The sequence below is a fragment of the Gemmobacter megaterium genome (assembly GCF_900156815.1).
GTDB lineage: Bacteria > Pseudomonadota > Alphaproteobacteria > Rhodobacterales > Rhodobacteraceae > Wagnerdoeblera > Wagnerdoeblera megaterium.
In genome coordinates, this window is sequence record NZ_FTOT01000006.1 from 226,846 (window position 1) to 284,516 (window position 57,671).

Here is a 57,671-nt window from a genome sequence, read left to right on the forward strand (position 1 = left end):
CGGTCAAGGCGGTGCAGGTGGGTGGGCCGCTGGGGGCGTGGTTCCCGCCCGCATTGTTCGACACGCCCTTTACCTATGAACATTTTGCCGCTGCTGGCGGGCTGATCGGCCATGCGGGCTTGACCGTGGCCGATGACAGCCTGGACATGCTGGCCATGGCCCGCTTTGCAATGGAATTCTGCGCCATCGAAAGCTGTGGCAAATGCACGCCCTGCCGCATCGGCGCCGTGCGCGGGGTGGAAACGCTGGACCGCATCCGGGCGGGCGATGCTGGCGCCATTCCCCTGCTGACCGACCTATGCGCCACGATGAAGGCCGGGTCACTGTGCGCACTGGGGGGGTTTACGCCCTATCCGGTGATGTCTGCGCTGACCCATTTCCCCGATGATTTCATCCCTCGGAGGGAGGCTGCCGAATGACCGCCGACAAACCCAAGGGCCCCGCCTCTTACTTTCCGTCGATCGAGGCGAAATATGGCCATCCGATGCAGCACTGGTTCGACCAGATCGCGCCGCGTCTGGACCAGCCGCACATGCAGATCGTGGGCTTCCTGAAAGATGAACATGGCATGGGCCACGGCCATGCCAATGCCATCGTCGCCCATGCGCTGGCCGCGCGGAAAGGGGGCTGAGATGAAGGATTTCATCCTGCCCCCGGACCGCGACATGGGCACTCCCGCCAGCCGGTCGCCCACCATGGTCACGCTGGAGATTGACGGGTTCTCCGTGACCGTCCCCGAAGGCACCAGCCTGATGCGGGCGGCCGCCGAAATCGGTATCGCGGTTCCCAAATTGTGCGCCACAGACACGTTGGAGGCCTTTGGCTCTTGCCGCCTGTGTTTGGTGGAAATCGAGGGCCGGCCCGGCACCCCGGCCAGTTGTACCACGCCGGTCGCACCGGGGCTCAGGGTGTATACCCAGACGGCCACGCTCAAACAGCTCCGCCGCGGGGTGATGGAGCTTTATATCTCGGACCATCCGCTGGATTGCCTGACCTGCGCGGCCAACGGCGACTGCGAATTGCAGGACATGGCAGGGGCCGTCGGCCTGCGCGAGGTGCGGTATGGCACGCCGCCAGAAGCGGGCGCCGAAGTTAATGAAATCGCAACACATTTTCGCGCGCGAAACACGGGCGGCGAGGCCAATCCAGATTGGCGGCCCAAGGATCAGTCGAATCCCTATTTCACCTATGATCCGTCGAAATGCATTGTCTGCAACCGCTGTGTCCGGGCCTGCGAAGAGGTGCAGGGCACCTTTGCCCTGACCATCGACGGGCGCGGCTGGGATAGCCGGGTCAGCACCGGGGCGGCGGATTTTCTGTCGTCCGATTGTGTGTCATGTGGCGCCTGTGTGCAGGCCTGCCCGACCGCCACCCTGACCGAAAACACGGTGATCGAGATTGGAACGCCCGAACGCTCGGTCGTCACCACCTGCGCCTATTGCGGTGTCGGCTGCCAGTTCAAGGCCGAGATGCGCGGCGACGAACTGGTGCGCATGGTGCCGTGGAAACACGGCAAGGCGAACCGGGGCCATTCCTGCGTCAAGGGCCGGTTCGCCTGGGGCTATGCCACTCACCGCGACCGTATCCTGCACCCGATGATCCGCGAGCGGATCACCGACCCCTGGCGCGAGGTGTCGTGGCCCGAGGCGTTGACCTTTGCCGCCGACCGGATGCGGGGCATTCAGGCGCGCTACGGGCGGCAGTCGGTGGGTGTCATCACGTCCAGCCGCTGCACCAACGAAGAAACCTATCTGGTGCAAAAGCTGGCCCGTGCGGTGTTCCTGAACAACAATACCGACACCTGCGCCCGCGTCTGCCATTCGCCTACCGGCTATGGCCTTGGCCAGACCTATGGCACCAGTGCAGGCACCCAGGATTTCGACAGCGTGGAACAGTGCGATGTCGCGCTGGTGATCGGGGCGAACCCGCATGCGGGGCATCCGGTCTTTGCCAGCCGGCTGAAGAAACGCCTGCGGCAAGGCGCCCGGCTGATCGTCATTGACCCGCGCCGCACCGAAAGCGTCGAGGGTCCGCATTACAAGGCCGCGCACCATCTGGCGCTGCGACCGGGCACCAATGTGGCCGTGGTGTCCGCCATGGCGCATGTGATCGTTACCGAAGGGCTGGTGAACGAGGCATTCATCCGCGCCCGCTGCGACTGGGACGAATACCAGGAGTATGTCGAGTTCATCGCCGACCCGCGCCATGCCCCCGAGGCGGTCGAAGGCGTGACCGGCGTTGCCGCCGACCAGATCCGCGCCGCCGCCCGTCTCTATGCCACCGGGGGCAATGCGGCCATCTATTACGGGTTGGGCGTGACCGAACACTCGCAGGGCTCTACCACCGTGATCGCCATTGCGAATCTTGCCATGCTGACCGGAAATATCGGCCGCCCCGGTGTGGGGGTGAACCCCTTGCGCGGGCAGAACAATGTGCAAGGCAGTTGCGACATGGGATCGTTCCCGCACGAGCTGCCCGGCTATCGCCACGTCAAGAACCCCGAAGTGCGCGCAATCTTCGAGGCGGCCTGGGGCGTGCCGATCGACCCGGAGCCCGGTCTGCGCATTCCGAACATGCTGGATGCGGCGGTCGAGGGCACGTTCCGCGGCCTTTACTGTCAGGGCGAGGATATCCTGCAATCCGACCCCGATACGAAACACGTGGCCGCAGCATTGGCCGCCATGGACTGTGTGATCGTCCATGACCTGTTCCTGAACGAGACGGCGAATTACGCCCATGTGTTCCTGCCCGGCTCGTCCTTTCTGGAAAAGGATGGCACCTTTACCAACGCGGAACGCCGCATCAACCGCGTGCGCCGGGTGATGGCCCCCAAGGCGGGCCATGCGGATTGGGAAGTCACCCAGATGCTGGCCAATGCCATGGGTGCGGAATGGGCCTACACCCATCCGTCACAGATCATGGCCGAGATTGCCGCGACAACGCCCAGCTTTGCGGGCGTCACCTATGACCGGCTTGACCAGCTAGGGTCGATCCAGTGGCCTTGCAACGACGACGCGCCAGAGGGAACGCCGCTGATGCATGTCGAGGGGTTTGTCCGGGGCAGGGGGCGTTTTATCCGCACCGAATATGTGGCAACGGATGAACGCACCGGCCCGCGCTACCCTCTGCTGCTGACGACGGGCCGCATCCTGTCGCAATACAATGTCGGTGCACAGACACGGCGCACCGCGAATGTGGCCTGGCATGCCGAGGATGTGCTGGAAATCCATCCGCATGATGCCGAGACCCGAGGTATCCGCCATGGTGACTGGGTGCGCCTGGCGAGCCGGTCGGGCGAGACCACCCTGCGCGCCGACCTGACCGACCGTGTGGCGCCCGGCGTGGTCTATACCACCTTTCACCATCCCGAAACGCAGGCAAATGTGATCACAACCGACCATTCCGACTGGGCCACCAACTGCCCGGAATACAAGGTGACGGCGGTGCAGGTGTCGCCCTCGAACGGGCCGAGCGACTGGCAAAAAAGCTATCAGGCGCAATCCGATCAGGCGCGGCGCATCCTGCCTGCGGCGGAATGACATGACGGCGCAGGACGACAAGCTGATCCGCATGGCGAACCAGATCGCCGCCTTCATGGCCTCGAAGCCCGAGGCCGAGCAGGCCCCCGGACTGGCGGCGCATATCAACGATTTCTGGGAACCCAGGATGCGGCGCCAGTTGTTCGCGCGGATCGACAGCGGGGCGGTGGGATTGGCACCGCTGGTGATGCGCGCCGCCCCGCTGATCCGCCGCCCGGCGGACTAGCCCCCGGTCAGCCGCGCAAGGGTGAATGCCGACAGGTCGATGGGGCTCTGCCCCTCGATCGCGCGCAACACGGCGCATTCACCGATGGCGGCAGAATGCTTGAACCCGTGGCCCGAGCAGGGCGAGACCAGTTGCACCAGATCCATCGTCGGATGCGTGTCGATGACAAAGGCGGAATCCGGTGTCACCGTGTACAGACAGGTCGCCGCCTTGACGACCCGCGGCGTCAGGCCAAGCAGGCGGCCTGCAAGGCTGTGATCGTAAAACCGGCGCGACTCCTCGTTGCCGACATCGCGGGTGAATGCGTTCGGATCCACAAGGGCGTTGTATTGCTCGTTTGCCACCTTCAGCGTTCCGCCGCCATCGAGGCTGGGAAAGCCATAGAAGAAATCGTCCTGCCCTTCGCCATGCGGCCACATGTAGACCGGGCCATCCGTCCATGTGCGCGCGAGATCGGGACGGTCCAGGGCGAACCAGTGCAGCATCTGGCGGTGCGGCTGGAACACGGGGCGCATCGCGGGTGGCAGGAAGTCGGCCACCCATGACCCTGCGGACAGGATCGCGCGGTCTGCCCGGATCGTACTGCCATCCGACAGGGTGGCGACAACGCCGCCGCCGTGCTGGTCCAGCTTCGCGACAACGGTCTGGGTCCGTATGGCCGCCCCCAGTCGCGCCGCCTCGGACAGTTGCGCGGTGATGGCCGCCTCGGGGCTGACCCAGCCGCCGCCGGGCTCGTAATACCCGACCTCCTCCGCCGTTGTCCCGAACTGGGGAAAGCGCCGGCGCAGATCATCGGCCGACAGCATCTCGTGCGCAATGCCAAAGGTTGTGGCGGCCTGTCGGGTGCGATGCAGAAAGGCGGTCCGTATACCCCGGTCGGTTCCGTCATCGGGCTGCGAGATCAACAGCGCGCCGCAGCGGTTCAAGATGCGTTGGCCCGTCCGGGATGCCAGCTCATCCCAGATGTCATGGGAGCGCAGCACAAAGGGCACATAGTCCACGCCTTCGCCGATGGCCTGACGGGTGATGCGCGTTTCGCCATGGGTAGAGCCCAGTGTATGGGGCGGGGCATGACGGTCCAGACCGATCACCCGCACCCCGCGCCGCGCGGCCTGATACAGCGCCGCACTGCCCATCGCGCCCAGGCCGATCACCATCAGGTCATATCCGCTGTGGTCCGTCATCGCTTGCTCCCGCTTGCCTGCCCTTGCGGCGGCGCAACATCGCGCGAGTGCGCGGTGGGTGCAAGCGGTGGCGGTCAGCGCCTTGCAGACCGGCAGACGGATGCGCCGGGCCGCACGCCGCCTGCCCATGCCGACCGCGCCCCACGCGCCGGCCCCATTGCACGCCGGTTCATCCCTGCGTCTCCAGAAAGCGGCGCAGCTTGCCGACAACCTGGTCCGGGGGTTCCTGATAGCCGAAAATCTGGCTGTAGCGCCCGTTCGCATCGAACAGCATCACATAGGCGCTGTGGTCCATGGAATAGTCTCCTCCCTCCAGCGGCGCCTTGCGGGCAAAGATCCGAAAGGCTTGCAATGCCTTCTCTGTCTGACCGACGGTGCCGGTCACGCCCGTCGCGCCGGGCAACCAGCCGACATAGTCGCGCAGCACATCGACGGTATCGCGTTCGGGGTCCACTGTGACGAACCAGGTTTTCAACGCGGCCCCCGCCGGGCCAAGTTCGTCTTTCCAGCCCATGATCTCGCCCATGGTGGTCGGGCAGACATCGGGGCAATGCGTGAAGCCGAAGAACACAAGCGACGGCTGCCCGCGCAGGCTGGCCTGGGTAAAGGGCTGGCCGTCGGTTGTTTCCAGCCGGTAGTCGCCTTGCCCGAGTGTGTCAGTCACCTGCGGCTCGGTCTGCGGCCCCGACAGGAACAGCCAGGACGCCCCCAGACCCACCACAAGAACAGCGCCCCAAAGCCCGAGACGCAACCTGCGCAGAGTGCGGTTCTTCGCCATGTCAGTGCCCTTGTCCATTGTCGTCAATGTGCAGAACGCCGTCGAACCGGGCAAAAGCCGCCACGTGGTCTGGGGGCAGTTGCGCCTCGGCTCCGGCCTGCGCCCTGGCAAGTCGCGCGGCAACCGTCGGCGCCACCCCCAGCGCAATCATGCCTGCCTCACCCTTCAGGCCGTCGCCTGTACACAGGCTGACCCGCCAAAGCCCGGCGTCGTCGCGGCGCAGCAACGCCCGCCCGCCGGTTTCCTGCTGCATCCAGCCGATGATGGCGACATCGCCGTCGATCAGGACAGGTGCCACGATCAGCGGGGCGCCATCGGTCTCGAACATGTGTTTCAACAGGCCGATGATGCGGCCCTCGTCGCCGTCGAGGGCCGATTGGTCGAATGCAGCCTGGCCGTGCGCGTGGGCGTGACCTGCATCCTTGCCAGCCGTATGCCCCGCAGGGCCGCGCGCGTTGAGCGCCAGGATGTCGAAGGGAACCGTGGCCGGACCGGCTTTCTCGAAATGCAGTGTCATTTCCAACCGTTGCCCTTCGACCAGCTTGTCGGTCAGACCCATGATCATCAGGTGCAGCCCGCCGGGGCGCAACGTGACCGAGCCGCCAGCAGGTATCTCCAGCCCCTCCGGCAGGTGGCGCATGACCATCACACCGTCCTTGTGGATCATGTCGTGGATCTGCACTTCTTTGCCCACGGGCGCCGTGACAGAAACCAGGCGGTCGGCCTGTGTGCCGTGATTGGTGAGGGTCAGATAGGCCCCGGCCACCGGGGCACGGGGCAATGTCGCGCGGGCGAAAGCCCCCGACACTGCCAGCGCCCCGGCTGTCACCTCGTGCGGTGCGGCACTTTGGGGGGCGGCCCCATGATGGCTGTGTTGCGCCACCGCATCGGCCGGAAACAGCGCAGCCCCCAGGAGCAGGGCGCAGATCCTGTGTTTCATGGTGATCTCCGTGTCATTTGAGGGTGAGTGTGCCGCTTAGCGTGGTCTTGCTGAAACGGGACAGGCGGATGTCCAGCGCGACAGTCCATGTGCCGGGGAACGGGAGAACAAGGTCGGGAATCCTCCATACCCCCTCGACCCCGTCGAGAGGGCTGGCAGAGCGTTCCAGCCCTTCGATCCCGCGCTCTGGCAGGGACAGCAGCAGCGTTGCGCCGATCACGCTGAGCGGGTTCATGTCGCCGTCGCCAATCTCGATATGCATGGCGATCGGCCCGGCCCGGCCCGGCGTGGCAATCAGATTGGCCATGACTGCATCGGAATGCAGATGGGCAAAGGCGGACGCCGCGGCAGGGGCGGCCTGTGCCAGGGCGCGCGGGGGCGGGGTGAACCGCCAGCCTGCGGTCAGGCCCAGAATGGCAACGGCGCACAACAGTTCGAGTGCAATGCCGCGTCGCATACGTCGTACGGCCTGCGCATCGCCAGCCAGCACCGGCGCGGTCAGACGCCAGCGGTTCGATGCCGCAAGCGCAAGCACGACTGCCAGCAGCACCAACTTGGCCGCAAGGATACGCGCATAGGGCGCGCGCCAATGTGCAACGTCACCCCCCAACTGGACTGTCGCCAGCGCGATGCCCGATCCTGCCAGCAGGATCACGGCAAAGGGGATGGCGGCGGAAAACCTGCGCAGCCCCGTCGTGTCGGTGTGCAGCGACAGGGCAAGGGGGATCAGGGCGCCGATCCAGAGCGTCAGCGCGATCAGATGTACCGCGACAAGCGGACGGGTCAGGGCCTGTGGCCAGGCTGCGCCCGCATGGCCGCTTGCGGCATAGGAGACACCCAACAATACCAGCGCCAACACCGCCGCCGACCTGGCCCAAAGGCCCGCGACCGCCAGCAGGGCGGCGGCCATCGCCATGGCGACGCTGGGGCCGAAGCTGGTTCCGGCGGCTGCGATCCAGGGTGCGGGCGTGGCAAGCGCGGCAAAGCCCGCACCCAGGGCATCCAGCCCGTGCAGACCCAAATAGGCCGGGGCGGCCAACAGCGCGACCGCCGCCGCACCGATCAGCGGTCGCCGGGCGTCCTGTGGCACGGGGGCCATGGCGCCGAACGCCGCCCCGCCAACGGCGACGACCAGCGCAATCGCCATAGCTGCCCGCGCCAGCCAGATCGCGCTGCGGACTGCGGTGTCACCTTCGGCAGGAACTGCGGCGGCGCCGGTCATCTCGCCGATCGAGAACAGCAGGGATCCGGGGATCGGGTGGCCGTCTTCCGACACCACGCGCCAGGACACCACATGCGTTCCCCTGCCAATTCCGTCCAGCGGGATCACAAGCTCTGTCGCGCCCGCGATGCTGTCGGTCAGATCGGTTTCCGTGCCATCCGGTGCGACATGCCGCACGACCAGCGGGCGCACGGCTTCGTTGAAGGTCAGCCGGACCGCCGCAGGGGGCATGGCCAGCATGGCGCCATCCGCCGGTGTCGTGGCCAGCAACACCGCATGGGCCAGTGTCGCGGGCGCGAGGATCGCCCAACTCAGCATGGACAAAAGAGCGAACAGGATCTGGCGCATCGGAAACCCTTGCAAGGTGGGGCGGCGCGAACGCCGCCCCCGGTCTGGATCAATGGCTGTGGCCGCCCTTGATCAACTTGACGCCCGGTGCGGGCATCGCGGCCTTGGGGTCGCCCGATGTGTCGATCCATGCGGCTTCGCCGCCGGCACATTCCTGCACGGCGGGGAAGTAGATCACGCTGTCCACCGGCAGATCGCCGGCAAACGAGCCGCGGAACACGAATTCGTCGTACCACGCATTTGGCAGGTTGCCTTCGGACCAGACGATTTCCTTGACGCCTTCGGTCATCTGCGTGCCGTGGTTGTCATAGGGTTTTGCATAGGGGCCAGTCACGGTTTCCAGTTTCCAGCCCGCCTTGGGCATCGGTTTCACGTTGTAGAACCCTTCGGGGATCTGGACGCGGACGGTGTGGGTCGCCTCGGTGCCGCAACCATGGGGCACGCGCAGGACGGCCTTGTAGGTTGCGCCGACCTTGGCCTGCTGCGTTTCAAAGGTTGCATGAGCAAAGGCGGGGCTTGCCAGCGCGGCGATTGCCAGGGCGAGGGTGGTTTTGCGGATCATGTCATGTCTCGTGTGTTGACGTGTCAGGGAATGGGCCGGGCCTGCGGTTCTCCGGCAGGCCCCGGCGGTTGAGGGCAGCCATGCGGACAGCGGCCAGACGATTGCCCCCGACGCCCCGGCGGCCTGTGTGGCCATCGGTGACGGGGCAGTCGTCAATGCGGCGCGGCGCGGCGTTTTCGCTTGGGGCGCTGCGCGGGCACTGTCGCAGGACGGGGTTTGCGGTTGGTCTCTGTCACGGGCGCCATGGCGGCGGCCTGACACGCGCCGACAGGGATGTCAGGCGTGGCATGGCCGCAGAACATGCGGGATCGCATGGGCTCCGGCAACAGGATGTCTGCGCACACTCCGCCACATGCCCGATGGGCCGTCAGCGGAATGCCCGTGGCGGCGGGTCACGAGGACCGCCGGTCAGCCTTGTGCCGGAGGTGCCCGTGGCTGGCCTGGCTGCCAATATCGCGTGGCCGCGGGGGCATCATCCTGCGCGCGCAGCAGCGGTTCGTAGGACCGGGCAACGAGGGCGGGCAGCGCCACCGGCTGGGGCGGCAGTGCGATGTCGGTCTTTCCCAGCGCATGGGCGGGACAGCCCGAAACGGGGATGTCCGGGCCATCCTCTTCCTGTGCCAGCGCCACACAGATCGACCAGCCGCCAGGAAGGACATGGCCGGTCTTGGCCATGGCGTGCAGCAGGCCCGAGGTCTGGTGCAGGGGCGCCAGGAGCGCCAGCATCCACACGGCAAGCATGGCCAAGGCCAGACCCGTCTCGCGCAAAATTGTGATGCTGGTGCGATGGCGTGTCATGCGGGCTCCCGTCGGCACCATACGCATCCGGCGCAGAAAGGACAATTCCCGGATCGCTTTCTGCGGATCACGCGGGCACGGTTTCAGCTGGCGGCGTCGGCAAGCGGAAGGGGAAGCCTGACCTTGACGGTGGTGCCCGTGCCGGGGGTGCTGTCAATGGTGATGTCACCGCCCATGGAACTGACGATGTGCCGCACGATCGACATGCCCAGTCCGCTGCCGCCGAACTGGCGGGTGGTGCTGCCGTCTGCCTGTTCGAACTCGTCGAATATGCGCGCCACCTGATCGGGCGACATGCCGATGCCGGTGTCTGTCACGTCGATTTCCAATGTGCCGTCGCGGCGATCGGCCACCGTCACCCGGACTTCGCCCTTGGCGGTGAACTTGATCGCATTGCCCACCAGATTTCCGACCACCTGCTGCAAACGGTGCGGATCGCCGGTGCGGGCCGCCAATACGCCGCCCGGCACCATGACAGAGAACGACAGCCCCTTGGCATCTGCCTGTCGCCAGAACAGCGTGTCGATCCGTTCGGCCAGATCCAGCGGATTGAATCTGGTGTTTTCCATCACCATCTTGCCCGCCTCGATCTTGGCCATGTCCAGAATGTCGTTCAGCAGGACCAGCAGCAATTCCCCGGATTCGCGGATGGTCGCCACCATCGTCTTTTGATCGGGGCGCTCTACCATGTCGGAAAGAACTTCGGCCATGCCAAGCACGCCGTTCAGAGGTGTGCGGATCTCGTGGCTCATGTTGGCAAGGAAGCGGGATTTGGCGCGGCTTGCCTCCTCTGCGCGATGGGCAGCGTCCTTGAGGCGTCGCTCGTATAGGTATTGGTCGGTCACATCGGCAATCGACAACACGATCCGCACCTTGCCGGGCCGGTCGCTGGCCAGATGGGTCGCGTTGAGCGACACGATGCGCCGCTCGCCGTCGCAGCGGCGCAAGGCCGATATACGCTGATCGCGCAAGATGGCCTTTTCGGACAGTAGCCGGGCAAGTATGCCCTCCAGCCCTTCGATTTCGCTGCCATCCGGCAGGCGGATCTCCCATGCGGGATCGCTGATGCGGATCGTGGTGGCCGGGGTGACATGCACGCCCAGAATGCGCTCTGCCTCGGCGTTGGCAAAGACGAAGGTTCCGGTCTGATCCAGGGCGATCAGGCCCGAAAGGCTTGTCTGGGTCAGTGCGGCCTGAAGATCGCGTTCATCGTCCAGCGCGTGCTGCAATTGCAGGCGCTGGGTCACATCGTGCATCCGCAAGACCCAGCCCACCGGGGCGGTCCTGTCGTTCAAGGGGCGGGTCAATGGCGCGACAGAGACGGAATAGTGCTGTTCCCCGATCCGCAGCAGATTGCTCTTTTCGCATGGCTCGCCGCTGGTGACGGCCGTGACCAGCGGGCCAAGCCAATCTGCGCATGAGGCTGGCAGGCCCTGTCTGGGCAGGGCTTCGCCGATCAGGCGCCGGCCTTCGGGGTTTGCCGTCAGTAGGTTGCCCTTGGGGTCGATCACCAGCACAGGGTCGGGCACGATGTAGAACAACACGTCGCGGGCGATGGAATCTGTATCCATCATGCGGTTGTTCACAATCATCCACGCCAGGATCGACAAGACCGCAGAAAACGCGAATGGCGTAGGATCGAAGCCGAAAACGGTGACTCCGAACACGATGTAAGACACATTTGCCAGCGCCGGAACCGTCGTGATCACGAACAAACCGGCAAAGAAGGTGCGGAAGGGCCGTTGCGCCAGAAACGCACCGATGAGCGTCTGGACAATGGCATATCCCAGGAACAGATACAGATAAGCCGCCAACAGATAGAACAATGGCCCATGGTCGAAGACGCCGCTGATCAGCCCGTTCTCTTCGATCAGCCGGGTGTCGGGGCCATAGAACATCTGGTGCAGCGGGTTGGTCGCCGCGATGATCAGCGCAACCAGTGGCCCGCCAATCAGCAGGATACGCCCCAGCGGGCGGACCCGGCTTGCAATCAGCGGGAAGCAGTACTCCATCAGAAAGAATGACCAGGCGGTCGGCAGCAGCACGATCATCGACCAACTTGCGCTGGCCCAGAACACCTTGCAGTCCAGCGACGGTTGCGACATTTCCATCAGGCTGCCGAACAGCCATGCGGCCATGGCCATCATGGCGATCTGGAAGTGATCCTTGCCGAAAAAGACCTTTTGCCGCCGAAGCCACAGTGTGACCCCGATCACGCCAAGCATGACGAAGAAGGTCAAGGCCACCCGTTCGTCGATGATCTGCGGACGGAAACACTGCATCATGGGCGGAGCCTTTGTTGTGGCGTGTGACGCTCTTTTGCAGATGGACCAGATTGCATGGCCACTCGCAACCCAAGAGTGCAATGTGGCAGCATGTTCAGGCAAGACCTGTTAAAGTCTTGCAAAATGGCGCGTCTCCGGGGATTTGAATGGAAACGGATCGGGGTTGGCACTTGAATAGCGATGATCGGACGATAGCGGATTTGGGCGGTCTCTTGGCCGCCTCTGGCGAAGAGTGCCTGTTCATCGTTCTGGCGCTGGACAATCTGGACCATCTGGAAATCGTGGCCCCCGTTGGCGTGCCGGCCCGGTTGCGGGATCTTGTCGGGGCGTGCATCGTCGCGGAATGTCCGGCCGGTACCGTGTTGGCCCGTCGTGAGGGGCGGCAGTTCGTCATCATGTTGCCGGGGGTTGATGCGTCGGGGGCCGTGCGGCTGGCGGACCGCCTGATCCGCGCCGTCCCCCGGTGCCGCATCGAGGCCGGTGGGCGCCATCATGCCGTGACCGCCCGGATTGCGACTGTGTCCACCGCGCTTGCCTGCCCGAGAACGCCGGAACGTGTGCTGCAACTGGCCGATGCGGCGGCGGTTCTGGCGCGTAGCCGGGTCAGCGGGCCGGGCACCGTGTTCCTTAAGGGGGATACCGCCCTTGCAGCGGTCGAGCTTGCCGCCCGTCATCTGCTGGATCTGCCTGCCGCCTTGGAACAGGGGCGCATCCACCTGTGCGCCCAAGAGATCGTCAGCCTGGATCCAGAGCCGGGAGGCGCCCGTGAGTACGAAGTTCTCATGCAGCTTGTCGACGAGGACGGCCGCTTGCACGCCCCCGGATCCTTTATCGACGGAGCCGAAAAAAGCGGGTTGATCGAGCTTCTTGACCGCAGCGTCATCAGCACGGCCCTGTTGGGCCATGCCGACATCTTGCAGCGCGCGCGCAACGTTCGGCTGTCGCTGAACCTTTCGGGGCGGTCGATCAGCAGCCCTGATCTGTGGCCCTTCCTGCAAGATGTCATCGGCCGGTCAGGCGTCGCGCCTGCCCGGATCCAGTTTGAGATCACCGAGACGGCGGCCATTCTGGATTTGCCGGTCGCACAACAGACGGTGCGCTCCATGCGTGCCGCGGGCTGCCGCGTTGCCCTGGATGATTTCGGTGCGGGCTTGTCGGGATTCGCCTATCTGAACAGCTTCGAGCTGGACGGGATCAAGATCGACGGGGCGCTGATCCAGAAACTTACCGACCCGGAATCGGTTGAAACCGCTGTCGTTTCGACCCTGATCGCCCTAGGGCGGCGGCTGGGGCTGGAGGTCGTGGCCGAACATGTCAGCACCGAGCCTGCGCTGGATGTGCTGCGCGCCATGGGTGTGGGAAAAGTGCAAGGTTTTCTGCTGGGTTGTCCGAAAAATCTGCGGCAGGTCTTGGACGCTGGCGCAAACTCCGTTTAAGGTGAAGGCTGGGGTTGGCTACAACCTTGGCAAGAACCATGGGATGCGGCACGCGATTGGCCATGACAGGACTGTTCCGGTATTGGTCGGCACCGTTGCGTGCGGCCATGGCGACTGCGGCGCTATGGGCGGCGGCGGGCTGCGCCTATGTGCAACCGTCCAACATGCCGCTGACCCGTCAGCAAGCCGAGGAGCTTACGCCGCTGGTGCCGGTTCCGGCCTCGCGTGCCTGGATCAGCCCCGACGGACTGCAACTGGTCTTTCACCGTGATCTGCCGGGCGGCGCCGAACAGCGGGTGTTGCTGGCCAACCATACGCCCGTAGCGGGTGATAACCAGATGGTTCTGCGCATCCGCCAAACCTATGGCGAAGCCGGTCGATTGCGGTTCGAGGATTTCGTGCACCGGATCGGCGGCCTGCCTGCGCCGTTCGAGGCGTTTTCTCCCGGCGCCTTTATCGACGGCGAGGATGATCTTGGCCCGTATTCCTGGGCGGAAGAGCGCGTTGGGGCGGACATCATCTGCGTTCTCGCGATTCGGCGTCTGGCGACGGGGCGGCGGCATCTGCCCGCACAGGCCGATGCGATGGACATCCTGTTGCGCAATTGTGTCGTGGGATCGGCGGAACAGGCGTTGAGGCCCATTCTGGCGCCCTCGGTCATGGGCAGCCCGCAGGGCACGGCATCTGCGGGGCAATCCCGGATGTTGTCCGCATTGGCGGGGCCATCGCAATGAGGCCCGGCCGACAACGCCCCGCCCGCCATGAAGGAGCCTCTGCATGAGCGGTTCCAGAAGGTGGCCGGTGATGTTCGTGGGGCTGTGGCTGGTGATGCTGGTGCCCATCGTGGTGCTCAGTTCGGCGCCGGCGTCCAACGCGGCGCAGGTCGTGCTGTCCCTTGCCGCGCTGGTGATCATCGCGCTGATGAAGCCCTTTGCCCGCCACATCGTCGCGCGCAGCGTCCTGCTGGGCGTGGCGAGCGTCATCGTGCTGCGCTATTGGTTCTGGCGTCTGACGGCAACGCTGCCGGATGCCGGGCTGAACGCGTCATTCATCTTTGCCGTGCTGCTGTTTGTCGTCGAAACCTATTCGATCCTCGTGTTCTTCCTGAACACGGTGATTTCCGCCGACCCTGTCGACAGGGGCCTGCCGCCGCGGGTGGAATTGGACCAGTTGCCGACCGTCGATATTCTGGTGCCGTCCTACAACGAGCCGGTGGAGATGCTGTCGATCACGTTGTCGGCGGCCAAGAACATGATCTATCCGGCCAAATTGCGGACGGTCGTGCTGTGCGACGATGGCGGCACTGACCAGCGCTGCAATTCGCCCAACGAGGAGCTGGCCCGTGCTTCGCGCGAACGGCGGGCCCAGTTGCAGGCGCTGTGCCAGGAGCTGGGGGTGGTCTATTCCACCCGCGCCCGCAACGAACATGCCAAGGCCGGCAACATGAGCGCGGCGCTGGAGCGTCTGAACGGCGAACTGGTGGTGGTGTTCGACGCCGACCACGTGCCCAGCCGTGACTTTCTGGCGCGCACGGTGGGCTATTTCGTGCAGGATCCCCAGTTGTTCCTGGTGCAGACCCCGCATTTCTTCATCAACCAGGACCCGATCGAGCGGAACCTGGGCCTGGCCTGCCCGCCCGAGAACGAGATGTTCTATGGCATGATCCACCGTGGGCTGGACCGTTGGGGCGGGGCGTTCTTTTGCGGATCGGCGGCTGTCCTGCGGCGCAAGGCGCTGGACAGTGTGGGCGGGTTTTCCGGCGAAACGATCACCGAAGATGCCGAGACCGCATTGGACATCCATTCCAAGGGCTGGCGCAGCATCTATCTGAACCGCGCCATGATCGCAGGCTTGCAACCCGAGACCTTCGCCTCGTTCATCCAGCAGCGGGGCCGCTGGGCCGCTGGCATGATGCAGATGTTCATGCTCAAGAACCCGCTGTTCCGTCCCGGACTGAAGCCCTTGCAGCGGCTGTGCTACCTGAACTCGATGAGTTTCTGGTTCTTTCCGCTGATCCGGCTGATCTTCCTGCTGGCGCCGCTGACCTATCTGTTCTTCGGGGTCGAGATTTTCGTGACCACGATCCAGGATGCCATGGCCTATACGCTGGGGTACATGGCGGTCAGCCTCATGGTGCAGAACGCGATTTTCGGCAAATACCGATGGCCGTTGATTTCAGAGATCTACGAAACCGCGCAGGCGCCCTATCTGGGGATGGCGATCATCCGCACGGTCCTGCGACCACGCGGCGCCAAGTTCAATGTGACGGCCAAGGACGAGACGCTGGAGGCCGATTATATCTCGCCGATCTTCATGCCGTTGTTCGTGCTGTTCCTGCTGATGCTGCTGGGTGTGGTCGTCCTGGGCGCGCGCTGGCTGGCCTTTCCGGGGGATCGCAGCGTGCTGTCCGTGGTGGGTGTCTGGGCGATCATCAATTTTCTTCTGGTGTCGCTGTCGTTGCGCGCCGTTTCGGAAAAACAGCAACGCCGCACCTCGCCCCGCATAGAGATGCGCGAACCGGCGCTGGTGGGCTGGTCCGGTCTTGAGGGTACGCTGGATGCCGAGGTTCTGGATGCCTCCACCAGTGGCGCGCGGGTTCGTCTGCTGGATTCGCCACGCCTGCGTGATCTCCAGGGTGTGCGGGAGGGTGACGAGATCGTGGTCCGCCCGCGGTTTCCCGATGCGCCGCATCTGGAGCGCGACGTGCGCGCCGTGGTGCGTGGAAAAATGACAACCAGTGGCGAAGGCAACGTTCTGGGCCTGATGTTCGTGGCCGACCAGCCGATGGATGTGCGCGAGGCGGTGGCCTATCTGATCTTCGGGTCGAGCGAGAACTGGCTCGCCGTGCGCCAGCGCGGGTTGCGGGGCAAGGGGCTGGTTGCGGGCCTGTTGTACGTGCTTTGGCTGGTCCTGGCATCCTTTCCCAAGACCATTGCCGATCTGCTGCGCGAACCGGGCCGGCGGCGGCAGGCCGCGGTGACAGAGCGGCTGGAGCGAAAACCTGCCCATCTTGTGGCCTTTGGCGCGGATTTCGACACACCGGAGTACCGGCAGGACTCGCGTCTGGCGCCGGGCACCCTGATCGGGATCGGGGAGCGGCCATGAAGAGCTGGCTGATCTGGCCGATGGTCGTGGCGGTGCTGTCAGGTGCCGCCATGGCTCAGGACGCCGGGGGCGGTGGCGATATCGTGCTGCCCGACATTGCACCGGCCCAGGACGACTCCGGCGTTGCCGTCCCGGATGTTCTGCCTGCGCCTGCCATGCCCCGCGCGCCAGCGACGGCGAGCCCGGAGCCCCTGCCGCCCCCCGACCGTGATCGCGCACCGGAGACGGCCCCGCAGGCCGGTGAGGCGCAATGGATCATGCCGCTTGCCCCGGCACAGGCCAATCTGCCGCGCGCGGTTCAGGTCGGCGCCTCGCTGCCGTCTCCGGGGATCCTGCGATTGACAGGCGAAACAGTGAGCGCACAGTTGCGGATGGTTCTGCCGCAAGGTGCGCCGCCTGAAATGCTGGTGCTGACGCTGCAATCCAGCGTCAACATCTTGCCCGATACGGCCCGGCTGCGCCTGTCCGTCAACGGCGGGGCGCCCATCGACGTGCCATTGCAGAATCTGCGCGGTTTCGGTGCGGTGGACGTGCAGGCCCCTGGCCTGATCGCGGGCGAAAACTGGCTGGATCTGTCGGTCGCCCAGCCGCACCGCATCTTCTGTGGTCCCGAAGCCAGTTTCGGCGTCTGGACCGAAATAGACCTGCACCAGAGCGGTGTGGCTCTGGCGCCCTCGGCCATTCAGCCGGGGCCCGAAGGCTTTGCGGTTGCTGTGCAGGCGCAGGCCCTGCGCGACGGGGGGGTTGATCTTTTGGCCGATCCAGCCACCCCGCCCGCCGTGCTGCGCGCGGTTGCCGCGACGCTGGCGGATGCGCTGGGGGGCACTGCCCCTGTCTCGGTGCGCTCGTTCTATCTTGCCCGCCCGTCGGCCCTGGCGGCGGTGGCGGTGATACAGTCGGATGCGCCGCGCGTGTCGTTCCGGCGCGGTGCCAGCGGCACCTTGGTGATGCAGGTGGAATACACGGCGGATGCCGTGCCCAATCTGACAGGGCTTCTGCCAGCGGCACCGGCGATGGCGCCGCGTCCGCTGGCATTGTTGCAGGCGGGGCAGGCCACGCGCCTTGCCGACCTCGCGCAGGGCGACATCATCGGGAACACGCATTATTTCCGGGCGGACCTGCCGTTCCGCCTGGCGGATGACTGGTTGCTGCTGGCCAACCAGAAGGGCCTGCTGCAACTGCGGTATGGCTTTGCAGAGGGGTTGCCGCAAGGCGCGATCCTGCTGGTCAAGGTCAACGGCACCACCGTGCGCCTGCTGCCGCTCGACCGCGACGGGGGGCGGGTTCTTCCGCCGCTGGACATCGGCTTTCCGACCAATCTTTTGCACCCCGGACCGAATGCTCTCAGCTTCGAGATGATTGTTCCGGGCGACCCGCCCGATATGGCATGTGCGCCGCGCCGCGCCGATATGTTGGCAATCCTGGCGGACAGCACGCTGTTCGTGCCCGCGTCACCCCGGATGCAAGAGGCCGGGGCCGCCGTGGCCTTGCGCAACCTGACACGCGAGGGCGTCGGCGTGGCAACTGACGCCACGGACCCGGCTGCGGCCGAGGCGGCGGGGATCGTGCTGTCCGCGATGCTGGCGCCGGTGCCGAACGGAAACGGGCAGTCCCGGCTGACGATCGTGACATTGCAGGATGCCGCCCTGGTGCCGCTTGCGGGACTTGGGCTTGCGGCAAGCCACCTGCGCGATGTCCTGTTCGAGGGTCCGGCCATCGCATTCGCAGACTCTGCGGCACCTGGGTCGCCAGCGTCCCCCGCGTTCCGGCTGATCGAGGAAGAGGCCGCGACAGCCGCGCCCGTCATGGCGCCCAGCCTTCCTCAGCAGGTCTGGTCCGGCCTGCGCGATGTGTTCACCTCCACCGGCTGGTTCGCACGTCAGTATGATGCGCTGGTTGCAGCCGCCTTGCCGGGATCGGAACAACCGCTTGCGGCATGGTTGGCGGCGCGCAGCGGCAAGGCGCTGTTGTTGCAGCCAGATGCCGCGGCCCCTGGCGATCTATGGCTGGTCCTGGCGCCGGATGCCGATACGCCGCAGGTCGCAAAGGCGATCGAGGATCTGCGCATCAGCGGCCTGGCGACGGGCGAGGCCGCGTTGCTGGACGACGATGCGGAGTGGCAGATCTGGTCCGCCGGTCGGATGCCCGAGTTGCTGGAGCCTTTGGGGCCTGACAACATTCGCGCTGTGATCGGCAATTATGCCTCCTGGTCGCCGCTGGCGTTCATGCTGGCCCTGTTGGGGCTGGCGCTGCTGTCTACCTTGCCGGTGATGCTGTATCTTGTGCTGACGCGCCGCAGGGGAGGAGCACGATGAAGCGCCGGACCTTTCTTGGTGGCCTTGTGGCCACCCCGATGATGATTGGCCCCGCCGGCGCCGCCTCCGCCACCTTTGCCGAGGATCATCCCCTGCAAGCAAGCTGGCGCGCCTGGAAACGGGTGTGCCTGTCGCCCGAAGGGCGTGTGATCGACGGGTTTCAGGGCGGCGCCAGTCATTCCGAGGGGCAAGGGTATGGGCTGACGCTTGCTGCGCATTTCGGTGACATTCAGGCCGCGAACAGCATCATTGCCTGGACCGAGGCAAATCTGGCGGTTCGCGGGGACTCTTTGCTGGCCTGGCTTTGGCGCCCGGACAGCCAGCCGCGTGTCGTTGACCGCAACAATGCCAGCGATGGCGACCTGTTCTATGCCTGGGGTCTGGTGATGCTGGCCCGTGGGCGCAACCGACCCGAATTGCTGGAGCGCGCGCGCCAGATCGCCGCCGATCTGTTGCGCCATTGCCGGGTGCGGAATCCGTCGGGGCAGGGCTGGCTGCTGCTGCCGGGGGCGTCAGGCTTTTTGCGGGAGGGGGGCGGGGTGGTGATCAACCCGTCCTACATCATGCCGCGCGCGATCGAGGAGGTGGCGGCAGCCACCCGGCTGCCCGATCTTGCGGAAATGGCCGAGGATGGGCGCCGTTTGTGGGCAGATCTTGCGGCGCGTGGCCCGGTGCCTGACTGGGTCCTGGCCACCGCTTCGGGCTATGGCCCGCCGCCGCAGGGCTTTTCCCCGCGCTTTGGCTACGAGGCGATCCGCGTCCCGCTGTTTGCCGTCTGGTCCGGCGAGGCGACGAGCCCTGCCTTGCGCAGCTATGTCGCGGCCATTGCCAGTGCGGGGGGCGACGCTGTGACCGTCTATGACCCGGTGACGAAAACAGTGGTCGAACGCAGTGCCCATGCAGGCTATGCTGCCGTTGCGGCCCTGGCCGGATGTGTGGCTTTGGGCGGGGCTGGTTCGCAGATGCCGGTTTTTGCCGATACCCAACCCTATTATCCGGCGACGCTGCACTTGATGGCGCTGGTTGCCCAGGCTCAGGTCTTTCCGCGATGTGTACCCATATGAACCGTCTCGCCACCCTTCTGGCCCTGTGCCTTGCCCTGACGCCCCCGGTGTTTGCCCAGGAGGCGCCACAGCAGGACGAGCTGCTCGCGCTGAATTTTTACATCGCCCAGAAGGATGCAACGGCGATCAACGCCGAATTGCGGCGGTTGCAACTGAAATATCCGGGCTGGACCCCGCCGCGCGACCTGTCCCGGCTAAATGGCGCCGGACCGTCGGCCGAGATCGACCAGATCTATGCGCGGATCGCCGCAGGCTCCTTTGCCGATGCGCGGGCCTTGATCGCATCGACGCAGGCCGAATACCCGGACTGGACCCCGCCAGAGGACATGTTGGCGTTGCTCAACACGTCGGAAGGGCAACAGGCGTTGGATCGCGCGCTTGCCGATGGCCAGCTCGATCAGGCATTGCGCATTGCATCGGGCACCGCAGGGTTGCTGCGGTGCGATCGCGTGAACAATGCCTGGCGCATTGCCGAATTGCAGGACAAGGCAGGGCGCCAGGCTGCGGCGCTGACCACCTACCGCGCCATCCTGTCGGCCTGCACCGAATTCGAGTCCATCTCTGCGACATTGGAAAAGGCTGATACGGTTGCCGATGCCGAGGCGCTGAAGGAGTTGTTCGCCCAGAGCAGAACGCGATTTCCCGCCCGTGCGTCGGATCTGACCGAACTGGAGGCCCGACTTCTGGCCGGGCGTGGCGATGTTGCGGTGCCCGAAGCTGCCGCCAACCCGGTTCGGCCAGAGCCAAGGCCCCGGCCTGCGGCCACAGCGGCGGCACCGTCAGCGGCCGCGACAGGCGGTGCTGGAGGAGGCTCGGCGGCAGCCGCGGCCCGGTCGGGCGATTGGGCCCGTTGCCTTGCGCTGACCAATGGCGCGCGCGCTGCGGGTGCCCTCTACGAACGCGCCTGGTGTGCCTACAACATGGACCGCACGATGGAGGCGGTTTCCGCCTTTCAGTCCGCCCTGGCTGCGGGGTTGGATGCCGACCGCACGCGGGACGCGCGCTATGGTCTTGCCCTGGCCTATCTGAAGCTTCAGATGCCGGATAATGCTGCGTCTATCGCGGTTGCCACCAATTTCACCCGCAGCCAGCGGGTGGACATCGAACGTCAGATTCTCGACCAGCGCGGAGTTGCCGCCTATAGCCGCAAGGAATATCGCAAGGCGATCGAGTACTTCGACGCAATCGAGACGATCGCGGGCGGTCTTCGGCGCGATCTGGCAATTCTGCGCGCCTACGCCTATCTCAACAGTGGAAACCGGGATGCCGCGCGACGTCAGTTCGAAAAGATCAACAACCAGTTGTCAACCGATGCCAGCCGTGCAGGACTTGCCGTAACCGAGTGACAATCAGGCGCCGATGAACACATATCGGGTTTGGAATGGGTGAATTGGTGGCGGGGTGGTCTGCTGCTGTCGCAAAATTGACTGCAATGGTGGCCGGGAACCAAGTTTTCGCCGTGACTGCCCTAAGATTTGCACAATTTTAGCTATACTTTGGGATGAGGCATAAAGAAGGGGCGGGCAGGTGGGTTCGGGAAACCATGCTTATGCGGCCAATAGCTGCCATATGGGAACCGGCGCAGACCGCGCCGTTGTTGCGCTAGCGCCCCGCCGGGTTGCGGATGATCTGCAAGAGCGTCGCCGTCTGGCGGCACTGTTTGCCATGGATGTCCTGCAAAGCCCGCGCGAACCGCTGGTGCAAAAGCTGCTGCGCCTGGCGCGGCTGGAGTTCGGGACAACTGGCGCGGCCATAGTTCTGATCGACCGTTCGACAGCCTATTTCCACACACGTATAGGAACCAATGCCCGCCGCTGTCGCCGCGACGGCTGGTTTTGCGACCTGACCATCGCGCGGCGCGAGCCGCTGATCGTGCAAGACACCTCGACCGACCCCCGCACGATCGGGGTTCCCGAAGTGGCCGGGGCACCAGGTGCGCGCAGCTATGCCGGTTTTCCCCTGATGACGCGGGACGGCCATGCGATTGGCACCCTTGCACTGTTTGCGCGCGAGCCGAATCGCATCGTAGAAGGGCGCGAGGAGATTGGCCGGCAACTGGCCTCGATCATCATGGAGGCGCTCGAACTGCACCGGCTTGCCTCGCGGGATCCGCTGACCGGGGTGATGAACCGCCGCGGCTTCATGGATCAGTATGAACGAGAGCTGGCACGTAGCGAACGCGAACGCAGGCCGCTGTCGCTGGCGATGGTCGATATTGACCATTTCAAGATGATCAATGACACCTATGGCCATGGGGTTGGTGACATCGTGCTGCGGCTGGTGGCCGGATCGCTGACGCCACAACTGGCCGAAGGGGCGACGGTCGGGCGCATCGGTGGTGAAGAATTCGCAATCCTCCTGCCGGATCTGACCAATGACCAGGCAGTCCCCGTCATAGAGCAGGTCCGAAACACCATCGCAGGGCTGGTCGTCAATGAGGCGCCGGATCTGCGCATCACCGCCAGCTTCGGACTTGCCCAGTATGGGACCGAGGCGCGCACGGATGTCCAGTTGCTCGCGCTGGCCGATGCGGCCCTGTATCATTCCAAAGAGCATGGCCGGAATCGCCACACCCTGGCGCGCGATCTCGCCGCAGCCTAGGGGCAGGCCCGGCCATCCCGTCAGGGATGGGGGCGCAATGCCTCGATGGTGCTGATCAGTTCCTGACGGCGGAACGGCTTGGCAATATGGGTGTCAAAGCCACCCATGATGTATTCGTCCAACTGATGTTTCAGCGCATTTGCCGTGACGGCCACGGCGGGAATATGCGGGCGGCCGAGCTGGTCTTCCTCGGCCCTGATCGCGCGCAACGCCGACAGCCCGTCCATGACCGGCATGGCAATGTCCAGCAACAGCATGTCCAACTGCGCGGTTCGCCAGGTTTCCACGACTTGTGCCCCGTCGCTGACAGCCGTGATCGACGCGCCGGTATTCGCCAGCATTTCGCGGATAACCATCAGGTTGGTGGGGCTGTCATCGGCGATCAACAGTTGCAAGCCGGAGAAAGGCGCATCGACAGCCTTGGCCCGCACCGCGCTTCGCCCAGTGTCTGACGCATCGACGGTACCGAACGGCAGCGTGAGCTTTGCCGCGCCGGATGGCGTCTGGTCGATCAGGCCCTTCATCAACCCCACCAGTTCAATGGCGCGGACTGGCGGTGGTTGTACGCCCGATACCTCGACTGTCAGCGGGCGTTCCGGGCGACCGCTGAAGAACAGCCGGACATTTCCACTGGGGTCCGGGTTCGCCAGCAACAGGTCAAGCACCTCGCGCAGGCGGAACGGGTCGCCCTTGCGGCGCCGACCGGCGCCCATGGCGATCGCCACCTCCAGATGGACGCCCCTGTCGCGCAGAAGTGGAGAGAACGCATCCTCGCATTCCCGCGCGATTTCGGCCAGCGCGAATTCTACCGACGGGTCGTTGTCCTGGTCCTGGCCTGCCATGCGAAAGCCCACACACCTCATTGGAGAAGAAGATTTACAAAAAGCGACCTGTCGCGCACATGGCGCCAGTTCGGCAATAAGCACATCTCACCCTAGTCGTGTATTGACCATACTGCAAGCATCCAACAGGCGAACAGGCGCGGCGAATCGGGGCAACCGAAAGGACATGCCCTGTCGGGACACAGCGGTCGCGGTGCCGCCTATTCCATCTGCTTCACGATGTCCGAATAGGTTCTCAGATGCGTTTCCATGGCATTCGCCGCCGCTTCGCCATCCCCGGCGCGCAGCGCTTCCATCACCCGCTCATGCGCGACAATCGCGGTCATCCTGTTCTCGAAGGTTGTCACGGCCTCATAGGCGGTCGCTTCCAGTCCGGTGGCGAGAATGGCCTCCATCAAGGCGGCCAGTGGCTCGTTCCGGCTGGCCTGGGCAACCGCAAGATGCCAACGATAGTTGAGCCTGCGGTATGTGACGACATCGTTCTGCGCCTTGCTGAACTGAAGGTGCAGGTCTTCCATGAATGCCAGCTCTTCGGCTGTCCGGTTCTGGGCGGCCAGCCGCGCCATCATGGGTTCCACCGCCGCCCGCGCATCCAGCAAAGCACTCAGCGCCACGCCATTGGTGCGAACGAACAGTTCGACCGACCGGGCCAGCATGGCCCGTTTCGGCGCGGCCACCCGCGCCCCGCCAGAACGACCCAGCGAGATTTCGACGAGGCCCTCGGTCTGCAAGACCCGCAACGCCTCGCGCACCGATCCGCGGCTCAGGCCGGTTTCCACCACCAGCTCGCGCTCCGGGGGTAACATGTCGCCGTTCTGGTATTCGCCGCGCAGGATCATCTCGCGCAGTTGATCCGACAGGCGTTCGGCCGATTTCCGGGTGGCACTGCCGGGGCTCTTGTGTTCGGTCAACTTCATGGCGATGCCTCCCCAGCCCCGGTGATCCTCGCAGGCGGACCGATCCGCCGGATAGAGGCGATTGCCTGTGGTCCGCATATCGCCGCCGATCCTACAGAGCCGCCATGCCGTTCGTAAAGCCGCGCCCGCAGATCCCGTGCACACTGGCGGAATACAAAACGGCCCGGACACATATGTCCGGGCCGTTTTGTCAGTGGTGAGCCCAACAGGATTCGAACCTGTGACCCACTGATTAAAAGTCAGTTGCTCTACCAACTGAGCTATGGGCCCACTGTGGGCGCCGTCCTAGCGATGCGCGCGGGGGTGGTCAAGGGGCAGGCGGCGGAAAAATGTCGAAGCACTGGCGAAAAGTTCAGAGCGGGCGTATATCGCCGCCATGAGTGTACAGCCCCCCCCGCGCCCCGTCAGCTTCGTCAAGATGCATGGCCTGGGCAACGATTTCGTCGTGATCGACCGCCGCGCAGGTGGCTGCGCGGTTACGCCCGATCTTGCGCGCCGTCTGGGCGACCGGCATCGCGGCGTTGGCTTCGATCAGTTGGCGGAGATACATTCCGACGCCACGGCGGATGCACGGCTGGTGTTCTGGAACGCGGATGGCAGCATCGCCGGCGCCTGCGGCAATGCGACCCGCTGCGTCGGGCGCCTTTTGCTGGACGAGACCGGCAAGCAGATCGTGACCCTCCGCACCGATCGGGGCATGTTGCAGGCGGTTGATGTCGATGGTCGGTTGACAGCTGTCAACATGGGCCCCCCCTTGCTGCAAGCGGCGGATATCCCCTTGGCCGCCCATGCGGATCCGCTGAACCTGCCGGTGCCGGGCAATCCGGTGGCTGTCGGGATGGGAAACCCGCATTGCGTGTTCTTTGTCCCTGATGCCGATTCGGTTGATGTGGCCCGCGAAGGTGCCGCGATGGAACACCATCCGTTGTTTCCACAAGCGACGAATGTGGAATTCGCGTCGTTGGCCGGGCCCGACCGCCTGCGGATGCGGGTGTGGGAGCGGGGCACCGGAATCACCTTGGCCTGCGGATCGGGCACCTGCGCCACGGCCGTGGCGGCCCATCTGCGCGGCCTGACCGGGCGGCGCGTCACCGTCGATGTCGATGGCGGAACGCTGGAAATCGACTGGCGCGACGACGGCGTCTGGATGACCGGGCCGACCGCCCTGGTGTTCCGGGGCGAGTTTCTGTGATGTCGGCGCCGGTGTTCCATACGCTCGGGTGCCGCCTGAACGCCTACGAATCCGAGGCGATGCGCGAACTGGCCGAACAGGCAGGGGTGCATGGCGCCCATGTCGTCAACACCTGCGCCGTGACTGCCGAAGCCGTGCGCAAGGCGCGACAGGAAATCCGCCGCATCCGGCGCGACCATCCCGATGCGCCGATCATCGTGACCGGCTGTGCCGCCCAGACAGAACCCGAAACCTTCGCCGCGATGCCAGAGGTTACCCGCGTCATCGGCAATACCGAAAAGATGCAGCCGGACACCTGGAAAGCCATGGTCCCCGATCTGATCGGTGCCACCGAACGGGTGCAGGTCGATGACATCATGTCGGTGCGCGAAACCGCAGGCCATCTGATCGACGGGTTCGGCCGCCACCGCGCCTATGTCCAGGTGCAGAACGGCTGCGATCACCGCTGCACCTTCTGCATCATTCCCTATGGCCGGGGCAATTCGCGCTCGGTTCCTGCGGGCGTGGTGGTCGAACAGATCAAGCGTCTGGTGGACAAGGGCTTTCTGGAGGTGGTGCTGACCGGCGTCGATCTGACCAGTTGGGGGGCCGATCTGCCGGGGGAGCCGCGGCTGGGCGATCTGGTCATGCGCATCCTGCGGCTGGTGCCCGATCTGCCGCGCCTGCGGATCAGCAGCATCGACAGCATCGAGGCGGATGACAACCTGATGCTGGCCATCGCCAGTGAGCCGCGCCTGATGCCGCACCTGCATCTCAGCCTCCAGCATGGCGACAACCTGATTCTCAAGCGTATGAAGCGCCGCCACACCCGTGACGATGCCATCCGCTTTTGCGACGAGGCCCGCCGCTTGCGCCCCGACATCATCTTTGGCGCCGACATCATCGCCGGGTTCCCGACCGAGACGGATGCACATTTCGAGAATTCTGTAAGGCTGGTGCAGGACTGCGACCTGACCTTCCTGCATGTGTTTCCGTTCAGCCCCCGCAAGGGCACCCCCGCCGCCCGGATGCCCCAGCTTGCAGGCCCGCTGATCCGCGACCGCGCCGCCCGCCTGCGCGCGGCAGGAGGCGCTGCGCTGGCCGGTCACCTTGCGGCCCAGATCGGGCAGACCCACCGCATTCTCACCGAATCGCCGCATATGGGCCGAACCGGGCAATTCACCGAGGTGCGCTTTGCCACGGCGCGGCCCGAGGGGGCCATCGTCACTGCGACAATCTCGGGGCATGATGCGACCGGGCTCCACGCGGACTGATTTCATCTTGCCGGAAATACCCCACGGGGGTCCGGGGGTGTGAAACCCCCGGCCCATCCGCCCTTGCATTCCGCTGCTCTTGGGCGTATATCCCACGCAACAGCGGCGCTACCGGGTCCAAACCGGCGGCCCACCGGAAGATCGTACGGGCCGCTATGGCCCGTTTTTTGTTTCTGGGGTTTCCAATGTCCGACCTCACATCCGACCTTATCGCCAAGACAGCCATCGACCGGCGTCTGGCCGCCCTCATCCAGCCCACCATAGAGGGGCTGGGGTACGAACTGGTGAGGATCCGCCTGATGGGCGGCAAGACCCGCATCCTTCAGATCATGGCCGACACGCCCGACGGCGGTATCAACGTGGAAGATTGCGCGAAAATCTCTACGGCTGTCTCTGCCGTCCTCGACGTCGAAGACCCGATCGAGGACAATTATACGCTCGAAGTGTCCAGCCCCGGAATTGATCGCCCGCTGACGCGGTTGAAGGATTTCGACATGTGGCAGGGCTATGAGGCACGTGTCGAAACCACCGAGCTGATCGACGGTCGCCGCCGCTTCAAGGGGGCGCTGGCCGGAACCGATGGCGACGAAGTGCTGATTACCATCGAGGAAGGCGGCGAAGATCTGACCATCGGCCTCAAGTTCGACTGGCTGTCCGATGCCAAGCTGATCCTGACCGACGAGTTGATCGCCGAAATGCTGCGCCAGCGCAAGGAATCCGGTGCCTTTGATGGTGCGGATATCGACGAAGGCGGCCTTGACGGGATCGAGACCGAAGAAGACACCGACGACGACGCGGACGCCGAAGACGCCGCGCCCACCAGGCACTGACAGGAGGCCGCGATGGCAATCACCTCTGCCAACCAGCTCGAGCTGCTGCAAACCGCCGAAGCGGTGGCGCGCGAAAAGATGATCGACCCGGATCTGGTGATCCAGGCCATGGAAGACAGCCTCGCCCGCGCGGCCAAGTCACGCTACGGCGCCGAGATGGACATTCGCGTCAAGATCGACCGCAAGACCGGCCGCGCGGCCTTTTCCCGTGTCCGTACGGTGGTCGAGGATGACGCGGTAGAGAATCACCACGCGCAACTGACTGTGAAGCAGGCAAAAAGCTACCTGCGGGATCCGCAGGTCGGTGATGAGGTTGTGGACGAGGTGCCGCCGGTCGATCTGGGCCGCATCGCCGCGCAGTCCGCCAAGCAGGTGATCCTGCAAAAGGTGCGCGAGGCAGAGCGGGATCGTCAGTACGAGGAATTCAAGGACCGCGTCGGCACCATTCTCAACGGCACCGTCAAGCGCGAAGAATACGGCAACATCATTGTGGATATCGGTCGTGGCGAAGGCATCCTGCGCCGCAACGACAAGATCGGCCGTGAAAGCTATCGCATCGGGGATCGCATCCGCGCCTTTGTCAAGGACGTGCGGCGCGAGGCCCGTGGCCCGCAGGTCTTCCTGTCGCGCACTGCGCCGGAATTCATGATGGCGCTGTTCAAGATGGAAGTGCCGGAAATTTACGATGGTATCATCGAGATCAAGGCCTGTGCCCGCGATCCCGGTTCGCGTGCCAAGATTGCCGTGATCAGCTATGACAACTCCATCGACCCCGTGGGTGCGTGCGTCGGTATGCGCGGCAGCCGTGTGCAGGCGGTGGTGAACGAGCTGCAAGGCGAGAAGATCGACATCATCCCGTGGAATCAGGATGTGGCAACCTTCCTCGTGAATGCGCTGCAACCGGCCGAGGTGTCCAAGGTCGTGTTCGACGAGGATGCCAGCAAGATCGAAGTTGTGGTGCCGGACGAGCAACTGTCGCTGGCGATCGGTCGCCGGGGCCAGAACGTTCGCCTTGCCAGCCAGTTGACCGGGCTGGATATCGACATTCTGACCGAGGCCGACGAATCGGCCCGCCGTCAGGCCGAATTCGCCGAGCGCACCCGTCTGTTCATGGACACTCTGGATGTCGATGAGATGATGGCGCAACTCCTGGTCTCCGAAGGGTTCACGAACCTAGAGGAAGTCGCCTATGTCGAGGTGGATGAACTGCTGGCGATCGACGGGTTCGACGAATCGACCGCCGGAGAGCTTCAGGCCCGCGCCCGCGACTGCCTGGAAGAGCAGGCACGCAAGGCGATGGAAGCCGCGCGGGCTCTGGGTGTCGAGGACAGCCTGGTTGAATTCCAGGGCCTCACGCCCCAGATGCTGGAGGCCCTTGGCAAAGAGGGCATCAAGACGCTGGAAGACTTCGCCACCTGTGCCGACTGGGAACTGGCTGGCGGCTGGACGACAGAGAACGGGCAGCGCAAGAAGGATGACGGTATTCTGGAATCCTTCGACATGAGCCTTGAGGAAGCCCAGACCCTGATCATGACCGCGCGTGTCATGCTGGGTTGGGTGGACCCGACCGAGTTGGAACCCGAAGCCGTCGAGGCCGAGGAAACCGAGGAGGACGAGGCCTGAACGGGGCCTCGGGAGGCGCTTCGTGACGCGCGGCGGCAAGGACAACGACAGGACCGATCCGGATCGCAAGTGTATTGTGACCGGAGAAAGCCAGCCAAAGGCGGGGCTGATCCGCTTTGTTGCGGGCCCAGATGGCCAGGTGGTGCCGGATTTGCTGGGCAAGCTGCCGGGCCGCGGGTTCTATGTGGTGTCGGCCCGGTCGGCGCTGGACAAGGCGGTTGCGAAGAATCTGTTCTCGCGCGCAGCGCGTATGCCGTTGGTCGCTCCGCCTGATCTGGTCGCGGTGGTCGAAGCTGGTCTTGTGCGCCGGGTGGTCGATCTGATCGCCATGGCCCGCAAGGCGGGCGAGGCGGTCGCAGGGATGGAAAAGGTCAAGGACTGGTTGGTGAAAGACCAGGCCGAGGTGCTGATCCAGGCATTTGACGGATCGGAACGCGAACGCGGACGCCTGCGTCCGCCGAACGGTCCGGGCAGCTTGATCAGCTGCCTGAGCGCACAGGAATTGGGTTTGGCTTTCGGCCGCGAACGTGCGATACACGGCGCGCTTGCGGCTGGCGGACTCGAAAGACGTGTTGTAGAGGAAGCGGCAAGGCTTGCAGGGCTGCGCGATTTGGCGCAGGGCAAGCAGATCGGCGGCAGGACCGCCGGGAAGGATACGAAGACGGCATGAGCGATACTGACGGCAAGAAACCCCTCGGCCTGGGTGGCGGTCCGCGTGGACCCGGCCAGGTGAAGCAGAGCTTCAGTCATGGCCGGACAAAGGCCGTGGCCGTGGAGGTCAAGCGCAAGCGCGTTGTGGTGCCGCAAAAGCCGGGTGCTGCCGGTGGTGCGGGCGGCGGCTCGCAGCCGCTTGGCGACCCTTCGCGCCGTCCGGCCGGCATCTCGGACGCCGAGATGGAACGCCGTCTGGCCGCATTGCGCGCAGCCAAAGCCCGCGAGGCCGAGGAAATCGCGCAACGCGCCGCGGACGAGAAAGCCCGCGACGAGGAGCGTCAGCGCAAGCGTGACGAGCTTGAGGCCCGTGAACGCGAAGAGCGTGAACTGGCCGAAGCTGCCCGCCGCAAGGTCGAAGAAGAAGAGCGCCTCAAGGCCGAGGAAGACGCCAAGGTCAAGCGCGAGGCGGAGATCGCCCGTCGTGCGGCCAATGCGCCGGCCAAGGTGGCGGCCGCCAATGCCGCAACCACGGTTGCGCAGCCTGGCCCGCCCCCCGAAGAGCGCAGCACCCGTACCGGCCCAAGCCCCCGCAAGACTGATCGTGAGCGTGAGCGTGAAGATCGCGAACGCGCTGCGCGGGCGAAAGGTGGCGACGACAGCCGCCGCGCTGGCAAGCTGACGCTGAACGCTGCCCTCGAAGGCGAGGGTGGTCGCACTCGCAGTCTGGCCGCGATGAAGCGCAAGCAGGAAAAAGCACGCCAGAAAGCCATGGGCTTTGGCCAGAAGGCCGAAAAGCAGGTGCGCGACGTGCAACTGCCCGAAACCATCGTTGTTCAGGAACTGGCAAACCGGATGGCAGAACGTGCCGCCGATGTCGTCAAGGCCCTGATGAAGATGGGCATGATGGTCAATATGAATCAACCCATCGACGCCGATACGGCCGAGCTGGTGATCGAGGAATTCGGCCACCGTGCGGTGCGCGTGTCGGATGCCGACGTCGAGCAGGTGATCGACACCGTTCAGGACAAGGACGAAGATCTGCGTCCGCGTCCGCCGGTCGTGACCATCATGGGCCACGTCGATCATGGCAAGACCTCTTTGCTGGACGCGATTCGCAAGGCCAACGTCGTTTCCGGCGAGGCAGGCGGGATCACGCAGCACATCGGCGCCTATCAGGTCACAACGCCCAATGGCTCTTTGGTGTCGTTCCTTGACACCCCTGGTCACGCGGCCTTTACCTCGATGCGTGCCCGTGGTGCCCAGGTGACGGACATCGTGATCCTGGTGGTCGCTGCCGACGATTCGGTCATGCCTCAGACCATCGAGGCGATCAATCATGCCAAGGCCGCCAAGGTGCCGATGATCGTCGCCATCAACAAATGCGACAAGCCGGCTGCCGACGCCCAGAAGGTGCGGACGGAGCTGTTGCAGCACGAGGTTGTCGTTGAGGCGATGTCCGGTGATGTGCAGGATGTCGAAGTCTCGGCGCTGACCGGAAAAGGCCTGGACAGTCTGCTCGAAGCCATCGCGCTTCAGGCGGAAATCCTGGAGCTCAAGTCCAACCCGAATCGCTCGGCCATGGGGGCCGTGATCGAGGCGAAGCTGGACGTTGGCCGGGGCCCGGTTGCGACCGTTCTGGTCCAGAACGGCACGCTGCGGAAAGGTGACATCTTCGTTGTCGGGGAAAAGTGGGGCAAGGTCCGCGCACTGATCAACGACAAGGGCGAGACGATCACCGAAGCCGGTCCCTCGGTTCCGGTGGAGGTTCTTGGTCTGAACGGCACACCCGAGGCGGGCGACGTGCTGAACGTGGTCGAAACCGAAGCCCAGGCGCGTGAGATCGCGGATTACCGTGAACAGGCCGCCAAGGACAAACGGGCCGCCGCCGGGGCCGCCACCACGCTGGAACAGCTGATGGCCAAGGCCAAGGCGGATGCCGATGTGTCTGAACTGCCGGTCATCGTGAAAGCCGACGTGCAGGGTTCGGCCGAAGCTATCGTCCAGGCGCTGGAAAAGGTCGGCAACGACGAGGTGCGCGTTCGCGTTCTGCACTACGGCGTCGGTGCGATCACCGATTCGGACGTGGGTCTGGCAGAGGCATCGGGGGCGCCGGTCATCGGCTTCAACGTTCGTGCCAATGCGACGGCCCGCAACTCGGCCCAGCAGAAGGGTGTCGAGATCCGGTATTACTCGATCATCTATGACCTGATCGACGACATCAAGAAGGCCGCGTCCGGCCTGCTCAAGGACGAAGTGCGCGAGAACTTCATCGGCTATGCGAAGATCCTTGAAGTGTTCAAGATCACCGGCGCGGGTAACGTCGCGGGTTGTCTTGTCACCGAAGGTGTGGCGCGCCGTTCGGCGGGCGTCCGTCTGCTGCGTGACAACGTGGTGATCCACGAGGGCACGTTGAAGACGCTCAAGCGCTTCAAGGACGAGGTCAAGGAAGTCCAGTCCGGCCAGGAATGCGGCATGGCCTTTGAACGCTATGAGGATATTCGTGCCGGCGACGTGATCGAGATCTTCGAGCGCGAAACGGTCGAACGCAACCTCGCCTGAGACGGTTGACAGACAGGCAAAAGCCCCGGACCCGCTGGTCCGGGGCTTTTGCCTGTGACGCCGCGTCACCCGCAAACACATGCTGAAATTGCGATGGATCAATGCGATGTTGCGCGGGGCGACCTACCCTCTGTTCAGACCCCTGACATGGAGAGTGGAATGCCTATTACAGGATTGCCTACCGGCCCTGGTGATGACCTTGTCATTGTGACTCCGGGCGATCAGCAAGCGGTGAACGGTCAAACTGGTACGGATACCCTGCGCGTGGACTACCGCGGGCTCTCGTCGAACATCGACTACCGCTATGTCAGCAACGGATGGTACACCTTCACCGACGACTTCATCAGTCGCGTGGATCATATCGGTTTTGAACGCTACGAACTTTGGTTCGGCGCCGGAGATGACGTGCTGCAAGGCGGTGCCCTTGCAGACAGTCTGTCGGGCGGCGCTGGAAATGACCGCATCACCAGTGGCCTGGGGACCGACACGATCGACGGTGGTGCCGGGCTCGACCGTTGGATCGCGGACTATGGTAGCCTGAACTCGGATGTTCGGGTCGTGCTTCAGGCCAGTGCCTGGAGCACTGTCGCAGGCACGGGCGCCCAGGTCCGCAGCATCGAAGAGGTCGCGCTGACCACCGGCTCGGGCAATGATCGCGTGGATGTGCGGAATGTGACGGGCAATCACACATTCAACGCCGGGGCCGGGAACGACATCTTTCAGGTTGCGTCCGGTTGGTCCAGTTTCAATGCTGGCGTGGGGAATGATCGGCTTGTTGCGAACTTTTCCGCAGCGACCAGTCGCGTTACCCAAGTTTACACCTCAAATGGCTGGAACCGTCTGTCGGATGCCGAGGGAACCCGTGGTGTCGACTACTTTGGCGTCGAACAGTTCTGGCTGACAGGCGGCAGTGCAGGCGATTCGTTGATCGGCGGCGCCGACAATGACAAGCTCGTCGGCCGTGGAGGGAACGATTGGCTGAACGGCGGCGGCGGACAAGATACCATTGATGGAGGCGCCGGGGTCGATACCTGGCAAGCCAACTTTGATGACCGCACCGCGGAGGTGAAGATCAATCTGAACAAGCAATCCGCCAATCTTGCCAAGATCAAGGGGATCGAGGCGATTCATCTCCATTCCGGCAAGGGCAATGATGTGATCACTGCACATGCCGGGGCCTATAACGACAGCATCTTTGGCAATGACGGGAATGATGTTATTTCGACCGGGCGCGGCAAGGATACCGTGAACGGCGGCGCGGGCACCGACACGCTGATCATGGACTGGAGCGCGGTCGAGGATCCCACAGCCCATATCACCCATAGGTATACCGCGAACGGCTGGTACCGCTATTCCGACAAGAGCGGCAACCGCACAGATTACTACGGGGTCGAACGGTTCAACCTGACGGGCGGCGCCGGGAATGACTGGCTTGGCGGTGGTGCGGAACTGGATACGCTGCGCGGTGGCGCGGGGGACGACACCTTGTCCAGTGGCGAAGGCCGCGCGACCATAGACGGCGGGCTTGGCAACGACATGTGGGAGGCCAACCTGTCCAAGGCCAACTATGCGGTCGTGCTGGATGCGCTGGCCAGCCAGACGGCCGCGCAAATGACCGGCCGCAGCTTTGACATCCGCAATATCGAACGGGTCAGCCTGACGCTTGGCGCAGGGAATGACCGGATCAGTACTGCGGGCTATGATCTGGATGATTGGGTCAGCGGTGGCGCCGGGGATGATACGTTCAACCTGGGGACCGGCCACGACACGGTGAACGGGGGCGAAGGCGATGATCTGCTGATCATCGACTACAAGGATCAGACCGAGTCGGTCTCCAGCCGCTATACAAGCAATGGCTGGAATCGCTACGCCGTTGGTGAGGATCGGCATTCGGTCGACTATATTGCCATTGAGCGCTTTGATGTCACGGGTGGAAGCGGCGATGACAGCCTGAGCGGTGGCGCTTTTCACGATACCCTGCGTGGTGGGGCAGGGGATGACACGCTGAACAGTGCGCAAGGCATTGCCGTGATTGATGGCGGCACAGGCAATGATCGTTGGGAGGCGGACCTGTCGGCAGAAACCCGGTCGCTGGTCTTTGATGCGGCCGCCAGCCAGACCAGCGCGCAAATGACCCGGCAGGGGTATTCCATCCGCAACATCGAGGCCGTGAATGTTACGCTGGGGATCGGGGATGACCGCTTCAGCACTGCGGGATATGCACTGGACGATACTGTGAACGGCGGTGACGGCGATGACCAGATTGCAACGGGGCTCGGGTTCGATGTAGTGAACGGGGGCGGCGGGATCGACCTTTTGATCCTGGATTACTCGACGCTGCGCACGGGAATTTCCAGCGCGTATACCAGCAATGGCTGGAACCGCTATGGCGATGATGGCGGCACGACAGCGGTGGACTATCTCGGGATCGAGCGGTTCAACGTGACGGGCGGCAGCGCGTCGGACCACCTGATCGGTGGAGCGTTGAACGATACGCTGATCGGTGGCGCTGGCCATGATACACTTGACGGTGGTACAGGTGGTGCCGACCGGATCGTCGGTGGTGCCGGAGTTGACACCTGGATCTTCAACCTGGGGCAATCAAACCAGTCGCATCATCTGAGCCTGAACGCCGGTGGTGATGGCACATTGTCGAACAACGGAACGAGCCTGTCTGGAATCGAGAATGTGCGCCTGACCACCGGCGCGGGGGATGACCGCATCGACCTGGGCGCCATGACGGGCAACCATGTCCTTGCGACCGGCGCCGGGAATGACTGGATCAACCTTGGGCGGGGCATGAAGCATTCGGTCAATGGTGGCGCAGGAAACGACGTGTTGGTGGCCGATGCCTCGATGGCGGATGGCGGCGTCAAGACTGTCTATGTCAGCAACGGCTGGTACAGCCTGCGCAGTGTGACCGGCGCCTTCAACCTGGAGTATTTGGGCATTGAGGCGTTCGATCTGACAGGATCGTCTCGGGCCGATAATCTTGTCGGGCACGGTGGCAATGACACGTTGCGCGGTGGGGCTGGCAACGACATCCTCGGCGGCGGCGCTGGCAATGACGTGCTCTACGGGGGGGCGGGGGCGGATCAGTTCCTGTTCAATCCACGTGATGCCGGGGTTGATCTGATTGCAGATGTCGAATCGGGCGACATGTTGCGGTTTAGCGCTGCGAACATCTCAAGCCTGACCGCCGGGGATGGATCGGCGCTTGGTCAATGGGAGGCGCAGATCCAGACGGTGGGTGGCGTGACGTCGATCTTGCTGGGCCTGGATGGAACCGCGGGGTACGATTTCCGTGTCGATCTGACTGGCGCCTTTGGGGCGCATGATTTCCAGATCGCCAACTCGGCCTTGACCGGCGCGGACCTTGTCCTGCTCTAGGGATGGCAGATGGCGGGGGCGTTGGCCCCCGTCACGTCAGAATTGCACGTCCACACCCGGCAGGTTCAGCGCGCGCATCAGGTCGCGCAGTTCCTGCCGGGCGGCGACGTTCGAAATGTTGAGGTTGTCCACCCCCACATCCTTCAGATCCAGCAGCGTCAGACCGCGCGGAAACAGCTCGCGGAAGATCACCCGCTCGGAAAAGCCTGGCACAACCCGAAAGCCGATGCGGCGGGACAGTTCTTCCAGGGCCTTGCCGACCTTCTTCTTGTTGTGCATCTGCTGCGCGCCAAGGCGGTTGCGCAGCACGATCCAGTCGATCGGCTTCAACCCGGCCTGCGCGCGCAGTTGCCGCGCCTGCCATACCATCTCGGAGTAGATTGACGGACCCTTGATCTTGTTCGTCTCGGGGTCGATGCGGGCAAGAAGATCAAAGTCGATGAAGCTGTCGTTCATCGGTGTGATCAGTGTATCCGCCAACGAATGGGCCAACTGGCTGAGCCGGGTATGGCTGCCGGGACAGTCGATGATGATGAAGTCGCTTGTGGCGTCCAAAGCGGCCACAGCGGCAGAAAGCCGGTGGTCATAGGCATTCTCACCAGGTTGAAGCGCGGCGCCTTCAACATCCGGCAGGTCGCGCATGTCCGGGATGGGCAAGGTCAGCCCGGACTTTTCGGCAAAGGCGGCGCGATTTTCCACATAGCGCCCAAAGGTGCGTTGCCGCAGATCCAGATCCAGTGCGCCAACACGAAAGCCAGATCGCGCCAATGCCGTTGCCACGTGCATACAGGTGGTGGACTTGCCTGATCCGCCCTTTTCATTGCCCACGACGATGATATACGCCATGCCATCCCCCGGAAATCGTTCATAGTCTCATAGGCGCGCACGCGGCCGGAGGAAAGCGGAACCTGTGATTTTCGGGTCTCGGCCCGCACGAAGGCACAAAAAGGCGGTGCCCGGTGGGCGCTGATGTCGTGCATCAGGCGATTAGTGCCGGCGCCAGGTTCAATTTGGGCTTTTCATCATTCGATCCCTGAGTATAGTCGATGCCATGACACGGGACCAACATATCACCATCGCTCGCGGGGCCAATGCCCTGCACGGCCCCCGTGGTCTGCTTCTCCTTACCCTCCTCTGAGCGTGCCCCAGGGCGCGACCGCTCAGAGGTGGACAGCGCCCGGCCCCAAGGACAAGCAGAGAAGCAAGGACAGTTCCAATGACCGATACCGCACCGCAACCCCGTGTGCTGATTTTTGACACCACATTGCGCGATGGCGAGCAGTCTCCCGGCGCGACGATGACCCATGACGAAAAGCTGGAAATCGCCAGCCTGCTGGACGAGATGGGCGTCGATGTCATCGAGGCAGGGTTTCCCATCGCCTCGGAAGGTGACTTTCAGGCCGTTTCAGAGATCGCCCGCAATTCCCGCAATTCGACCATCTGCGGCCTGTCCCGCGCCAATGTGAAGGACATCGACCGCTGCTGGGAGGCTGTGCGCAATGCGAAATCCCCGCGCATTCACACCTTTATCGGCACCTCGCCGCTGCATCGGGCCATTCCGAACCTGTCCATGGACCAGATGGCGGAACTGATCCATGAAACCGTGACCCATGCCCGCAATCTGTGTGACAATGTGCAATGGTCGGCGATGGATGCGACTCGAACCGAATATGACTATCTGTGCCGCGTGGTCGAAATCGCCATCAAGGCCGGGGCGACCACGATCAACATCCCCGATACGGTCGGCTACACCTATCCGTTTGAATCCGCCAATCTGATCCGCATGTTGCTGGAGCGGGTGCCCGGCGCGGACAGCGTGATCTTTTCGACCCATTGCCACAACGATCTGGGCATGGCGACGGCGAACTCTCTGGCGGCGGTCGAGGCCGGGGCGCGGCAGATCGAATGCACGATCAACGGTCTGGGCGAGCGCGCAGGGAATGCCGCGCTGGAGGAAGTGGTAATGGCGATGCGCGTGCGCAACGACATCCTGCCCTATGAAACCGGGATCGACACCACCAAGATCATGCATCTGAGCCGCCGCGTGTCCACCGTGTCGGGCTTTGTGGTGCAGCCGAACAAGGCTATCGTGGGCAAGAATGCCTTCTTGCACGAATCCGGGATCCATCAGGATGGCGTCCTGAAGAACGTCGAAACCTTCGAGATCATGAAGCCCGAGCATATCGGCCTGACGGCAAAGAACATTGCCATGGGCAAGCATTCGGGCCGCGCCGCGCTGCGGGCCAAGCTGAAAGAGCTGGGCTTTGATCTGGGGCAGAACCAGTTGAACGATGTGTTCGTGCGGTTCAAGGCGCTGGCTGACCGCAAGAAGGAAGTCTACGACGAGGATCTGATCGCGTTGGCGGCGGATCAGGCGGCCAACGCCGAAAACGACACGCTGCAACTGAAGCGGCTGCGGGTGATTTCCGGGACCGAAGGTCCGCAGGAGGCCGAAATGACGCTGGTGATCGACGGCGAGGAAAAGGGGATCGACGCGACAGGCGATGGCCCGGTCGATGCGGCGTTCAACTGCGTCAAGATGCTGTTCCCGCACAAGGCGCGGCTGCAACTGTATCAGGTCCATGCCGTGACCGAAGGCACCGACGCCCAGGCAACTGTATCTGTGCGGTTGGAGGAAGATGGTCGCATCGTAACCGGGCAGGCGGCGGATACCGATACAATCGTTGCCAGCGTGAAGGCCTATATCAACGCGCTGAACCGGCTGGTCGTGCGCCGCGCCAAGACGGCACCGGGCGATGATGTGAAAACCATCAAGTACCATAGCTGAAACGGCGTGGCGGGGCCCGCCCCGCCACCACCCAGGACAGGCGGCCCACCTTTCGGTGGGCCGTTCTTATATCCGGGCCAGTCGGACGAAGTGGTCCGGCTCGACCTCGACCAGTTCCGACGGATCGGGCTTCTTCGTCAGATCCGGCGACTCGAGGCCCGTATCGGCAAAGCGCCAGCCCGCCGGCGGATCGGGTTGTTCCCCATCGGTGGGCTTGCGGCTGCGGCCCAGGATCACATCGGGATCCGGGATTGTCGCAATCAAGCGGCGGCAATAGGGGTGAATCGGGTTGGTGAAGATGGACTGCCACGGCCCGGTTTCAACGATCTCGCCAAAGAACATCACGGCGACGCGGTCGCTCATATGTTCGACAACGCTGAGGTCGTGGCTGATCATCAGATAGGACAGGCCGAATTGGTCCTGCAAATCCAGCAGAAGGTTGATGATCTGCGCCCGGATCGAAACGTCCAGCGCCGAGACGGGTTCGTCCAGCACCACGATTTCCGGTCCCAGAATCAGCGCGCGGGCAATGCCGATACGTTGGCGCTGGCCGCCCGAGAACTCATGCGGAAAGCGCCGCCCCTGTTCAGCAGACAAGCCAACGCTTTTCAGCATCGTTGCGATCCGATCCTCGACCTCGGATTTCGCGGTGACACCATGCAACCGCAAAGGCGCGGCCAGTGACGCCCAGACCGTCTGCCGCGGGTTGAGCGAGGCATAGGGATCCTGAAAGACGATCTGCGCGGCTCGTGCCCTGTCCATCCGGCCAGGCGCCTCTGGTCCCGAAAACGGTTGGCCCCGAAACCGGATGCTGCCCGATGTCGGTTCTTGCAAGCCCATGACGGCCAGGGCGGTTGTCGATTTGCCGCACCCCGATTCGCCCACCAGAGACAGGCATTCGCCCTTGTTCAGGTGCAGCGACAGCCCGTTGACCGCGTGAAGCGTTTTGCGCCCCGTACCCAGCAGACCACCGCCCGTGACGGGAAAATGCACATGCAGATCGTCGATTTCCAGAATGGGTGCGGTCATTGGGCCACCTCTGGTCTTGGCGCAATAAAGCGGGTCTGCGTCAGGATCGACCTGTCAGGAATGATGCTGTCGATATCGACGAGGCGCGACCGGCCATGCTGGAATCGGCTGCCAAGGCGTGGCAAGGCCCCGAGCAGTCCCTTGGTGTAGGTGTGCTGCGGGTTCAGAAACAGCTCGCGCGTTTCATTCTCTTCGACCAGACAACCGGAATACATCACGCCGACGCGCTGGCACATTTCCGCGATCACGCCCAGATCATGCGATATCAGCAGGACGGCTGTGCCGCGCTCGGCGCACAGCTCGCGGATCAGGCGCAACACTTCGGCCTGTACGGTCACATCCAGCGCAGTCGTGGGTTCGTCGGCGATCAGCAGGTCAGGGTTGCACGCCAATGCCATGGCGATCATCACCCGTTGCCGCAAGCCACCCGACATCTGGTGCGGATAGTTGGTCGCGCGCCTGTCCGGGTTCGGGACGCGCACGCTGGCCAGCGCGTCGATGGCAAGTTTTGCCGCCTCTGCCCAGCTTTTCCCCTGATGGAGCACGTACATTTCGGCAATCTGCCGGCCGACGGTTGCCAGGGGGTTCAGTGCCGTCATCGGCTCCTGAAAGATCATGGCGATACGGTCGCCGCGCAGTTTGCGCATCTCGCGGCGGCTCAGTTTCAGAAGGTCGCGGCCTTGAAACAGGATCTGGCCTTCGGTCACTTTGAGCGGCTTCTTCAGCAGCCCCATCGTGGCCAACGAGGTCACAGATTTGCCAGAGCCGGATTCGCCGACCAGCCCGTAGGCTTCTCCGGGCATGATCTGGAACGAGACGTCCTTGAGGATCGGAAAGGATGACCGCCCCTGAGGAACCGCCAGCGACAGATTGCGGATATCGAGAAGCGGGGCCGTCATAGCTTGCGCGTCCTCATATGGGGGTCGAGGACATCGCGCAGCCCGTCGCCCAACAGGTTGAAGCCCAGCACCGACAGAAAGATCGCCAGGCCGGGGAAGATCGCGGCCCAAGGTGCTAGGCGGATCATCTCACGCGCGTCGGTCAGCATGGATCCCCATGACGGGAAGGGGGGTTGAATGCCCAAGCCCAGGAATGACAACGCCGCCTCGGACAAGACCGCGCCGCCCATGCCCAGGGTCGCCATCACAAGGATCGGCCCCATCATGTTGGGCAGGATCTGGGTGAACATGATGCGCAGGTCGGAATAGCCCAGGGTCTGCGCCGCCTGCACATAGCCTTGCGATTTCAGCGACAGGGTAGAGGACCGCGCGATCCGGCAGGTCCAGCTCCAGTTTGTCAGGCCAAGCGCGATCAGCAGCGACACGAGGCCCGGCCCAAGCACCGCCATGACCGCCAGAGCAAAGATCAGTGACGGGATGGCCAGCATCACGTTGGTCAGTCCGTTCACCAGATCGTCCCACCAGCCGCCCCAGTAACCGGCAGTCATGCCCAGAACGACGCCGATCACCGTGTTGATCAACTGCGAGACGATGCCCACCGTCAGCGAGATCTGTGCGCCATACAGGATACGGCTGTAAACATCGCGCCCCTGCGCATCGGTGCCGAACCAGAACTCACGCCCCGGCGGCACCTCGGCGTTCATCAGGTTTGCATCCAGCACCGGATGATAGGGCGCAATCCACTGTGCAAGCAATCCGCCCAGAATGACCAGCAGCGTCAGGAATCCGCCGAGATAGATATTGAAACCCAGCTTCATCGCCCGTTACCCCTGCTTGATGCGCGGGTCGATTGCCGCATAAATCAAATCCACCGCTGTATTGATCACAAGAAACCACAGCACGATCACCAGGATCGTTCCCTGGACCACCGGAATGTCGCTGATCGCAACGCTGTCGACCAGCAGCGAGCCTATGCCGGGCCAGGCAAACAGTTTTTCGATCACGACCGCCTGCCCGATCAGCGAGCCGAATTGCAGACCGACAGTCGTGACAATCAGCACCAGCGCATTGCGCGACACATGCCAGCGCACCACCTGCGTCTCACTCATCCCTTTGGAATGAGCGGTGCGGATGAAATCGGCATTCATCACATCCAGAACGCCCGCCCGCGTGGTTCGCGCAAGCAGGGCAAGCGGTGTGACGCCAAGCGCCATGGCCGGCAAAATCAGGTTGCGGAAGGATCCGTCGCCATAGCCGAAACTGGGCAGCCAGTTCAGTTGCAGGGCAAACAGCATCATCATCAGCAGGCCCAGCCAGAACTGCGGCAACGACAGGCCCGAGACCGCGCCGATCATTGTCACCGTATCCAGCACCGATCCGGGCCGCATGGCCGCCATGAACCCCAGCGGCACGCCGATCACGATGGCAAAGACCATGGCCGCGATTGCCAGTTCCAGGCTGGCCCAGATGCGCTCGTTGATCATGTCGATCACCGGCAACCGGGTGCGGAAACTTGTCCCAAGGTCGAACCGCATCAGATCCCAGATATAGGTCAGGAATCGTTCGTGCAGTGGTTTGTTCAGGCCGAACTGTTCGTTCAGCTGGGCGACCAGGCGTGGGTCGGCATTTGTCTTGCCGTCCGAGAACAGACTGGCGGCGAAACTGCCGGGAACCACGCTGAAGATCACAAAGATCAGCAGCGCGACGACCACGACGGTCGGGATGATCTGGAGGATCCGGCGAACGGTAAAACGAAACATACGGTCTTTCCGGTTGCAGCCGCATGGAATGTGCGGTCCCCGAGGGGCCGCACATCCGCGAGACGTGGCTGCGGGCGTTCACCCGCAGCCAGGGGGATCAGTTGCGCGACGCGGGGGCCGTGTCGTCAATCCACACTTCGTCATAGGGCTGCAACGCCAGTTCTGTTGCGTTGGGCACCAGCCCATGCACCCAGGGCTGATAGGCCATGACCGCCTTGTTGTAGTTGAAGAACCAGACCGGCGCCTCTTCCTGGATGAAGTTGTTGGCCTGTTTCAGCAACTCGTTCTGCTTGGCCGGATCACGCTCGGCACGGGCCGCTTCGTAGATCTTGTCATATTCCGGGTTGGAATAGCCGGTGTAGTTGCAGGCCGATTGCGGTGTCTGCGACCAGAAGCAGCGCATCACGGTCAACGGGTTCGGCCCGGTCAGGTTCGACCAGATATAGGCCTGGAAGTTGCCCGAAGACACGGTCTCGCCAAGTGCGGCCGATTCCACCGGACGGGGACGCACGGTGATGCCGACCTGATTCAGCATCGGCAGGATGGCTTCGACGATCGGCACGCCCCAGCTTTCGTTCGGAGTCGCGGTCACTTCGAATTCAAAGCCGTTCTCGTAGCCGGCTTCCTTGAGCAGGGCCTTGGCCTTTTCCGGGTCGTAGGGGTAGGGCTGGGCGCTTTCGTCAAAGGCGGGCGAGCCGACGGGCAGCCAACCCACCGCACGCACGGCCTTGTTGCGGACCAGGCGCTGGATGATCAGATCCGAGTTGATCGCATAGTTGATCGCCTGGCGGACGCGCTTGTCCTTGAACGCCTCGACCTGCGTCTGGCTGAAGCCGATGTTGCGGGTAAAGGTCTCGGCAACTTCGAGGATGTGGTCCTTCAACGCGGGGTCGGCCTGATATTCGGAATACTGCACCGGACCCAGGATCGAGACGTCGATTTCCTTGTTGCGGAAGGCCACGTCACGCGCCGAACCTTCGGCCATGACGATGATGTTCACGCGGTCAAGGTAGGGTTTGCCGTCCTCGTAGTACTTGTCGAACTTTTCGACGACGATTTGCGAACCGGGGACATGTTCCTTGAACACGAAAGCGCCCAGGCCGACGGGTTTGATGGCCTGCTGGGCAACATCCACGTTCGACGGATAGATCGCGGTGGTCGCTTCCATCAGGTTGTAACCGGGGTTACCAGCCGCGGCGAGGGTGATTTCCAGCGTGTGGTCATCTACCTTTTTCAGGCCCTCGATTTCCGTGGCCGCGCCCGAGGCATATTCCGAGACGCCCTTGATCACATTCAGGTAGCTGGCGCCGGGCAGCGCGTTCGAGCCCGAGGCGATACGCTTGTAGCTGAAGATGATGTCATCTGCGGTGAACGGCTTGTCGTTGTGAAAGACCGCGTTCTTTTTCAGGTTGTAGGTATAGGTCAGGCCATCTTCCGACACATCGACCGACTCTGCGAGTTCAAGAACGGGAACGTTCTGGATGGAATCCCAGGAATACAGGCTGCGATGGATCGCATAGGTCAGGAAGTGTTCCTGAATGTTCGGGCTGGCATGAATGTCCAGCGTCGAGAAGCTGGAACCATAGGGCGCAGTGAAGTTCAGTGTACCGCCGTGGCGCGGATCGCTCGCCAATGCGGCGCCCGCTACACCAAGGCTCAGCAAAGCTGCGAGTGAAAGGCGTTTCATCATACCCGTTTCTCCCTTTGGGTTCGGCGCCGTCTTTCTTTGAGACGGTGCCCTGTGATTATTGTCGATCAGGCATTGGGGCGGCAAGCCGCCCCGATGCGATGTCATCGCGCGTCGTGGACCACCCGACCGGCCAGCAGCGTCAGCACGCATCGCGTGCCGGACTTGACCGTATCCAGCGGCGCCTCCAGCAGGTCATTGTCGAACACGGCGATATCGGCCCACTGACCAGGTACCAACCGGCCCTTGACCGTTTCGGCATTCTGCGAATAGGCGCCAAACTCGGTATAGGCTTGCAGGGCCTCTTCGCGGGTCAGACGCTCGTTCTCGTCCATCACAGTGCCCCGCCATGTCTGGCGTGTCACCATCGAATGAAAGGTCGGATAAGGATTGGGCGAACAGACCGGCGAATCCGACCCGGTGGACGGGTTCATGCCCATCCGCATCCAGGTGGCGATAGGATAGGAGGACAGGGCACGTTCCTCCTCCATCACCGAGATGTAGCTGTCGCCGAAGTCATGGATGAACGCCTGCTGGCCTGCGGGATAGATCCCTGCGGCCTTCATGCGGGCGTTGTGATCGGGCGCCAGAAAGCCGCAATGTTCGATCCGGTGGCGCCGGTCATGTACAGGGGTCTTGGCCTGCGCCTTTTCATAGGCGGTGATGATCTGCTCGATCGCAGAATCACCGATGGCGTGGCAGGCCATCTGATAGCCGCGATCATGGAAATCCTGAACCAGTGCCTCGACCTGATCCGATGGCAGCATTTGCACGCCCAGGTTCTGCGGCTCGTCCCGGTAGGGCTTGCTGACCCATGCGGTGCGCCCACCGGCAGAGCCGTCGAGGAACAGCTTGACCCCGCCGACGCGCAGCATGTCGTCGCCCGCGCCGGTCACAAGGCCCATGGCATGGCAGTCGTCCACGATGGACTTGCCCGGATCGCCCAACAGCGTCAGCCAGACGCGCACGGGCAGGCGGCCGGTCAGCTTGGCCAGTTCATACGCGCGGATCTCGGTCACGCCGCTGATCTGGCCGACCGCCGCGTCCATGCAACTGGTGATCCCGAGCGCCAGCAGATGCTTGCCGCCCGCCTCGATCGCGTCGATCAGCCGATCCTCTGTCACCGCAGGAATGGCGCGGCGCACCAGGCCGATGGCGTTTTCGGCCAGCAGGCCGTTCAGACGGTTCCCGGTCATTCCGATGACACTGCCATCGGGTACCGGGGTTGCCTCGGTCACGCCGCCCAATTCCAGCGCCCTGGAGTTGGCGATGGCGATATGCCCGCAGGCCCGCGTCACCAGCACCGGATGATCGGGGGCCGCCGCGTCCAGATCGTCGCGGGTCGGGTGGATGCCGGTGTTCAGCTTGACCTGATCATAGCCGCGGGCCAGAACCCAGTCGCCCTTGGGAGTTTCGGCGGCCCGCGCTGCGATGGCGGCCTTCATGGCGGCCAGCGTCGGCACGGCATCGGGTGTGACATTGACCATGCCCATTACAAGGCCTGTGCCGATCAGATGCAGGTGATTGTCGTTCAGGCCGGGGCAGGCGAAACGCCCTTGCAGGTCGATCACCTGCGTTTCCGCGCCCTTGAGCGACAGGATCTCGTCATCGCTGCCACTGGCGATGACCTTGCCTTGCCAGATGGCAAGGGCCTGACAGATCCCGTCCGCGCGGCCGCGCCAGATGCGGCCATTCAGCAGAATGCAGTCAGCTTCAATCTTGATGGACAAGAAGGTTCTCCCGAAGACGTTTATGATGAGTCCGACTGCGGATGTGCAGCCATATGGCCAACGAGGCTGGTTTCGGTTCCCGACAACCGACCGATCCGTCGGCACTGCTGCGGGGCCCTGCGCGGTGCGCCAAACCTGCCATACCTTCGGCACAAGATCGAAACCGTTCGAACCTGACCATCCCTTCCCGTCCGTTGGACCCGAAAACCTGTGTACGGTTTTCTGTTGTTATGTTCACAGCGTGGCGAGCGAAATGGGCGATGGCCAATTCGGTTTTGACACGGCATCATGCAATTACGGCATAAGTCTGCGATTCCATGCCGTTGCGTATAGAATTGGCCAACCCATGGCCTGCGAGGGGGACGTTGACGATGGAGATCAAGTGGCTGGAGGATTTTGTCGCATTGGCCGAGCATTCCAGCTTTTCCCGCGCGGCCGAAGTGCGCAACGTGACGCAGCCCGCCTTCAGCCGCAGAATCAAGCAACTGGAAACCTGGCTCGGGGCGGCCCTGATCAGTCGGGCCACCATGCCCGCCGAACTGACCCCTGCGGGGCGCAGCTTCCTGCCGGTGGCGCAAGAGACCATCCGCACATTCTCTGCCGCGCGCGAAACGCTGCGACCGATTGCCGAGGCGGGGCTGGTGCGCTTTGCCGCGCTGCATACGCTGACCCTTGGGTTCTTTCCGCGCTGGCTGGCCGCGCTGGAAACCAGCGCCCCTGATCTGCGCACATCGTTCATTCCCGATCGCGGAGGGCTGGAGGCCAATCTGGCGGCGCTGGTCGAAAGCGATACCGACTTTCTGCTGACCTATGCGCATTCGCAGGTTCCGTTCCATCTGGAACAGACGCGCTTTGCGTTCATGACCATCGGGCATGATCGCCTTGTGCCGGTCGCCGCTCCTGAACTGCGGATCGGCGGGGTGTTGCATCGCGGTGCGGGTCTGTTGGATCGGGCTGTGAATGGCCGGCTGACCGTGCCCTATCTGAGTTACGGGTTCAGCTCCTTTTTCGGCGTTGCGCTGGGACGACTGTTCGCCACCCGCCCGCCGTTCCGGCGCCGCACCGTGCATGAAAACACCATCAGCGCGGGGCTGATGATGCTGGCGCTTGCGGGAAACGGGCTGGTCTGGTTGCCGGAAAGCCTGGTGCAGGCCGATCTGGAGTCCGGGCGGCTGGTGCGGGCGACGCTGGACGATGGCTGGACCATGGACCTGGAGATCCGGTTGTACCGCCACCGCGAAAGCCAAAGCCGCCCGGTCGAGACGCTGTGGCAAGCCACGGCGGATGTGCTGGCCCGTGGGGCGATGTCAGGCACGCGGGGCGCGTGACATCGCCCAACAGATCCTAGCTGTTCATGAAACGCAAGGCGCGTTGGATCTCGAAGAACTCGTTCGCCTCATAGGCCACTGCGCGGGGGCCGTGCGCGCGGGCGCCGGGGTACCAACTGGCGCGATAGGCATCGACAGGGTTCACGTATTCGACGACGACTTCGTAATGCGGTGCCTTTTGGGGCATCCGGCTTGCAAGGGTGCCCTGCAACGCGCGTTCGACACCATTGCGGATCGCAGCGCGTGCACGCGCCGGGGCCAGCGATATCGTGGCGGGGCCGAACCCCTCCAGCGTTTCGACGGTGCCAATTCCCGGCACCATCGCGCGGGCGTCGGCGCAGATGCCGGCGTCGCCCGCGATAAAGGCGGATGGCACCCCGTAACCCGCTGCACACAGGGCATTGACCGTGAATTCCGAGGCGACTTCGCCATTCAGGATCAGGCGCGAGATGCGCAGGTTCGAGGTGTGGGCCAAGGGGTTTGCCTCTGTTCCCGCCTTGGAGTGATAGCCGGTGTAGATCGCCGCAGCGAAGTCCCCGGCCAGACCGAACATCATGGAATCCGGGTGCCCCGGCCAGTTTCGGATGACCCGGACATACTCGGGCAACTGGTCGATCATCAGGTTCCGCCCGCTGTCATGGGCATCCTTGACCACAACCTCTGTGGCCCCGGCAGCCCGCGCGCCTTCGCAGGCTGCGACGACCTCGGCCGTCATCAGGTCGCGGAACTGCGGATAATCGGGATGGTTGCGGTCAGCTTCGGACCAGGTGGCGATTCCGGCGGTGCCTTCGATATCGGCAGAGATGAAGACTTTCATGTCGGTGGGTGTTCCTTCAGCCAATCGGCAAGGGCGGGGTACAGACGGCCATTGCGGCCTTGGGTGGCGGGCGCGGCGCAGAGCGCGTTCAGCACTGCCTCCTGCGTTGCCTCGGTGGCGGCGCGGAAGGCTAGATCAATGCGCCCGTCGTCCAGTCGCTGCACTGGTGCAAATGTCGCGGGCTTGTGCGCCACCGGATCGGCGGTTGTGAAACACAGCGAGATGTCGCCGCTGCCGTGGCCCCAGAACGCGCCCAGCCGCGCCAGCCCCGCGCCCCCGCGCCGTGCGACCCGCTGCAACTGCCGGTCGCCCAACGGCAGATCGGTTGCCAGAACCACGATCACCGATCCCTTGTCGCCCTCGGGCGGCGACCGCGGATCGGGGCGGCGGCCATCGGGCAATACCAGATCGCCGGCTGCGCCGAAATTTGCCAGAACAAGCGCGCCCAGTGTGAATGTGCGACCATCCACCTGCATCACCCGCGATGCGGTGCCGATCCCGGCCTTGAACCCGAAGGCTGTCATCCCTGTTCCGGCACCAACAGCCCCTTGGGCAACGTGCCCGCCCGTGGCTGCCTCCAGCGCCATCACAGCGTCGCCGGGCGTCACGGCCATCGCCTGAATGTCGCTGATCCCGCCGTCATTGCATTCGCATACGACGGCATTGACGGTGGATGTCTTGCGCCCGATATCGGGATTTGCCGCAATCGCCCGGCGGATCAATGCCTCGGTGCAGGCCGCAACGCCGAAGGTGTTCGTCAGCAGGACAGGGGTTTCCAACGTGCCGAGTTCGGCCACCTGCATCAGACCCGCCGATTTGCCGAAGCCGTTGATCACCTCTACGGCTGCGCGCACCTTCTGACGGAACGGATCGCCCGCATGGGGCAGGATTGCCGTTACTCCGGTTGCCAGCCCGTCCCCCTGTATCGTGCGGTGGCCGACGGTCACGCCTGGCACATCCGTAATCGCATTCAGCGGCCCGACGGCAAGCCCGCCGATCATCAGCCCCAGATCCCGCGCCGTCAGCATGTCTTTCCCCGCGTCATATCCGGCGCAGACTGGGGCTGCGCCGCCGGACAGGCCAATTCCCTTTGTGCAATGCGCCATGCAGGAACTGAATAGCCCATGCGAAACATACCGTTATCCGATGCGATCATAGGTCAGACCTCGTGCAAGCCAGCAGCCCAGCTTTGCCCCGGCTACCCTGCCGGATGCGTTGCGGCGTATGTGCAGGGTCCAGTCGCCCGGTGCGGGGGCGTCCATCGACCTGCGGGTCGAGATGTGCCACAGATCCGGACCGGCGGGACAGGCAAGTTCGATCTGTCCCTGTCCCAGAGTTCCGTCGAACCACACCCCGACAGAGGGGCCATTCGCCTCGATGATCATGTCTGCGCCAAGCTCTGCGCAGGTGTAGCGCCCCGAGATCTCTGCCCCATCGGCCATGTCAACGGCACGGTACGGCACCAGCAGGCTGGAAAGGTTCTCGTGCGGGCGATCCATCACCAGCCGGCCGCCCTGCCTGGAGATCGTCGCAAGCGCGGATCCAAGCTGGCCTGGCCCGACCTGATGCAACGGCTCGGGCGATGTGCCAAAGCGCAGGGTGGCGGTCGCCACGCCCGGCTCCAGCCGGGCGGTCAGACCCGTTTCCGGGCAAAGCCAGTTGCCCTGCCATCCGTCCTCCAGCGGCATCGGCGCCGGATCGTTCCAGCCCAATGCGGCCTTGGCCAGCATCCGGGCGGCGCCCTGGGCGTCGGCCTGATGATTGAACATCACCACAACCGACAGCCGCTGTTCCTTGCAATACATCCGATAGGACCGAAACCCGCGCAGCGCGCCACCATGGCCGGTGAACCGATGCCCGGCCACCAGGCTATGCGACAGGCCAAAGCCATATGCGGCGGCGCGGCCGTCGCGGAAGGTCTGCGGATGCGCCAGGCGGGAATACAGCGCGGTCTCATCCTCGCGTGTGGCATCTGCCCAACGCTCATAGGCGAGCATGTCGTCCAGCGATGCGGCCATTCCGGCATCGCCCATCCACCAGATCCCATTGTCGGCGGGTCTATAGCCGGTTTCGATGGTGCCCTCATATCCGACGACATCATCTGCCGGATGGCGCGTATCGGCTGCCAGTATCGCCCCGTCCATACCGGCCGGATCCCAGATGTGCCGGGCATAGAGCGTGGCCATATCCTCGCCCGTCGCCCGTTCCAGCAGTTCGGCAAGAATGCGGAAATTCCCGTTGCTGTAGGAATATCCGGTCCCCGGTGCGAAATGGCCGGTGCGATACCGCGCGATCAGCGGCAAGGCTTCGGCGCGGGAGAAGGTCTGTTCGGCCCTGGCGCCGTGCAGGATGGTCAGCGCCCAGTAATCCCGCAGACCGGACTGGTTGTTGCACAGGTCCCGCACTGTCGGGAGGGTGTCCTGAAACGCGGGGATGAGGGTAGGAAGTCCAGGGTCCAGCGCCTCGGGCGTGCCCACCGCGCCCAGCAGCGCGGCACAGGTGAACTGCTTGGTGATCGAACAGACCGGCAGCCGGATAGCGGATGTCATGGGCCGGTGTGCGCCCAGATCGGCGTGACCCCATGCGGTAGCGGCGACAACCCTGCCGTCAGCCACCACCCCCGCAACACCGCCCGGCCCCCGGAACCTGCTGGGCAGCTCTGCCAGGGCTGTCTCTATTGCTGCAACATCCATTATCGCTGCCCCTGTCCTTGTAATCTGCCACGGATCGTTGGCGCAGCCCGGCGGCCATGTCCAGCCACAGAAAAGGTGACTGAAAAACTTGGTCATAAGATTGACTGTTTCAATCGACTTATTTAAGCCTCGGCCATCCACCGGACGAATCACAAGACGCATCGCCAGCGCAGTTGCCAGCCGCCGTCGCATACCGCCTGTCCGGGCAAATCTTGCGACTCAAGGGGTTATGATATGGCAACGGGCTCGACAATGATCACCATCGACGCGTCGGCAGCATCCGGCGGGATGGACTGGACGACCTATCTGTCGTCGTTCGTCACGGCACCGGGCAGCTACAAATTTTACGGTGGGACGCCGGACAGCGCATATGGCCGCACCTATTTCATGAATGGCAGCCAACTGGCATTCAACTATGGCGACAACCACATCGTGCTGGACGGCAGCGATCTGGCGTATGACTTCATGCATTATGGCTCCAGCTATGGCCATGGCCTGTCGGGAAGCTTTGACACGATCCGGATCGGAACCTGGGTTGATGGCGAAACGACCGGCGAACAGGGCACCGGCGAGGTCGGGCGCATCAGCGGGCTGGATGTGCTGGTTGAAATCACCGGGCTGGATGTTGATGTGGCAGCGGGCACTGGCGCCACTGCCGAGAACACCCTGATGCCGATCTATTCGGGCCTGCAAGGCGCCTCGGCCAGTTCTGCGGCACTTGAGGCGCTGCTGGGCACCAAGGCGCAGCATTTCATCGGGTCGGAGGGCGCCGACACCTATACCGGCACCCGCTTTGGCGATCTGGTCGATGGTGGCGCTAAGGCCGATGTGATCCGCGGTGTGCAGGGTGACGATGTGCTGAACGGCGACGCAGGCCGCGATCGTCTGTATGGCAACAAGGGTGAAGATCTGTTGAACGGCGGCGATGGCAATGACCGTCTGTATGGCGGTCTTGGCAATGACACGCTGTATGGCGGGGTCGGTGGCGATACCCTCAAGGGCGGTGCCGGCGATGACGTTCTGCAAGGCGGCATGGGCCGTGATCAACTGTATGGCGGGGCGGGTGCCGATACCTTCGTCTTTGCAGAGCTGAGCGACAGCTCCGCGCGCAAGTTCGACACCATCCATGACTTCGACGCGGCCGAAGGCGATCTGATCGACCTGAGCGGCGTGGCCGAGTTCAGCTTTATCGGGACCGATGCCTTCTCGAACACAGCCGGAGAGTTGCGCTATGACGTGACCGAGGCAGGAACCTTTGTCAGTGGTGACGTCGATGGCGACGGCAAGGCCGATTTTGGCCTGATGCTGGTAGGCGAGCATCTGATCGAGGCAGGCAACTTCCTGCTCTGATCGCGCAGAGTGCCGTCCAATCTTCGGGGCCGGACTGGCCCCGAAGGCGCCATTAAAACCCACAGCACGGATATAACGATGCCTGGAACCAGTCGTCGCTCAGCCAAGGGGTTGCTGATTTTCACCGCAATATGCGGCGCGGTGGCGGGGCCGGCCTGGTCTCAACAGGCGGCTCCGACCGATCCCGATACAGAAATCCTGCTGGATGCCGTCACCGTGTTCGGCAGCCGCGCGGCCAATGCCGGGCCGGATACGCGCAGCATGGCGGGTGAGACGCTGGAGCGCCGCTTGCCCGCCGCACGCCTGGGCGACATCCTGTCCGGTCTTCCTGGCGTCAGCACCCAGGTCGCCAGCGGAGATCCCGGTGTTGCGGTCAATGTCGGCGGGATGCAGGATTTCGGCCGCGTCACAGTGCTGGTCGATGGCGCGCGCCAGAATTTCCAGAAGAACGGCCATGGCCCCAACGGGACGGTCTATCTGGATACCGAGATGCTGAAAGAGGTCAGTGTCACGTCCGGCTCCGGTGCGGCCGGGGCAGGGGGCGGGGCAATCGGGGGTGTGGTGCGCTTTGCCACCGTCGATGCCGATGACATCCTCGCCCCCGGCGTGACGCGCGGCGGTCGGGCGCGGCTGTCGTTTTCTGGAAATGGCGATGGGCCGACAGCCAATCTTGTGACCGCCGCGCGGATGGGCGACGGCGCCGACGTGCTGTTGGGCACCACCTGGCGCGACATCGGCAACTACACCTCTGGCGGCGGCGCGCGCGTGCAATCGGCCCAGACCATGCGGTCGTTTCTGCTCAAGGGTCGGTTCCGGCCAGCGGACGGGCATGAACTGAGCTTTTCGGCCAGCCGGTATGACAATGATTTCATGAATGGCGCAGAGCGGCGTGACGTCCTGACCGAAACGCTTTCGGCCGGGTATCGGCTGACCTCGCTGACCTCGGATTTCTGGGATCTGGATGCCAGGGTCTATTCCACGCGCACCCGTCAGCGGGAATATGACATCGCCGGGGCGCAGGATGGTGCGTTCAATGTGCGCACGACGGGAATTGACGTGTCGAACACCGCGCGTCTGGTGTCGGGGCATGGGGATCACACGCTCCGGTTCGGGTTCGACACCTACCGCGACCGGGTGGCGACCAGTTCGGCCCTGACGCCGGATGGCACGCGGCGCGCTGCCAGTGTGTTCATTCAGGACACCTTGCGCCATGCCGACTGGCTGGAGGTCGTGGCGGGGCTGCGCTGGGACAGCTACCGGCTGGCGAACGCGACAACGCGGATCAAGGGCAATCGCCTCTCGCCGCAGGTCTCGGTCACGTTCAGCCCGCGCGACTGGATCAGCGTCGATCTGGGCTATTCGGAAGGGTATCGCGGCCCCGCGCTGACCGAGTCGCTGATCGAGGGCACGCATCCGCCACCCGTGCCGGGCCGGTTCTTTCCAAACCCCGATCTGCGCCCGGAAATTGCCCGGACGTTGCAGGCCGGCGCGACCTTGCGCTTTGCGGATCTGGCCCGCCCGGAGGACAGCCTGTCGGTGTCGCTCCGCGGCTTTCAGAACAACGTGACCGACTATATTGATCAGGTATTTCTGTCCGGCATTTCGCGCCAGGGGTATCAATACCAGAACATCGCCAAGGCCCGTGTGCGCGGTCTGACCCTGTCGGCCGAGTATGACTCGCCCCGGATGTTCGGCAGTTTCTCGGCGGAATATCTCAAGGGCGTGAATCTTGCCGACGGCAGCGCGCTGCAAAAGGTGCCGCCCTATCGCATCGTCGCCACAGCCGGACTCCGCGCCATGGAGCAGCGCCTGAACATGGGCGCGCGTCTTACGGTTGTGGGGGCCAAGGGGGGCACTGCCGCTTCGGCAACCCCGCGCTACGAGACGGTGGACCTGTTTGCGACCTACCGGATCAGCGACCGAGTTCTGGCCAATGTCGCGGTGAACAACCTGTTCGACCGGGACTACACCCAGTTCCTGAACACGAACCCGAGTCCGGGGCGCAATGTCGCGGCCGCGCTCACGATCAATTTCTGAGACCGGACTCTTGGAAAGGAGCCTGACATGAGCATCACAATCAAGCTGCATGGCACGGAAGGTGTCGATTTCAACGCCGATTTCGCGGCCTATTTCGACAGTTTCGAGTCATTGGGCTGGCCGTGGATCCTTGGCGGCGAAACGGAATTCAGCGGTAGCCAGATCGTCGTGCTGGGGACGGTCCCCGAAGGTCAGCCGCAGGCCACACAGGCCACTGTCATGGATGGGGCCGATTTTGCCTATGACATGACGACCCATAAACTCGTGGGCACGCTGGATGGCCTGCGCCTTGCCGTTCTGGGCGACAGCTATGATGCCGCAACCGACGGGTTCGCCACCGGCAGCGATGGCAAGATTGCCGATATCTCTACCATGATCGAGATCACCGGCCTGAATATCTCGGGTGCGACGACCAGCCCGACGGTGTCGGGCCTGATGGCGGGCGATCCGACGGCATTGGAGACCACGCTCTGGGCCACGGGTCACGATGTGATCGGATCGGCCGGAAATGACCGCTATTCGGGCACCGATTTTGCCGATCGGATTGTCGGGGGTGATGGCCGCGACAGGCTGTCGGGAAATGGCGGGCACGACACGCTGGATGGCGGCACAGGCAACGACCGGCTGTCCGGCGGCAAGGGGCACGACCTGCTGATCGGCGGCAAAGGCCACGACCGGCTGGCGGGTGGCAACGGCAATGACACGCTGAAGGGTGGCAAGGGCAACGACACCCTGATCGGCGGCAAGGGGGCCGATACATTCGTGTTCCGCTCTGTCGAAGACTCCACCGGCAAGGCCCATGATACGATCCTCGACTTCGACGGCGCCTCTGGCGACCTGCTCGATCTGTCCGCCATCGACGCCAATACCGGCCTGTCGGGCAATCAGAGCTTCAGCTTCATCGGTGACGACAGCTTTTCCCGCGTGGCGGGTGAGCTTCGCATCAAGGCCGAGGGCGGCGATCTGCTGCTGCTGGGCGATGTCGACGGGGATGGTAAGGCCGACCTCAAGATTCTGTTGAACGGCCTCTCGTCGCTTGATGCCGATTACCTGCTGCTCTGACACTCAGGAGACCACCTATGAACGAAACCGCAGCCATCGCGCAGCCAGACGGTGAAACCCGTGCCAAACGGCTCAAGGCCGCAACCCATTCTGCGCATGAGGCGCTGGACAGCACGATCATGGCGGGAAAGCCCTTTGCCAGCCGGGATCGCTTTGGCCTGTTTCTCAAGGTTCAGCACGCCTTTCACCGCGATATCGACGCGCTCTATGACAATGCGGTGCTGGAGGAGCTGTTGCCCGATTTGCAGGGCCGCCGACGGCTGGGCGCCGTGCGGCAGGATCTGGCGGATCTGGGATTGGAGCCGGAGGCTGTTGACACCGCCCCGACATTCGCCGCCGACAATGTGGATCTGCCGACGGCGCTTGGCTGGCTGTATGTCGCCGAAGGCTCGAACCTCGGTGCCGCCTTCCTGCTGAAGGCTGCCGCGCAACTGGGGTTGTCGGACGGTTTCGGCGCAAGGCATCTGGCTGGCGCGCCCGAAGGCCGGGGTCTGCACTGGCGCACGTTCACAGCCGCGCTGGACGCAGTGGAGCTTTCCCCAGAGGAAGAGGCCCGCGCCATTGCGGGGGCAGAGGCGGCGTTCAATCGCGTGCGCGGGTTGGTGGATCGCATCTTTGCCCCTGCCGCAGCGGTTGCCGGATAAGATCCGTATCGCCGGGCCGGGGCGTTCCCGGCCTGGTATCCGCCCGGAGGCATCCATCCCGCGCCGGCGATGCCGCGCGCACCTTGCCGCGCCTGGCGTGCGCGTCAGAAAATGAAAAACCCCCGCGAGCGGTTGCCCTGGGGGTTCGCCATTGGCAGGTTGCCCCACCCAGCTGTTCGAAATCGCTCAGAGAGCGCCTTCGCGTTGAGCCTTCTTGCGTGCGAGCTTGCGCGCACGGCGGATCGCTTCGGCTTTCTCGCGCGCTTTCTTGACCGACGGCTTTTCGAAATGCTGCTTGAGCTTCATTTCGCGGAAGACGCCTTCGCGCTGGAGCTTTTTCTTCAGAGCCCGGAGGGCCTGATCGACGTTGTTGTCACGAACGCTGACCTGCATGTGGTTTTCACCACCTTTCTAAGTTGAAGTTGCACGAATGTGCAGGCGCGCGGGCTATAGCAAACCGGGCAGGGGTTGTCTACCTTTGGTACTGGTGAAAGGAGACGCCATGCACGAGATCACCGAACGTCTGGCCCGCGCGGCCCTGCCGCATGTTCCTTTTGATGGTTGGTCACAAGACACTTTCCGCGCCGCTTGCGCAGATGCGGGTGTCGACGAATCGTTGGCGCGTGTTCATTGCCCGCGCGGCGCTGTGGATCTGGCTGTCGCGGCCCATCGGCTGGGCGACGCCGAGCTGCGGCAACGGCTGGCTGCGGCCGACCTGACGGGGATGCGCTTTCGGGACAGGGTTGTCCATGCGATCATGCTGCGGCTCGATGCGGCTGGCGACCGCGAGGTCGTGCGCCGGGCGTCGGCCATGTTCGCCTTGCCGCATCACGCAGCCGAAGGCGCCGCCGCCCTGTGGCAGTCTGCCGACACGATCTGGACGGCGCTTGGCGACCGCTCCGACGATTTCAACTGGTATTCCAAGCGGGCCATTCTGTCGGGGGTATATGGGTCTGCGGTGCTGTACTGGCTGGGCGATGACTCCCCCGATCTGTCGGCAACCCGCGATTTTGTCGAGCGGCGGATCGCTGATGTGATGGCGATTGAAGAGACCAAGGCCAAGCTGCGCCAGAACCCGCTGACCCGCCCGTTGATGGAGATTCAGGCCCGGCTGTCTGCCTGCATCAAGGCCCCCCAGAGTGGAACTTCTGCATGACACGAATGATGACCGATCTGCCTGAAACGATGCGTGTGATCGAAATTTCAACCCCAGGCGGCCCGGAGGTTCTGGTCCCTGCCATCCGTGCGCTGCCGGTGCCGGGATATGGCGAAATCCTGATCCGGGTGGCGTTCGCCGGGGTCAATCGCCCCGATGCGTTGCAACGTGCGGGCAATTATGCCCCGCCCCCCGGTGCGTCTCCGCTGCCTGGGCTGGAGGCGTCGGGCCATGTCGTTGCAGTGGGCGAAGGGGTGACGCGCTGGCGCCTGGGAGATGCCGTCTGTGCGCTTTTGCCCGGTGGGGGCTATGCCGAATATGCGCTTTGCCCTGCGGATCATGCGCTGCCGGTGCCTGCCGGAATGGCGCTGCGCGAGGCGGCCTGCCTGCCCGAGACGTTTTTCACCGTCTGGACCAATGTGGTGCAGCGCGGAGGGTTGAAGGCGGGGGAGCGGTTCCTTGTCCATGGCGGCACCTCCGGTATCGGGACAACGGCCATCCAACTGGCCAAGGCGATGGGCGCGCGGGTCTTTGCGACGGCGGGTTCCGACGAGAAATGCGCCGCCTGCCTGACGCTGGGGGCCGAACGCGCCATCAACTATCGCACCGAGGATTTTGTCAGTGCCCTGAAGGCCGAGGGGGGCGCCGATCTGATCCTGGACATGGTGGGGGGCAGCTACCTTCCGCGCAACGTCAAGGCATTGGCCGATGATGGGCGGTTGGTGCAAATTGCGTTCCTGACTGGCCCGAAGGTGGAGCTCAACTTTGCCGAGGTGATGGTGCGGCGCCTGACGATCACGGGTTCGACGCTGCGGCCCCGGACGGTCGAGGTAAAGGCCGGGATCGCGGCGGAACTGGAGCGCGAGGTCTGGCCGTTGCTTGCGGCGGGCAAGATAGCGCCGGTCATGGACAGCGAATTCCCGCTGGATCAGGCGGCCGCGGCTCATGCGCGGATGGAAGGATCGTCGCATATCGGCAAGATTGTTTTGCGCGTGACGTGACATCTGCGTTGAACGGCGGCGGCGGGT

46 protein-coding genes and 1 tRNA gene (1 of these 47 running past the window's edge) are annotated in these 57,671 nt (G+C 63.9%); 26 read left to right on the forward strand and 21 right to left on the reverse strand.

What is annotated here, in order from left to right:
• The 4 genes in view from BW970_RS14880 to BW970_RS14895 are tightly spaced (at most 1 nt apart) and all read left to right on the forward strand, a layout consistent with a single transcriptional unit that may run on beyond the window.
• Window positions 1-419, forward strand: the 3' portion of a protein-coding gene (locus BW970_RS14880) for a formate dehydrogenase beta subunit (RefSeq protein ID WP_076532989.1). It extends 1,108 nt beyond the left edge of the window; 419 of the gene's 1,527 nt are visible here — the last part of the coding sequence; its start codon lies off the left edge, out of view; it ends in the stop codon at window positions 417-419.
• A complete protein-coding gene (locus BW970_RS14885) occupies window positions 416-631 on the forward strand; it encodes a DUF4287 domain-containing protein (RefSeq protein WP_076532799.1) in 216 nt (71 codons plus the stop codon). Before BW970_RS14880 ends, BW970_RS14885 begins: the two co-directional genes overlap by 4 nt.
• A 1-nt stretch (window position 632) precedes the next feature.
• The gene (fdhF, locus tag BW970_RS14890; protein ID WP_076532801.1) at window positions 633-3,539 is read left to right on the forward strand and encodes a formate dehydrogenase subunit alpha; all 2,907 of its coding nucleotides are present in this window, start codon (window positions 633-635) and stop codon (window positions 3,537-3,539) included.
• A gap of 1 nt (window position 3,540) precedes the next feature.
• A complete protein-coding gene (locus BW970_RS14895) occupies window positions 3,541-3,765 on the forward strand; it encodes a formate dehydrogenase subunit delta (RefSeq protein ID WP_076532803.1) in 225 nt (74 codons plus the stop codon).
• On the opposite strand, the gene solA is transcribed toward BW970_RS14895, so the two are convergent.
• The 7 genes from solA to BW970_RS14930 form a co-directional block, all read right to left on the reverse strand.
• Window positions 3,762-4,949 carry an N-methyl-L-tryptophan oxidase gene (gene solA, locus BW970_RS14900; RefSeq protein WP_076532805.1) on the reverse strand — a complete coding sequence of 396 codons (1,188 nt, stop codon included), beginning with the start codon at window positions 4,947-4,949 and terminating at the stop codon, window positions 3,762-3,764. The genes BW970_RS14895 and solA overlap by 4 nt on opposite strands.
• Window positions 4,950-5,118: 169 nt before the next feature.
• Entirely contained in the window at window positions 5,119-5,727 is a 609-nt protein-coding gene (locus BW970_RS14905; RefSeq protein WP_083701294.1) for an SCO family protein, read from the reverse strand.
• A 1-nt stretch (window position 5,728) separates the two neighbouring features.
• Window positions 5,729-6,667 (reverse strand): copper uptake system-associated protein, encoded by a 939-nt coding sequence (locus BW970_RS14910; RefSeq protein ID WP_076532810.1) that lies wholly within the window; start codon window positions 6,665-6,667, stop codon window positions 5,729-5,731.
• Window positions 6,668-6,680: 13 nt separating this feature from the next.
• Window positions 6,681-8,237: a copper resistance CopC/CopD family protein gene (locus BW970_RS14915; protein ID WP_076532812.1), complete on the reverse strand. Its 1,557-nt coding sequence runs from the start codon at window positions 8,235-8,237 to the stop codon at window positions 6,681-6,683.
• Between the two features lie 49 nt (window positions 8,238-8,286).
• Window positions 8,287-8,799, reverse strand: a complete 513-nt coding sequence (locus BW970_RS14920; protein ID WP_076532814.1) for a YcnI family copper-binding membrane protein — start codon at window positions 8,797-8,799, stop codon at window positions 8,287-8,289.
• Window positions 8,800-9,207: 408 nt separating this feature from the next.
• The gene (locus BW970_RS14925; protein WP_076532816.1) at window positions 9,208-9,597 is read right to left on the reverse strand and encodes a hypothetical protein; all 390 of its coding nucleotides are present in this window, start codon (window positions 9,595-9,597) and stop codon (window positions 9,208-9,210) included.
• Between the two features lie 83 nt (window positions 9,598-9,680).
• Complete coding sequence (locus tag BW970_RS14930; RefSeq protein ID WP_076532818.1) at window positions 9,681-11,882, reverse strand: sensor histidine kinase; 2,202 nt, start codon at window positions 11,880-11,882, stop codon at window positions 9,681-9,683.
• 200 nt (window positions 11,883-12,082) lie between these two features.
• On the opposite strand from BW970_RS14930, the gene BW970_RS14935 reads away from it, so the two are divergent.
• From BW970_RS14935 to BW970_RS14965, 7 genes are all read left to right on the forward strand, one after another.
• Window positions 12,083-13,318, forward strand: coding sequence for a bifunctional diguanylate cyclase/phosphodiesterase (locus tag BW970_RS14935; RefSeq protein ID WP_159441447.1), 1,236 nt, complete (start codon window positions 12,083-12,085; stop codon window positions 13,316-13,318).
• Between the two features lie 62 nt (window positions 13,319-13,380).
• Complete coding sequence (locus BW970_RS14940; protein WP_076532822.1) at window positions 13,381-14,052, forward strand: hypothetical protein; 672 nt, start codon at window positions 13,381-13,383, stop codon at window positions 14,050-14,052.
• A 43-nt stretch (window positions 14,053-14,095) separates the two neighbouring features.
• Window positions 14,096-16,423 (forward strand): UDP-forming cellulose synthase catalytic subunit, encoded by a 2,328-nt coding sequence (bcsA, locus tag BW970_RS14945; protein WP_083701296.1) that lies wholly within the window; start codon window positions 14,096-14,098, stop codon window positions 16,421-16,423.
• Complete coding sequence (locus BW970_RS14950; RefSeq protein WP_076532826.1) at window positions 16,420-18,738, forward strand: cellulose biosynthesis cyclic di-GMP-binding regulatory protein BcsB; 2,319 nt, start codon at window positions 16,420-16,422, stop codon at window positions 18,736-18,738. Before bcsA ends, BW970_RS14950 begins: the two co-directional genes overlap by 4 nt.
• Window positions 18,735-19,802: a family 8 glycosyl hydrolase gene (locus BW970_RS14955; RefSeq protein ID WP_076532828.1), complete on the forward strand. Its 1,068-nt coding sequence runs from the start codon at window positions 18,735-18,737 to the stop codon at window positions 19,800-19,802. The genes BW970_RS14950 and BW970_RS14955 overlap by 4 nt, the downstream gene beginning before the upstream one ends.
• Window positions 19,799-21,148 carry a tetratricopeptide repeat protein gene (locus tag BW970_RS14960; protein ID WP_083701297.1) on the forward strand — a complete coding sequence of 450 codons (1,350 nt, stop codon included), beginning with the start codon at window positions 19,799-19,801 and terminating at the stop codon, window positions 21,146-21,148. Before BW970_RS14955 ends, BW970_RS14960 begins: the two co-directional genes overlap by 4 nt.
• Window positions 21,149-21,329: 181 nt before the next feature.
• Complete coding sequence (locus BW970_RS14965) at window positions 21,330-22,403, forward strand: GGDEF domain-containing protein (protein ID WP_083701298.1); 1,074 nt, start codon at window positions 21,330-21,332, stop codon at window positions 22,401-22,403.
• Window positions 22,404-22,423: 20 nt separating this feature from the next.
• On the opposite strand, the gene BW970_RS14970 is transcribed toward BW970_RS14965, so the two are convergent.
• The 3 genes from BW970_RS14970 to BW970_RS14980 all read right to left on the reverse strand — a co-directional run bounded on the left by BW970_RS14970 (window position 22,424) and on the right by BW970_RS14980 (window position 24,432).
• Window positions 22,424-23,245 (reverse strand): response regulator, encoded by an 822-nt coding sequence (locus BW970_RS14970; RefSeq protein WP_076532832.1) that lies wholly within the window; start codon window positions 23,243-23,245, stop codon window positions 22,424-22,426.
• 200 nt (window positions 23,246-23,445) lie between these two features.
• Window positions 23,446-24,162, reverse strand: coding sequence for a FadR/GntR family transcriptional regulator (locus tag BW970_RS14975; protein WP_159441448.1), 717 nt, complete (start codon window positions 24,160-24,162; stop codon window positions 23,446-23,448).
• Window positions 24,163-24,356: 194 nt separating this feature from the next.
• Window positions 24,357-24,432 (reverse strand) — tRNA-Lys (locus BW970_RS14980).
• 106 nt (window positions 24,433-24,538) lie between these two features.
• Between BW970_RS14980 and dapF the strand changes: the two genes are divergently transcribed.
• The 7 genes from dapF to BW970_RS15015 all read left to right on the forward strand — a co-directional run bounded on the left by dapF (window position 24,539) and on the right by BW970_RS15015 (window position 35,663).
• Window positions 24,539-25,354, forward strand: coding sequence for a diaminopimelate epimerase (gene dapF / locus BW970_RS14985; protein WP_076532835.1), 816 nt, complete (start codon window positions 24,539-24,541; stop codon window positions 25,352-25,354).
• Window positions 25,354-26,607, forward strand: a complete 1,254-nt coding sequence (gene mtaB / locus BW970_RS14990) for a tRNA (N(6)-L-threonylcarbamoyladenosine(37)-C(2))-methylthiotransferase MtaB (protein WP_076532837.1) — start codon at window positions 25,354-25,356, stop codon at window positions 26,605-26,607. Before dapF ends, mtaB begins: the two co-directional genes overlap by 1 nt.
• Before the next feature lie 185 nt (window positions 26,608-26,792).
• Window positions 26,793-27,437, forward strand: a complete 645-nt coding sequence (gene rimP, locus BW970_RS14995) for a ribosome maturation factor RimP (protein ID WP_076532993.1) — start codon at window positions 26,793-26,795, stop codon at window positions 27,435-27,437.
• A gap of 12 nt (window positions 27,438-27,449) precedes the next feature.
• Window positions 27,450-29,060 (forward strand): transcription termination factor NusA, encoded by a 1,611-nt coding sequence (gene nusA / locus BW970_RS15000; RefSeq protein ID WP_076532839.1) that lies wholly within the window; start codon window positions 27,450-27,452, stop codon window positions 29,058-29,060.
• 22 nt (window positions 29,061-29,082) lie between these two features.
• Complete coding sequence (locus BW970_RS15005; RefSeq protein ID WP_076532842.1) at window positions 29,083-29,730, forward strand: RNA-binding protein; 648 nt, start codon at window positions 29,083-29,085, stop codon at window positions 29,728-29,730.
• The gene (gene infB / locus BW970_RS15010; RefSeq protein WP_076532843.1) at window positions 29,727-32,273 is read left to right on the forward strand and encodes a translation initiation factor IF-2; all 2,547 of its coding nucleotides are present in this window, start codon (window positions 29,727-29,729) and stop codon (window positions 32,271-32,273) included. The genes BW970_RS15005 and infB overlap by 4 nt, the downstream gene beginning before the upstream one ends.
• A gap of 159 nt (window positions 32,274-32,432) precedes the next feature.
• On the forward strand, window positions 32,433-35,663 hold the full coding sequence (locus BW970_RS15015) for a calcium-binding protein (RefSeq protein ID WP_159441449.1): 3,231 nt from the start codon (window positions 32,433-32,435) through the stop codon (window positions 35,661-35,663).
• 36 nt (window positions 35,664-35,699) lie between these two features.
• On the opposite strand, the gene BW970_RS15020 is transcribed toward BW970_RS15015, so the two are convergent.
• Window positions 35,700-36,509, reverse strand: a complete 810-nt coding sequence (locus tag BW970_RS15020; protein ID WP_076532847.1) for a division plane positioning ATPase MipZ — start codon at window positions 36,507-36,509, stop codon at window positions 35,700-35,702.
• A gap of 370 nt (window positions 36,510-36,879) precedes the next feature.
• Between BW970_RS15020 and BW970_RS15025 the strand changes: the two genes are divergently transcribed.
• Window positions 36,880-38,451 carry a 2-isopropylmalate synthase gene (locus BW970_RS15025; RefSeq protein WP_076532849.1) on the forward strand — a complete coding sequence of 524 codons (1,572 nt, stop codon included), beginning with the start codon at window positions 36,880-36,882 and terminating at the stop codon, window positions 38,449-38,451.
• A gap of 66 nt (window positions 38,452-38,517) precedes the next feature.
• Here BW970_RS15025 and BW970_RS15030 read toward each other — a convergent pair whose 3' ends face one another.
• The 6 genes from BW970_RS15030 to BW970_RS15055 all read right to left on the reverse strand — a co-directional run bounded on the left by BW970_RS15030 (window position 38,518) and on the right by BW970_RS15055 (window position 45,556).
• A complete protein-coding gene (locus tag BW970_RS15030) occupies window positions 38,518-39,480 on the reverse strand; it encodes an ABC transporter ATP-binding protein (RefSeq protein WP_076532851.1) in 963 nt (320 codons plus the stop codon).
• Window positions 39,477-40,379: an ABC transporter ATP-binding protein gene (locus tag BW970_RS15035; protein ID WP_076532853.1), complete on the reverse strand. Its 903-nt coding sequence runs from the start codon at window positions 40,377-40,379 to the stop codon at window positions 39,477-39,479. The genes BW970_RS15030 and BW970_RS15035 overlap by 4 nt, the downstream gene beginning before the upstream one ends.
• Complete coding sequence (locus BW970_RS15040) at window positions 40,376-41,197, reverse strand: ABC transporter permease (RefSeq protein WP_076532855.1); 822 nt, start codon at window positions 41,195-41,197, stop codon at window positions 40,376-40,378. The genes BW970_RS15035 and BW970_RS15040 overlap by 4 nt, the downstream gene beginning before the upstream one ends.
• 6 nt (window positions 41,198-41,203) lie before the next feature.
• Window positions 41,204-42,139, reverse strand: a complete 936-nt coding sequence (locus BW970_RS15045; protein ID WP_076532857.1) for an ABC transporter permease — start codon at window positions 42,137-42,139, stop codon at window positions 41,204-41,206.
• Between the two features lie 97 nt (window positions 42,140-42,236).
• Complete coding sequence (locus BW970_RS15050; protein WP_076532859.1) at window positions 42,237-43,829, reverse strand: ABC transporter substrate-binding protein; 1,593 nt, start codon at window positions 43,827-43,829, stop codon at window positions 42,237-42,239.
• Between the two features lie 101 nt (window positions 43,830-43,930).
• Window positions 43,931-45,556, reverse strand: a complete 1,626-nt coding sequence (locus tag BW970_RS15055) for an amidohydrolase (protein ID WP_076532860.1) — start codon at window positions 45,554-45,556, stop codon at window positions 43,931-43,933.
• A gap of 371 nt (window positions 45,557-45,927) precedes the next feature.
• On the opposite strand from BW970_RS15055, the gene BW970_RS15060 reads away from it, so the two are divergent.
• Complete coding sequence (locus BW970_RS15060) at window positions 45,928-46,884, forward strand: LysR family transcriptional regulator (RefSeq protein WP_076532862.1); 957 nt, start codon at window positions 45,928-45,930, stop codon at window positions 46,882-46,884.
• Between the two features lie 16 nt (window positions 46,885-46,900).
• Here the strand turns inward: BW970_RS15060 and BW970_RS15065 are convergent, their stop codons facing one another.
• The 3 genes from BW970_RS15065 to BW970_RS15075 form a co-directional block, all read right to left on the reverse strand.
• Window positions 46,901-47,701 carry a M55 family metallopeptidase gene (locus BW970_RS15065; protein WP_076532864.1) on the reverse strand — a complete coding sequence of 267 codons (801 nt, stop codon included), beginning with the start codon at window positions 47,699-47,701 and terminating at the stop codon, window positions 46,901-46,903.
• Entirely contained in the window at window positions 47,698-48,729 is a 1,032-nt protein-coding gene (locus BW970_RS15070) for a DmpA family aminopeptidase (RefSeq protein WP_083701301.1), read from the reverse strand. Before BW970_RS15070 ends, BW970_RS15065 begins: the two co-directional genes overlap by 4 nt.
• 111 nt (window positions 48,730-48,840) lie before the next feature.
• Entirely contained in the window at window positions 48,841-50,394 is a 1,554-nt protein-coding gene (locus BW970_RS15075) for a D-aminopeptidase (protein WP_076532867.1), read from the reverse strand.
• Window positions 50,395-50,646: 252 nt separating this feature from the next.
• On the opposite strand from BW970_RS15075, the gene BW970_RS20335 reads away from it, so the two are divergent.
• The 4 genes from BW970_RS20335 (at window position 50,647) to BW970_RS15095 (ending at window position 55,487) form a co-directional block, all read left to right on the forward strand.
• Window positions 50,647-51,744: a calcium-binding protein gene (locus tag BW970_RS20335; RefSeq protein WP_159441450.1), complete on the forward strand. Its 1,098-nt coding sequence runs from the start codon at window positions 50,647-50,649 to the stop codon at window positions 51,742-51,744.
• A gap of 78 nt (window positions 51,745-51,822) precedes the next feature.
• Window positions 51,823-53,781, forward strand: a complete 1,959-nt coding sequence (locus tag BW970_RS15085; RefSeq protein ID WP_083701303.1) for a TonB-dependent receptor domain-containing protein — start codon at window positions 51,823-51,825, stop codon at window positions 53,779-53,781.
• A gap of 27 nt (window positions 53,782-53,808) precedes the next feature.
• Complete coding sequence (locus tag BW970_RS15090) at window positions 53,809-54,843, forward strand: calcium-binding protein (protein WP_076532873.1); 1,035 nt, start codon at window positions 53,809-53,811, stop codon at window positions 54,841-54,843.
• A 17-nt stretch (window positions 54,844-54,860) separates the two neighbouring features.
• On the forward strand, window positions 54,861-55,487 hold the full coding sequence (locus BW970_RS15095; protein WP_076532876.1) for a biliverdin-producing heme oxygenase: 627 nt from the start codon (window positions 54,861-54,863) through the stop codon (window positions 55,485-55,487).
• A 186-nt stretch (window positions 55,488-55,673) separates the two neighbouring features.
• On the opposite strand, the gene rpsU is transcribed toward BW970_RS15095, so the two are convergent.
• On the reverse strand, window positions 55,674-55,880 hold the full coding sequence (rpsU, locus tag BW970_RS15100; protein ID WP_028030356.1) for a 30S ribosomal protein S21: 207 nt from the start codon (window positions 55,878-55,880) through the stop codon (window positions 55,674-55,676).
• A 109-nt stretch (window positions 55,881-55,989) separates the two neighbouring features.
• Between rpsU and BW970_RS15105 the strand changes: the two genes are divergently transcribed.
• Complete coding sequence (locus BW970_RS15105) at window positions 55,990-56,643, forward strand: COQ9 family protein (protein ID WP_076532878.1); 654 nt, start codon at window positions 55,990-55,992, stop codon at window positions 56,641-56,643.
• On the forward strand, window positions 56,640-57,644 hold the full coding sequence (locus BW970_RS15110; protein ID WP_229740533.1) for an NAD(P)H-quinone oxidoreductase: 1,005 nt from the start codon (window positions 56,640-56,642) through the stop codon (window positions 57,642-57,644). Before BW970_RS15105 ends, BW970_RS15110 begins: the two co-directional genes overlap by 4 nt.
• Window positions 57,645-57,671: the final 27 nt, after the last annotated feature.

What these genes read in the sequence shown, in the direction of transcription:
- BW970_RS14885 (WP_076532799.1), top strand. Translation starts at nt 416, where the DNA reads ATGACCGCCGACAAACCCAAGGGCCCCGCCTCTTACTTTCCGTCGATC.
- fdhF (WP_076532801.1), top strand. Translation starts at nt 633, where the DNA reads ATGAAGGATTTCATCCTGCCCCCGGACCGCGACATGGGCACTCCCGCC.
- BW970_RS14895 (WP_076532803.1), top strand. Translation starts at nt 3,541, where the DNA reads ATGACGGCGCAGGACGACAAGCTGATCCGCATGGCGAACCAGATCGCC.
- solA (WP_076532805.1), bottom strand. Translation starts at nt 4,949, where the DNA reads ATGACGGACCACAGCGGATATGACCTGATGGTGATCGGCCTGGGCGCG.
- BW970_RS14905 (WP_083701294.1), bottom strand. Translation starts at nt 5,727, where the DNA reads ATGGCGAAGAACCGCACTCTGCGCAGGTTGCGTCTCGGGCTTTGGGGC.
- BW970_RS14910 (WP_076532810.1), bottom strand. Translation starts at nt 6,667, where the DNA reads ATGAAACACAGGATCTGCGCCCTGCTCCTGGGGGCTGCGCTGTTTCCG.
- BW970_RS14915 (WP_076532812.1), bottom strand. Translation starts at nt 8,237, where the DNA reads ATGCGCCAGATCCTGTTCGCTCTTTTGTCCATGCTGAGTTGGGCGATC.
- BW970_RS14920 (WP_076532814.1), bottom strand. Translation starts at nt 8,799, where the DNA reads ATGATCCGCAAAACCACCCTCGCCCTGGCAATCGCCGCGCTGGCAAGC.
- BW970_RS14925 (WP_076532816.1), bottom strand. Translation starts at nt 9,597, where the DNA reads ATGACACGCCATCGCACCAGCATCACAATTTTGCGCGAGACGGGTCTG.
- BW970_RS14930 (WP_076532818.1), bottom strand. Translation starts at nt 11,882, where the DNA reads ATGATGCAGTGTTTCCGTCCGCAGATCATCGACGAACGGGTGGCCTTG.
- BW970_RS14940 (WP_076532822.1), top strand. Translation starts at nt 13,381, where the DNA reads ATGACAGGACTGTTCCGGTATTGGTCGGCACCGTTGCGTGCGGCCATG.
- bcsA (WP_083701296.1), top strand. Translation starts at nt 14,096, where the DNA reads ATGAGCGGTTCCAGAAGGTGGCCGGTGATGTTCGTGGGGCTGTGGCTG.
- BW970_RS14950 (WP_076532826.1), top strand. Translation starts at nt 16,420, where the DNA reads ATGAAGAGCTGGCTGATCTGGCCGATGGTCGTGGCGGTGCTGTCAGGT.
- BW970_RS14955 (WP_076532828.1), top strand. Translation starts at nt 18,735, where the DNA reads ATGAAGCGCCGGACCTTTCTTGGTGGCCTTGTGGCCACCCCGATGATG.
- BW970_RS14960 (WP_083701297.1), top strand. Translation starts at nt 19,799, where the DNA reads ATGAACCGTCTCGCCACCCTTCTGGCCCTGTGCCTTGCCCTGACGCCC.
- BW970_RS14970 (WP_076532832.1), bottom strand. Translation starts at nt 23,245, where the DNA reads ATGGCAGGCCAGGACCAGGACAACGACCCGTCGGTAGAATTCGCGCTG.
- BW970_RS14975 (WP_159441448.1), bottom strand. Translation starts at nt 24,162, where the DNA reads ATGAAGTTGACCGAACACAAGAGCCCCGGCAGTGCCACCCGGAAATCG.
- dapF (WP_076532835.1), top strand. Translation starts at nt 24,539, where the DNA reads ATGAGTGTACAGCCCCCCCCGCGCCCCGTCAGCTTCGTCAAGATGCAT.
- mtaB (WP_076532837.1), top strand. Translation starts at nt 25,354, where the DNA reads ATGTCGGCGCCGGTGTTCCATACGCTCGGGTGCCGCCTGAACGCCTAC.
- rimP (WP_076532993.1), top strand. Translation starts at nt 26,793, where the DNA reads ATGTCCGACCTCACATCCGACCTTATCGCCAAGACAGCCATCGACCGG.
- nusA (WP_076532839.1), top strand. Translation starts at nt 27,450, where the DNA reads ATGGCAATCACCTCTGCCAACCAGCTCGAGCTGCTGCAAACCGCCGAA.
- infB (WP_076532843.1), top strand. Translation starts at nt 29,727, where the DNA reads ATGAGCGATACTGACGGCAAGAAACCCCTCGGCCTGGGTGGCGGTCCG.
- BW970_RS15015 (WP_159441449.1), top strand. Translation starts at nt 32,433, where the DNA reads ATGCCTATTACAGGATTGCCTACCGGCCCTGGTGATGACCTTGTCATT.
- BW970_RS15020 (WP_076532847.1), bottom strand. Translation starts at nt 36,509, where the DNA reads ATGGCGTATATCATCGTCGTGGGCAATGAAAAGGGCGGATCAGGCAAG.
- BW970_RS15025 (WP_076532849.1), top strand. Translation starts at nt 36,880, where the DNA reads ATGACCGATACCGCACCGCAACCCCGTGTGCTGATTTTTGACACCACA.
- BW970_RS15030 (WP_076532851.1), bottom strand. Translation starts at nt 39,480, where the DNA reads ATGACCGCACCCATTCTGGAAATCGACGATCTGCATGTGCATTTTCCC.
- BW970_RS15035 (WP_076532853.1), bottom strand. Translation starts at nt 40,379, where the DNA reads ATGACGGCCCCGCTTCTCGATATCCGCAATCTGTCGCTGGCGGTTCCT.
- BW970_RS15040 (WP_076532855.1), bottom strand. Translation starts at nt 41,197, where the DNA reads ATGAAGCTGGGTTTCAATATCTATCTCGGCGGATTCCTGACGCTGCTG.
- BW970_RS15045 (WP_076532857.1), bottom strand. Translation starts at nt 42,139, where the DNA reads ATGTTTCGTTTTACCGTTCGCCGGATCCTCCAGATCATCCCGACCGTC.
- BW970_RS15050 (WP_076532859.1), bottom strand. Translation starts at nt 43,829, where the DNA reads ATGATGAAACGCCTTTCACTCGCAGCTTTGCTGAGCCTTGGTGTAGCG.
- BW970_RS15060 (WP_076532862.1), top strand. Translation starts at nt 45,928, where the DNA reads ATGGAGATCAAGTGGCTGGAGGATTTTGTCGCATTGGCCGAGCATTCC.
- BW970_RS15065 (WP_076532864.1), bottom strand. Translation starts at nt 47,701, where the DNA reads ATGAAAGTCTTCATCTCTGCCGATATCGAAGGCACCGCCGGAATCGCC.
- BW970_RS15070 (WP_083701301.1), bottom strand. Translation starts at nt 48,729, where the DNA reads ATGCTGACGGCGCGGGATCTGGGGCTGATGATCGGCGGGCTTGCCGTC.
- BW970_RS15075 (WP_076532867.1), bottom strand. Translation starts at nt 50,394, where the DNA reads ATGGATGTTGCAGCAATAGAGACAGCCCTGGCAGAGCTGCCCAGCAGG.
- BW970_RS20335 (WP_159441450.1), top strand. Translation starts at nt 50,647, where the DNA reads ATGATCACCATCGACGCGTCGGCAGCATCCGGCGGGATGGACTGGACG.
- BW970_RS15085 (WP_083701303.1), top strand. Translation starts at nt 51,823, where the DNA reads ATGCCTGGAACCAGTCGTCGCTCAGCCAAGGGGTTGCTGATTTTCACC.
- BW970_RS15090 (WP_076532873.1), top strand. Translation starts at nt 53,809, where the DNA reads ATGAGCATCACAATCAAGCTGCATGGCACGGAAGGTGTCGATTTCAAC.
- BW970_RS15095 (WP_076532876.1), top strand. Translation starts at nt 54,861, where the DNA reads ATGAACGAAACCGCAGCCATCGCGCAGCCAGACGGTGAAACCCGTGCC.
- rpsU (WP_028030356.1), bottom strand. Translation starts at nt 55,880, where the DNA reads ATGCAGGTCAGCGTTCGTGACAACAACGTCGATCAGGCCCTCCGGGCT.
- BW970_RS15105 (WP_076532878.1), top strand. Translation starts at nt 55,990, where the DNA reads ATGCACGAGATCACCGAACGTCTGGCCCGCGCGGCCCTGCCGCATGTT.
- BW970_RS15110 (WP_229740533.1), top strand. Translation starts at nt 56,640, where the DNA reads ATGACACGAATGATGACCGATCTGCCTGAAACGATGCGTGTGATCGAA.